Here is a 56,912-nt window from a genome sequence, read left to right as displayed (position 1 = left end):
GTGCGCGCAGCCCTGGCCGTGCCGGTCAAGGTGGCCTTGCTGAAAGGCCGCAGCAACTACCTGTGCTGGCACCACCTGAACGGCGCCAATCAGGACGCGATGCTGAGCACCCGCCAAGAGGTCAAAGACCTGGGCCTGATCAACCGCTTCATCCACCTTAGCCCCACGGGCGACAAGGCCGAATGCCCGACCGTGCCCGAGCACGCCACCATCTGGGCCCGCGTCACGTCAACGCGTGAGAATTGCCTGGGCAGCGAGTGCAAGCACTACACCGATTGCTTCGTGATGAAAGCCCGGCGCGAAGCCCAGGATGCCGACGTCGTCGTGGTCAACCACCACCTGTTCTTCGCCGACCTGATGCTGCGTGAAGAAGGCGTGCCCGAGTTGCTGCCCAACGCCCAGACCGTCATCTTTGACGAAGCACACCAGTTGCCCGACACCGCCACGCTGTTCTTTGGCGACTCGGTCTCGACCGCGCAGTTGCTCGACCTGCTGCGGGACGCCCTGGCCACCGGCCAGACCCAGGCTCGCGATGGGGCGAAATGGAATGATGTGCTGGCCCCGCTGGACCGCGCCACCCGTGATCTGCGCCTGTGTTTTGGGCCTCAAACGCAGCGGTTGGCCCAGCCCCAATTGGGCACGGCCCATCCTTTGCACGCCGCCCTGCTGACCTTGCGCGAAGCCTTGTCCGAGGTGCGAGACGCGCTGGAATCACAAGCCGACCGCAGCCCCGACCTAGCCCAGTTGCAGCGCCGCGCCCATGCGTTGATGCAACGCCTGTCGGCCTGGGGTGCGCCCGAGCGGGCCAACGAGCCCGAGCTGTGCTGGGTCGATGTGGGCACCCATGGCCTGCAACTGCACCGCACGCCCATCTCCGTGGCCGACGTGTTCCGCCGCCAGCGCCTGGGGCTCACCGACAACGCGTTCGAGTCTGACGAGAACCCTGGCAACGAGGCCGGGCCTGACACAGACGAAGCCAAGAATGAAGTCCCGCGCAGGGCCTGGATCTTCACCTCGGCCACCCTGGCGGTCAAAAACGACTTCACGCATTTCACGCAGGCCCTGGGCCTGGAAGATGCGCACTGCCAGGCTTGGTCCAGCCCCTACGATTACCCGACGCAGGCCATGCTGTATGTGCCGGAAGGCCTGCCACCGCCAAGTGCCGCGAACCACACCGAAGCGCTGGTGGAATCCGCCTTGCCCCTGATCCGTGCCAACCGGGGCCGCGCCTTTGTGCTGTGCACCAGCCACCGCGCCGTGCAGCGGGCGGCTGATCACCTCAAGAAGCTGTTCGATCAAGGCGGCGATCCGTTCCCCGTGATGCGGCAAGGGGATGCGCCCCGCACCACCCTGCTGGACGACTTCAAGCGCGCGGGCAATGCGGTGCTGGTGGGCAGCCACAGCTTCTGGGAAGGCATCGACGTCAAGGGCGATGCACTCACGCTGGTGGTGATCGACAAACTGCCCTTCGCACCACCCGATGACCCAGTCTTGGCCAAGCGCCTGGAACTGCTGGAGCAAGAAGGCGGCAACCCCTTCATGGAGCACCAGGTGCCGCAAGCCATCATCGCGCTCAAGCAGGGCGCTGGTCGGCTGATCCGCAGTGAGACCGACCGGGGCGTACTCATGATCGGCGACGTGCGTTTGATCGAAAAGCCTTACGGCAAGCGGATCTGGCAAAGCCTGCCGCCCATGAAGCGCAGCCGCAAGGAAGACGAGGTGGTGGCTTTTCTGAGCACCCTCTGACGAGGCTTGTTGGCGCACAAGCCCGGCCAAGCTGCTCGGTCAAACTTCCAAGTTGTCGATCAGGCGGGTCTTGCCCAACTTGGCGGCGGTCACCACCACCAGGGGTTCGCTGCCCAGCAATTCGGAGGCTGAAGGCGGCAGCAAGTCGCGCTGGCGGCGGATGCTGACGTAGTCTGGCACCCAGCCCTGCTGCGTGAGCTTATCCAGGGCCTGCGCCTCGATCTTTGCCAGGCCATCGCAGGGCAAGCCAGTGCGGCCTGCCAGGACGAGGTCCCGCACCCGCTGCAACGCCTGGGACAACTGCACCGCCTGGGCTCGCTCTTCGGCACTCAGGTAACCATTGCGTGAAGACAAAGCCAGGCCATCCTCGGCGCGCGCGGTGTCACCGCCCACGATGTCGATGGGCAGGGCCAGCTGCCGCACCATGCCCTTGATGACCATGAGTTGCTGGTAGTCCTTCTTGCCAAACACCGCCGCGCGCGGGTGCACGATGTTGAACAGCTTGGCCACCACCGTGCACACGCCCGTGAAAAAGCCAGGCCGGAATTCGCCTTCCAGCAAACTGGCCAGCTCTTCCGGCGGCAGCACCTTGTAGCCTTGCGGCTGCGGGTACAACTCAGCTTCATCGGGCGCGAAGACCACGTCGCAACCCGCACCAGCCAACAACTCGGCATCACGGGCCAGGGTGCGCGGGTAGCGGTCGAAGTCCTCGTGGGGCCCGAACTGCAGGCGGTTGACGAAGATGCTGGCGATCACCAGCCCACGGCCCCAAGCCGCCTGGTCGGCCAAGCCGCGAGCCTGTCGGATCAAGGCCAGGTGGCCTTCGTGCAGGTTGCCCATCGTGGGCACGAACACCGGCGCATTCGGGGCTTCGGCCACGGTGGTGCGCAACTCGGCAATGGTGTGGATGATCTTCATCGGGGGCGACAACCGTCAATCAATAACCGTGGATGGCTTCATCGGGGAAGCTGCCGTCTTTGACGGTCGACACAAAGCGGCGGATGGCATCGTCGATCGAGCCGCCCTCGGCCATGAAGTTGCGCACAAAGCGCGGCAGCTTGCCCCGCGTGATGTTCAGCATGTCGTGCAGCACCAGCACCTGGCCGGCCGTGCGTTGGCCCGCGCCAATGCCGATGGTGATCATGCCCGGGTTGTCGGTCTGCACGGCGGCGGCGACATCGGAGGGCATCAGCTCAAGCACCGCCATCGCGGCGCCGGCCTGCGCCAACTCCTTCGCATGGCGGCGCAGGGTCTCGGCCCCGGCCGCATCGCGACCTTGGATGCGGTAGCCCCCCAGCGCGTGCACGCTTTGCGGCGTCAGGCCCAGGTGGGCGCACACAGGGATGCCACGCTCGGTGAGGAAGTGCACGGTCTCGGCCGTCCAGCCGCCACCTTCGAGCTTGACCATGTGGGCACCGGCTTGCATCAAGGCCACGCTGGAGCGCAAGGCTTGCTCGCGGCTTTCCTGGTAGCTGCCAAAGGGCAGGTCGCTGACCACCCAGGTGTGGCGGTTGGCACGCACCACACAGCGTGTGTGGTAAATGATGTCGCCCAGGGACACGGGCACCGTGCTGGACTGGCCTTGCACGACCATGCCCAAGGAGTCACCGATCAGGATGCAGTCCACCCCGCAATCGTCCAGCAGGCGGGTCATCGACGACTCGTAGCAGGTCAGCATGGTGATTTTTTCACCCTGCGAATGCATCTCGCGCAGGCGGTGCAGGTTCAAGGGCTTGCGGGCGGGCAAGGCAGCGGGGGTCACTGAACTCATGTCGCGGGGGTCTGGTGCCAAAGTGGCGCGATTCTAGGCCGACAAGCCGCCGCGTGCGCGGGAAATTCTGCAAGCGCCCACCGGGGAGTGGGACTAGCATGTCAGTTCGTGGTGGATGAGGCTTGGACCAGACATGGCCGCTTGGTGGACAACGTTGAATCAAATCGGGCTGGAAAAGGTTTTCCTGCTCCTGATGGGTCCGATTTTCATGGCCTGCATGGCATTCGAGGCCTGGTGGCTGAACCGTCGGCAGCAACAGACTTACACGGTCAAAGGCACCGCCATCAACACCAGCCTGGCCCTGAGCCACGCAGTGGCCGACGGCATCGCCTGGGCCTTATTGGTCGGCCTGTTTGATCTGATCTACCAGCATCGCCTGTTCAACATCGCCATCACCTGGTGGAGCGTGGTCGGGCTGCTCGTGGCGCAAGACTTTTGCTATTACTGGTTTCACCGCGCCAGCCACCGCGTGCGCTGGATGTGGGCCAGCCATGTGACGCATCATTCTGGCGAAACCATGAACCTGTCGACCGCCTTGCGGCAAAGTCCCACTTACCCCATCTCTGGCATGTGGGTGTTCTGGCTGCCCCTGGCCTGGCTGGGGTTCGAAACCCGCCACGTGATCCTGGTGGTGGCCGTGAGCTTGGCCTATCAATTCTTTGTGCACACCGAGTCCGTGCGCAAGCTGCCCCGGTGGTTCGAGGCTGTCTTCAACACGCCCTCGCACCACCGCGTGCACCACGCTCGCAACCCACAGTACCTGGACCGCAACTACGCGGGGGTGCTGATCATCTGGGACAAGCTGTTCGGCAGCTTCGTGCCCGAAGAGGCACCCTGCGATTACGGCATCGTCAAGCAAATCCACACCCACAATCCCCTGGTGATGATGTTCCACGAGTGGCAGGCCATGGGGCGCGATGCGAGGCGGCCCGGGCCGCTGTGGCTGCGTTTGAAGCACCTGTGGGCGCCGCCCGACTGGGAGCGCGTGGAGCGCAAGGCGCGCCGATGACCGATCAGGCCGGGTGGTAGGCCAGGCGCACGTAGATGGGCGCAAACGCCTCGGCCTGCGTGATCTCGAGCAAGCGCTCCTTACCCAACTCCAGCAGGGCGATGAAAGTCACCACCAGCACGGGCGGGCCCCGCGACACGTCGAACAGGTGTTCAAACTCCACAAAACGCTGGCCCTGCAAGCGTCGCAGCACGATGCCCATGTGCTCGCGCACCGACAGCTCTTCGCGCGTGATGATGTGGTGGGTGTTGAGCTTGGCGCGCTTGAGGATGTCGGCCCAGGCCTCGCGCAAATCCACCAGGGCGACATCGGGGTGGCGCACGCGCACCGACGGGTCGTTGTGCACCTGCACGCGCAGAAAATCGCGGCCCAGTTGCGGGATCCGGGTCAGCCCCGCCGCGGCGAGCTTCATCTGCTCGTATTCGATCAGGCGGCGAACCAGTTCGGCGCGCGGGTCCTCGGCCTCTTCACCGTCTTCCGACTTCTTGGGCGGCAACAGCATCCGAGACTTGATCTCGATCAGCATGGCCGCCATCAGCAGGTAATCGGATGCCAGCTCGAGGTTGTGCTTGCGGATCTGATCCACGTAGGCCAAATACTGGCGCGTCACGTCGGCCAGCGGGATGTCCAGGATGTTGAAGTTCTGCTTGCGGATCAGGTAGAGCAGCAAGTCCAGCGGGCCTTCAAAGGTCTCCAGGAACACCTCTAGCGCGTCTGGCGGGATGTACAAATCCAGCGGCATCTGGAACAAGGGCTCGCCATACAGGCGCGCCATCGCCACGCGGTCAACGACCTCGGGCAAACGGTTCTCGTCCAGGACTTGTTCGCTCACGCGCGTCTTTCAATCAAACCGAAAAAGCTCAGTCGCCCTTGGTTTGATAGACGTAGGGCTGCTGGGCCACGTTCGATTCGCGGAAGTCGAGCTGGGCGTCGCGGTCAACGGCCTTGTCCCAGAGCAATGAGCGGCCCTGGCGCTGGCGGTCTTCCAGCTGAGGGTCGCGCTGCTTCAGGCTGTCGATGAACTGCGTCACGTCAGACTTGTAGGGCTTCCAGAAAAGCGGCATGGTGGGCACCAGTCAAAAGAGAGAATCAATCCGGCATTTTATCGGCCTGCGCCGCGCTTGAGGGCCAGGGCCGCCGCCACAATCAGCCCTTATGCAGGAAATCGAACTTAAATTTCAGATCCCGGCCGATTCGCTGGGGCATTTGTCGGCCGAGATTGAACGCTTGCCGGGTCACGCGCGGGAGCGTCTTCAGGCGCATTACTTTGACACGCCGGATCGCCGCCTGGGCCAAGCACGCAGCGCCTTGCGGCTTCGCAAGGAAGGTGAACGCTGGGTTCAGACGCTGAAAGCGTCGGGCGCGAACACGATGATCCGGCTGGAAGACAACCAGCCCGCGCGGGCGCCCACCGAGGGCAGCGCCGCCCGAATTGACTTGAGCCTGCACCTGGGCTCGCCAGCCGAAGCCTCGCTCGTCAGGACGCTGGGCTGGCATCCAGACCAGGACCGGCAAGGCGAACAGACCGGACTGGTCGAGCTGTACCGCACCGACATTTGGCGCCAGACTGCCCGCGTGGCGGTGGGCCAAGGCACGCCCAAGGCCGGCGTGGTCGAGCTGGCCTTGGACCTGGGGCACATCCACGCGGGCGATTTGAGCGTGGCGGTGCAAGAACTGGAGATCGAACTGGTGAGCGGCCACCCGATGGCCGTCATCGCCATGGCCCGAGATTGGGTGCTTGGCCACCACCTTTGGCTGGACACCCAGACCAAGGCGCACCGGGGTGATCGCTTGGCGCGCCAGGCCGCGGGCGAGGCAGCAGTGGCTGTTTCGCCATCGAAGACCCGCGTCGGTGTCGACCTGGCCCAGGCTTTGGAACAACTCACGGACGCCATGAGCGCCGTCGCCGCCAGCCCGGCCCCTGACCTGCGGCAGGTCAAATCGTGGCGGCAGTCATTGCAGGGCCTGGTTGTGATGAGCCAGGCCCATCCAGCCGGGGGCTCGACCGACCCGCAAGCGTCGCCCTTTCCCCATGGCGCCATGCCTGAGGTTCAAGCCTTGCTGCTGGCGCTGCAAGACCATGGACAAAGCGCCGCTTTGGCTCGCGCGCCCCGCACCACCCTGCTTTGCCTTGACCTGTTTGCCGCGCTGCTGTGAGGCCCGCGGCTCACAGCAAGGCACGCATGGCACTCACCAAATCACTGAATCAATTGATGCGCCCGCAGCAAGGCCGAGGGCAAATCCTTGACCACATTGGCCGCGCCCAAAGTTTCATCATGGTGAGCCCGGTGGATCAAGCCCAGCGGTTGCTCGTTGACTTCGCACAGCACCAGTGGGATGTCCTGGCGCGCCAGGGCACGCCGCAACTGGAGCAAAGCCTCCAGCCCGGAGGTGTCGATCGCGATCAGCCGGTGAGCTTCCAGCACCACCACGCGGGCACTCGATGGCAACTGGTCGGCCAGGTCCTCGACCTTGCCCACCGCGCCAAAAAACAACACGCCATACAACTTGAACACCGCGATTTGTGGATCGACCATGGCCAATGGCTCGATGCGGAAGAGCGTGCTCATGCGGTAAATGAAGAACACGCAGGCCAGCACCAGGCCCACCTCCACCGCCACGGTCAGGTCAAAAATGACGGTCAGCAAAAAAGTGCCAACCAGAATGGTTCGGTAGGTGTAGTTGAAGTGGCGCAGCTTGATGAACTCGCGCCACTCACCCATGTTCCAGGCCACGAACAGCAAAATGCCCGACAGCACCGGCAAAGGCACGTGAACAGCCAAGGGCGCGGCCACCAGCACGATCAGCAGCAAAGCCAAGGCATGGACCATGCCGGCCACCGGGCTGGTGGCGCCGGCCCGCACATTGGTCACCGTCCGGGCGATGGTGCCCGTGGCCGGAATGCCGCCGAAGAACGGCGCCACCATGTTGGCCACGCCTTGCGCCATCAGTTCCTGGTTGGGGTTGTGACGCCGCAGGTCCGTGAGGTTGTCGGCCACGCGGGCACACAGCAAGGACTCGATCGCGCCCAGCAAGGCAATCGTGATCGTGGGAATGAACAGATTGCGCACGCCCTCCCAGCTGAAATCTGGCCAGGCCAGGTGCGGCAAGGCCTGGGGGATGCCACCAAAACGAGAGCCGATGGTGGCCACCGGCAGTTGCAGCAACGTGGCCACCACGGTCAGCACCAGCAAGACCACCATGGGCGCCGGCATGCGAGACGCCAGGCGGAAAGAGCGGGCCTCCAGCATGATCTTGGGCAGCATGCGCCCGGGCGAGAACATCCGGGGCCAAGCCCACAGGCACAGCACCGTCAACACACCCAGCCCCAAGGCAAAGGGATTGAACTCATGCGCATGGGCGGCGATGGTCATGATCTGCCCGACAAAATCAGCCGGCATGCGCTCGGGGCTCAAGCCCAGCAGGTCCTTGAACTGAGACAAGGCGATCAGCACCGCGATGCCATTGGTGAAACCGATGACGATGCTGACCGGGATGTACCGCACCAGCACGCCCAGGCGGAACAGGCCCAGCACGAACAACAGCATGCCCGCCATCACGGTGGAGATCAGCAGGTTGGCCACGCCGTAATGCTGAACGATACCGTAGACGATGACGATGAAGGCGCCCGCCGGCCCCCCAATCTGCACGCTGGATCCGCCCAGGGCTGAGATCAGAAAGCCCGCGATGATGGCGGTGAACAAGCCTGCTTCTGGCTTGACCCCCGAGGCGATCGCGAAGGCCATGGCCAATGGCAAGGCCACGATGCCCACCGTGAGGCCCGCCCCCAGGTCGGCCATGAACCGGCCCCGGTTGTAGCCCTTCAGGTCGTCCAGCAGGCGGGGTCGGAAAGGGGCCAGGTCAAGGCCCAAACGCCTGATCCAGGTCGTCGGCAAAAGGCGGCTCATAGGGCGTTCAGGTGAGCAAGCCTTGTGCCAGATCTCGGTTTAGCGGACGCGCATACCGGGTTGTGCGCCGGGGAAGGGTTCCAGCACGTAGATGCCGGGATGGGCCTTCTCATCGGCGTGCGAGCCGGCCAGCACCATGCCTTCGCTGATGCCGAACTTCATCTTGCGCGGCGCCAGGTTGGCCACCATCACGGTCAGCTTGCCGACCAAGTCTTCGGGCTTGTAGGCCGACTTGATGCCGCTGAAGACATTGCGCATGCGGCCTTCGCCCACATCCAGCGTCAGGCGCAACAGCTTGTCGGAGCCCTCGATATGCTCGGCGTTGACGATCTTGGCAATGCGCAGATCGACCTTGGCGAAATCGTCGATGGTGATCGTGGGGGCGATCTCCTCGCCGCCGGGCCGCCCCAAGGCCAGGTGCTCCCCCTCGGGGGGCATGGGGGCTTTAATCCCGCCGCCGGGCTTGGGGGCCTCGACCACGGCAGGTGCTGGGGGCTCGAACAGCGCTTCCAGCATCTTCGGATCGACCCGGGTCATCAGGTGTTCGTACTTGCGGATGGTGGTGACCGGCGTGGCACGTTCGGCCCAGTTCAAGGGCTGGTCAAAGCCCAGGAAGTCAAAGGCACGGCGGGTGACATCCGGCAGGATGGGGCTGAGGAACAGCGTCAAATACTTGAAGCCTTCCATGCAGGCCGAGAGCACTTCGTGCAAGGCGCTGTTCGCGGCATGCTGGGCGCTGTCCTTCGCCAGCTCCCAAGGCTTGGCCGTGTCGAAGTACTGGTTGATCTCGTCGGCGGCGGCCATGATGTCGCGCAAGGCCTTGCCGAACTCGCGCTTGTCGAGCGACTCGGCGATCACGGCTTCGCGGCTGATCACGGCCTGCAGCGGGATCATCTCTTGCAGCTTGCCTTCGTCGCCCGCATCCAGGTGCGCCAGGTTGCCTTCAAAGTACTTGTGGATGAAGTTGGAGCAGCGGCTGGCGATGTTGACGTACTTGCCCACCAGGTCGCTGTTGACGCGCGCCACGAAGTCTTCGGGGTTGAAATCCACATCTTCGACCTTGCTGTTGAGCTTGGCGGCGATGTAGTAACGCAGCCATTCGGGGTTCATGCCCAGGCTCAGGTACTTGAGCGGGTCCAGGCCGGTGCCTCGGCTCTTGCTCATCTTGTCGCCGTTGTTGATGGTCATGAAGCCATGCACATTGACTTGCGACGGCAGCTTGCGGCCGCTGAACTTCAGCATCGCGGGCCAGAACAGGGTGTGGAAGTAGGTGATGTCCTTGCCGATGAAGTGCACCTGCTCCACCGCCGGGTCGGCCATGAACTCATCAAAACTGCGGGTCTCGCCATACTTGGCCTTGGGGCCACCGTGGGCGAAATAACTTTTCAGCGAGGCCAAGTAGCCTACCGGCGCGTCCAGCCACACGTAGAAATACTTGCCCGGCGAGTCCTTGGGTAAATCAGGAATCTCGATGCCAAAGTAAGGTGCGTCGCGGCTGATGTCCCAATCGCTCAGGCCACCCTCGCCGTTTTCATCTTTGGTGAACCACTCGCGGATCTTGTTGCCGACCTCGGATTGCAGCTTGCCATCTTGCGTCCAGGCCTCCAGGAACTCGGCGCAGCGCGGATCGGACAACTTGAAGAAATAGTGGTCGCTGGTCTTGCGCACCGGCGTGGCACCGCTCAGGGCCGAATAGGGGTTCTTCAGTTCGATGGGCGAATACACCGCACCGCACACCTCGCACGAATCGCCATATTGATCCTTGGCGCCGCACTTGGGGCACTCGCCCTTGATGAAGCGGTCGGGCAGGAACATGCTCTTCTCGGGGTCGAAGAACTGTTCGACCGGACGCACGGTGATCAGGCCCGCCTCGCGCAGGGCCCCGTAAATCTCTTTCGCCAGCGAATGATTTTCCGGGCTGTCGGTGGACGACCAATGGTCGAACGCGATGTGAAAACCGTCCAGGTAAGGCTTGCGGCCCGCCGCGATGTCGGCCACAAACTGTTGCGGCGTCTTGCCAGCTTTTTCAGCCGCGATCATGATGGGGGCGCCGTGGGCATCGTCCGCCCCCACGAAGTGAACGCGGTGCCCTTGCATGCGCTGGAACCGCACCCAGATGTCGGCCTGGATGTACTCCATGATGTGGCCCACGTGAAAGTGGCCGTTGGCATAAGGCAGGGCTGTCGTGACAAAGAGCTGACGTGGCATGGCGACAAGGGCTTGGGGAAAGTCCGTGATTTTAGGCCGCGCTAGACTGACTGCCTGGATTAGTTTTCACATCCATCTTCCCTCCTCGCCTGCCCACCGACTTTGCCAGCATGACCCTACCCGCACCATCCGCCTTAGAAACCGCCGCACGCGCCGCGCTCAGCGCCGTCATCGACCCCCTGACCGATCAGGATTGGGTCAGCGGCAAGCAGCTCAAATCGCTGCGGGTGGAACAAGGTCAAGCCACCGTGGACATTACCCTGGGCTACCCGGCCCCGTCGCGCTGGCCCGCCTACACGGCCCTGGTCATGCAAGCGCTTGACGACGTGCCCGGCATTTCCAACGTGGAAGTGAACTGGAGCACCAAGGTTCAGACGCATGCCGCGCCGCGCGGCCAAGCCCCTCTGCCGGGCGTGAAAAACCTGATCGGCATCGCCTCCGGCAAAGGCGGTGTGGGCAAAAGCACCACCGCCATCAACCTGGCCCTGGCCCTGGCCGCTGAAGGCGCCAGCGTGGGAATGCTCGACGCCGACATCTACGGCCCCAGCCAACCCCTGATGATGGGCCTGAGCGGCCGCCCGGACAGCCCCGACGGCAAAAGCATCGAGCCGCTGCGCAATCACGGCCTGCAGATGATGTCGATCGGCCTGCTCATCGACGAGAACGCACCCACCATCTGGCGCGGCCCCATGGCCACCCAGGCGGTTGAACAACTGCTGCGCCAGACCCGCTGGGGCGCCACCGATGAGCCACTGGACTACCTCATCGTCGACATGCCACCTGGCACCGGTGACATCCACCTGACCCTGTGCCAACGCGCCCCGCTCACCGCCGCCGTGATTGTCACCACCCCGCAGGACATCGCCCTGCTGGACGCCCGCAAGGGCCTGCGCATGTTCGAGAAAGTGGGCGTGCCGGTGCTGGGCGTGGTCGAGAACATGGCCACCTACCACTGCCCCCAATGCGGCCACGAAGCCCACATCTTTGGCGAAGACGGCGGCAAACGCCTGGCCGAAGAGACCGGCGTGCCCTCGCTGGGCTCCATGCCTTTGGACCTGAACATTCGCCAGCAGGCCGACAGCGGCAACCCCACCGTCGCGGCCGACCCGAACGGCAGGCTGGCGGGCCTGTACAAGGACATGGCCCAACGCCTGGCCGCCGGCTTGTCCAAGTTGCCCAGAGACTATTCGGGCAAGTTGCCGGGCGTGACCGTCGCGCCCAAAGCCTGACCTCCTTCAAGACCCGCCGCCCAGTCATGAGCAACCGCCTCGACGACGCTTGGTTCGATCTGGTGCCCCAGGCCTTGGTTGAATTCGACGAACATGGCCGCCTGCTGCGCAGCAACGCGGCCTTTGCCACACTGATGGGCAAAGCCGTGGCCCCTGGCGCGCTGCTGGGCCATGAGTCTGAAGCGCTGCAAAAACTCACCGGCTGGGATGCCCCACTGGCCTTGCTGGGCCTGGCGCCTGGCGCACCGCCCTTGAGCAACCTGGCCTGCGTCGCCCAGGGCACCGCCAACCAACGCTATCTGCGCAGCGAGGTCCATGCCCACCCACGCTTGGCAGGCCAGCCCGAGCGCTTTCTGTGTGTGGTGCACGACACCAACCCCATGGCCTTCGTGGTGCAGACGCCGCGCCCACCCGACTTCACCAACACCAGCGGCGAACCCACCGGCATGATGGGGTTCGACCAGGACCAGTTGCTGCACGAGTTGCGCACCATCCTCGAAAGCAGCCCCGCCGGCATCGCCTACCTGCGCGACAACATCCTGGTGCGTTGCAACCGCCGCTTCGAACGCATGCTGGGCTTGAGCCCCGGCACCTTGACTGGGCAGCACCTGGACGCCTTGCTGGACAGCGATCCGCGCATCCGCCGCGTCGTCGATCAGTCCAAGGTCGAGTTGCTGAGCACCGGCCAGTTCGAAAGCGAGCTGGAAATCGTCGCTCCGGGCTACCCCACGCGCTGGTATGCGCTGTCGGTGCGCCGCATCGGCCCCCGCACCGACACCCTGGAAGTGATTGCCGTGCTGTCGGACATCACGCGCATCCGCTCGCAACAAGCCCAGTTGGAAGCCCTGGGCCGCGACCGCGACCTGATGTTCACCATGTCCGGCGTGGGCATCGCCTTCGTGCGCGACGGCCTGGTGCACAGCGCCAACCCGGCCCTGGCCAGCTTGCTGGGACTGGACCACCAGGACATGGCGGGCCGGCCCCTCGCCAGCCTGTACATCACCGATGTCGATACCAGCACCCTCGCCAGAACCGACGACCAGATCCTGGCGCAGCTCAGCGAGCAAGGCCACTGGCAAGGCGAGCGGGCCCTGCGGCATCCTCGCGGCACGCCCTTGTGGGCCGAAGTCAACCTGCGCCTGGTCAAGCCCGACCACCCTGAAGAAGGTTTCATTGCCTCCTTCGTCAATGTCGACGACCGCCACCGCGCCGAGCAGAACCTCACACTGCAAGCCGACCGCACCCGCGCCATCCTGGACTCGGTGTTCGTGGGCATCGTCACGCTGGATTCGGGCGGCATCGCCTGGATGAACCGCTCAGCCCGGCGCATGTTCGGTGGCGACCTGCCCGACTTTCTGGGGCACCCGCTCAGCACCGTCGCCACGCCCGACATTGACCACCCCTTCCGCCTGACCGGCTACCTGGACGACCTGCTCGATGGCCAGTCCCACACCTTCGAATGCCAAGTCATGGGCCGGGACGGGCGCGTCTTCTGGGTCGTCGGCAACGCCGTGGTCACCCTCGGTGAGTTCAACGAGCGCCAGATCACCTATGCCCTGATGGACATCGACCGGCGCCGCGAAGCCGAGGCCCTGACGGTGGAAGCTCAAGCCACCCTGCAGCGCATCATCGAGATGGCACCCATGACCATCACGCTGTGCGACGCCAAAACCCTGACCGTGATCCAGGCCAACCAGGCCGCCTCGGCGTTCATGAAGATCGAGCCCGCCAGGGCACCCGGCTTGACCCCAGAGCAGATCCACGGCGCAGACCGGGGGCGGCAATTGCGCGCGGACATGCTCAGGGCCCTCGATTCGGCCAAACCACTGCAGCGCGAGTACAAATTCGAGCAAGGCTCGGGCATGCAAACCTGGGACGTCAGCTACCTGCCCTTGTCACACGATGGCCAGACCGCCGACCAACTGCTGCTGGTGGCCTCGGATGTCAGCGAGCAACGCGCCGCCGAGCAAGCCCGGCTGGAGGCCGCCATTGCGCAGCGTGAAATGCTGGTCAAGGAAGTGCACCACCGCATCAAGAACAACCTGCAAGGCGTGGCCGGACTGCTGCAGCAGATCGCGGCCCGCAAGCCGGAAGTCGCCTCGGCCATCTCCGAGGTGGTCGGCCAGGTTCAGGCCATCGCCCAGGTCTATGGACTACAGGTGGGCGCGGGCGGCCCATTGCGCCTGAAAAACGTCATCGAAGCGATTGCACAGTCGGTGCAGCGCACCTTCAACCGAACCATCACCCTGGTGGTGGAAGGCTGCAACACCTCGGATTGGCAACTGCCGGAAGCCGAATCCATCCCCATCGCGCTCAGCCTCAATGAACTGCTCACCAACGCCCACAAGCATGGGCAGGCTGGCGAGTCCCTGACCTGCTCCATGCTCTGCAGTGAACAACAGGTCTGCATCGAGATCCGCAACACGGGCGTGCTGCCCGAAGGCTTCAACGTTCACCGGGTTCCTGGCGGCGTGTCTGGGCTGGGGCTGGTCCGAGCCCTGCTGCCCCGCCGCAGCTCCAAGCTCAGCATGACGCAGGAGGGCGAACAGGTCGTGACCCGAATCGAGCTGAACCCGCCGGGCGTCAGTTTGGTGCTCACCCCCCACATCCCGGGTGCTCCCTCTGGCCAGCAGATTGCACTTTGGCCACAATGAGGGAGGAATGCCGTGCAAAATGGCGAATCAGTCTTGACGTGATCTGAGGCCCTGGGCCTTCGCCGCGTTCCAGGGCTTCTCGGCCCAACGAGGATGGACGTGAATCACAAAGGCAAAATTTTGGTGGTAGACGATGATCGGCTGGTGCTGGCCACGTTGACCCATGGCCTGTCACAAGCCGGCTACGAGGTGATCGACGCCGACAACGGCGACGACGCCATCCTGCTGGCCCACGAACACAAGCCCGAACTGGCCCTGCTGGACATCCGCATGGAAGGCAAAACCGGCTTCGACGTGGCCGCCTACCTGCGCGAGTATTGCCAGATCCCCTTCATGTTCCTGTCGGCTTTTGCCGACGAGGCCACGGTAGCGCAGGTCAAGGAGCTGGGCGCCGTGACCTACCTGGTCAAGCCGCTGGACATCCAGCAGATCGTGCCTGCCGTGGAATCCGCCTTCGCCAACCGGCGCAAAAACGCCGCCGAAGCGGAAGCCCAGGCCACGCAGACGGCCACCCAGGCCAAAACGTCCGCATCCGCGTCAAGCGCAGATCCTTTGGCGCAGACCGTGGCGCTGGCCGTGGGCATCGTCATGCACCGGCATTCGCTGGGGCGCGGCCAGGCCCTGGATCGCTTGCGCAAACAGGCGCAGCAAGAAGGTCGCACCACCGAGGCCTGGTGTGAACGCCTCTTGGACGCTCAGGAAGTTTTGTCCGGCTTGGGGCCGCTGAACTGACCGAACCGAAGCATTTCAGTCCAGGCGCCTATGGGCTTGCGCTTGTGCGGCGCTGATCAGCGTGAAGTAGAAGCAGGCGCCCTTCCCTGACTGGGCTTCGGCCCACACACGGCCTTCGTGGCGCGCGATGATGTTCTTGACGCCCGCCAGGCCCACCCCGGTGCCTGGGAACTCCTTGGCACTGTGCAGCCGCTGGAACAAGCCAAACAACTTGTCAGCGTGCTGCATGTCAAAACCGGCGCCGTTGTCCTTCACGTAAAACACCGCTGGATTAGTGGCTGGCATCACCCCAACTTCGATGCACGGGTGATCCACCTTGGCGCTGTATTTCAAGGCATTGCCCATCAGGTTGTCCAACACGCGCCGCACCAGCGTGGGATCGGCCTCGGCCACCATGCCATCGGCCACCCTGAACTCGGCGCGCCGACTCGCCTGACCGGTCGCCAACCCTTCGTCGCGCTCCAGATCGGACAGGTCCTTGACGACCTCTTTCGCCAGCAAGCTGAGGTCAATGCACTCGCGCCCCACGGGCTCCCGTGCCAGTTGAGCCTGCGCCAGGATAGCGTCGATCATGCCGCTCATGCGGGTGGAGGCTGCAAGCACACGGTCCAGGTGGTCATTGCCAACCCGGTCCAGCACCTTGCCGTAATCCTCTTTGAGGATGCGCGTGAAACCATCGACCACGCGCAACGGCGCCCTCAAGTCGTGTGACAAGGCATAACGCAAGACTTCTTGGTCGGCCTCGCTCAAGGCGGGCACGCGGTCGTCGTCAGACACCGCCGACTCAGGAGCACTCATCACCTCAGTCGGTGTAATGGGTGGCGCAGCTGGGTTGATCCCTGCTTCTGGCGCAGGCAACCATGCCAAGGCCGTTCCCCACACCACGCACCATAGCAACAGGAACAGGCTGTGTGCCCAAGCAGGCGCCTCCAGCAGCACCATCACGACGAGCGTCACCAAACCCGCCGCGCCCCACCCCATTAACTGGATTTGAGACCGCCGACGGAGCGACACCCGACTTAAAAAAGAATGATTACCCGGCATTCAAATGATTGTAAGAAGGACCGCAAGGGGTTTCTTCTGCTGGTTGACCATTTCACTGTGCCTGTAAAGTCCGTGATTAGTTAACGATTGGACACAGTATGCCCCTGCGGTCCCCTGGCAACGGGGCTGACTTACCCAAGGATCGTCACGCGATATCCCCGGACAAGGAAATCATGCGCTTACCGTGGACCTTTATTCTCGCCCTGAGCGCCCTGGTCATGACGACCGTGGCGACCGTGGGCTGGGGTTTGAGCGGGCTTGGGCTGGCTTTGGCTGGTTGGGCATCCGCTGGCATCGGCTATTTGGCGCGCCAAGGGCAGAACCCAGCGGCCGACCAGCCGGGCACGACACGGCCCCCCGAAGCGGTCATGGACGAAGAATTGCTGCCACAAGTGTCGTCTCACGACAACGCGGAGGCACAACGCTGGCTGGCCCTGAGTCAAGAAATCGCCGAAGCCGCCCATGGCGCCAACTCGCTGGCCCAGGCCTTGCAACGGGTCGGCCAAACCCTGCACCAGCACATGGGCTCCAAAGCGTGGGTCTGCCTGCGGGTGGACGGGTGGAATGGCGAGTCGGCCTTGCTGCGCCCTTGGGTGAATGCCGACAGCGATGCCGGGGACATCATTGACGTCACGGCCATCGCCACCACCCAACGCGATGAACGCCCACTCGGTCAGGCCTTGAGCACCCTGAGGCCCAGTTCGGCCCAGGGCGAAGATGAACTGTCGGCGTTGTCCACTTGTCCCTGGCGCTCGCCCCAAACCCACAAAGTGCTGGCCGTGCCCGTCTCGGTCGAAGGCTGGCCGCTGGCCTTGCTGGAGTTCGACGACCCGCAACAGGACTGCATCGGCCTGTCGCACGTGCTGGACATTGCCGCCATCCAGTTGGGTTTTGTCGCCCAGCGAGATGCCAACCTGGCCCACATGGCCACCAGCGCCGAACACCTGGGTCGCCTGGCCCTGGTCGCCTCGCGCATCAGCAGCGGCGTGGCCATCACTGACCGCCACGGCACCATCGAGTGGATCAACAGCGCCTTCGTGGCCTTGACCGGTTGGCCGGAGGAAAAAGTTTTGGGCCGCAAGCTGGGCGACCTGCTGGAGCAGGAAGTCAGCGCCCCCAACACGGTGCGAGAGCTGGAAGACCACCTGTCCCGGGGCGTGCCTTTCCGCCTGTCCTATGAGGCGGCGCGTCAGGGCGGCCAGCTCATCACGCGCTACTGGGGCGAGATCGACGCCATCCAGATGCTGGACGAAACCGGGGGGCGCAGCCAATACGTCTGCCTGTTCAACGACATCACCAAGCGCAAGGCGCAAGAGCATGTGCGCGAGCAGGAGCGCGAATTCCTCGAAGCCTTGCTAGGCAACCTGCCCGTCAGCCTCTTCGTGCTCGACCCGGTCAACCTCAACGTGGTGGCCATCAACCGCTATACCGAGATCGAATTCAAGCTGCAGCGCGACCAAGTGGTGGGCAAATCCATCACGGCGGCACTGGGCGAGTCCGTCCTCAAACTGACCGAAGGCCCGATGCAGGAGGCCCTGGAAACCGGCCAAACCATTGAGCACGATTTCCAGTGGCAAAACGCTTCGCAGCAACGCATTGTCAACGCCCGGCACTTTGCGCTGCGCCACAGCAATGGCCGTCCGCGCCTGCTGATCTCGCTGGTGCGCGACATCACCGCCGCCCGACAAGCCCAAGCCGATCTGGAAGAGTCCGAACGCCGCTTCCGCGAGCTGGTCGAATCGATGGACGACTGCGTCTATGTGGCCAGCGAGCACCGCGCCAGCTACCTCTACCTCAGCCACCGCACGCAAGACCTGTGGGGCGTGTCGGCCGAAGACATCCAGGCCCACCCGGATCGGCTGAAGTCCCTGGTCGTGCCCGAAGACCGCCCTTTGCTGATCGAGCAAGAGGCCATGGAAGACCAGGACCAGCCGACCGACGCCCTGCTGCGCCTGCAGCACCCGGAAAAAGGCCTGCGCTGGTTGCGCCACCGCACCCGCGCCCGCCGCCTGCCCGACGGGCAATCGCGCATCTACGGCCTGGTGTCCGACGTGACCGACGAGCATGGCCAAGCGCTGGAGTTGCAACGCGCCCGCGACATGGCCGAGGCCGCCAGCCAGGCCAAGAGCCAATTCATGGCCAACATGAGCCATGAAATCCGCACCCCCATGAACGGCATCCTGGGCATGACCGAGTTGCTGCTGGGCACGCCACTGAGCGACAAGCAGCGCCGTTTTGCCCAGGCGGTGTACCGCTCCGGCGAAAGCCTGCTCGAGATCATCAACGACATCCTGGACTTCGCCAAGATCGAAGCCGGTCGGCTGGAGTTGGCCACCTGCGACTTCGTGCTGCGCACCCTGGTGGAAGACACCCTGGAGCTGATGGCCCCGCGCGCCCACGAAAAAGGCCTGGAACTCAACTTCCGCGAGCAACCAGGCCTGCCCTCCGTCATCCATGGGGACCCGCTGCGGCTGCGCCAGATCCTGACCAACCTGGTGGCCAACGCCATCAAGTTCACCGAACACGGCGAAATCGTGGTCGACATCCGCCGCGCCATCGGTGGCGCCGTGGAACTGCCCAAGCCCGGCAGCACCGACACCATGCTGCTGGAATTCATGGTGCGCGACACCGGCATTGGCATTCCATCTGAAGTCGTGCCCCGCCTGTTCAGCGCCTTTGTGCAAGCCAACGGCGGCATGGCGCGGCGCTACGGCGGCACCGGCCTGGGTCTGGCGATTTCCAAGCAACTGGTCGAGCTGATGGGCGGCCAGATCGAGGTGCACAGCGCGCCCGGTGTCGGCTCGGAGTTCCTGTTCCGCGTGCCCGTGTGCATCGGCACCACGCAAGCCGACATGGCCATGCTGGAAGAACCCGACATGCCCTCTTTCAACGTGCTGGTGGTAGACGACAACGACACCAACCGCACCGTGATCGAGAACATGCTGACCGCCTGGGGCATGCACGTGGTGCTGGCCGTGGATGGCCGCGAAGCCCTGAAGGTGCTGATGGCCCACCCCTCGCAAGACGCGCCCTTCGACCTGGCCCTGGTGGACATGAACATGCCCCACCTGGACGGCATGGGCCTGGCCGAAGCCGTGCGCACCAGCGGCCGCTACCCCAAGCTGAAGATGATCCTGCTGTCGTCGGTGTCATCACCCGACGACGTGCGGCGAGCGCAAGACGTCGGCTTCCAGCGTTTTGTGGCCAAGCCTCTGCGCAAAGCAGAGTTGCGCCAGGCCATCCTGGGCATTTCGGCGGAGCGTGGCGACGTGGCCCACGAAGCCACTCGCATCAACAAGGCCGTGCTGGTCATCGAAGACAACACCGTCAACCAGGAGGTGTGCTCGCAGATGCTCAAACGCCTGGGTTGCGAAGTGCGTGTCGCGAGTTCAGCCCTCGAAGGTCTGCGCCGCCTGGGTGAACAGCGCTTTGACCTGGTCCTGATGGACATCCAGATGCCCGGCATGGACGGCGTTGAGGCCCTGGGCTGGTTCCGCCGGGGCTCCAACAACCGCTTCTCGTTCATCACACCGTCTGACACGCCGGTGATCGCTGTCACGGCCAATGCGCTGGAAGGCGACGAAGAACGCTTCCTGGGCCTGGGCTTTGACGACTACCTGTCCAAGCCCTTCCGGCAGAGCCAGTTGCACAAGGTGTTGGTGGAACACACCCACATCGACCCCAACGACCTGCCCGAAGCCCCCATCACCGTGCCCACGCCACTGCACGATGGTTTGGCAGATCACACCGCGCCACAAGACCTGCATGGCACCACCGACGAATCGCTCAGCGCAGGCTGGGAAGAGGTCCTTGACCGCCAGGCTTTGCAGCGTTTACAAGACCTCGACCCCAAGGGCGAGAACAAATTGATTGAGCGAGTGTCAAAAGCTTTTGAAAATTCTGTCGGGCGGATGCTGCCGCAACTCGAAGATGCCATCAAAGTCGGCGATCATGCAGGGATCGCGCATGTGGCGCACACTCTCAAATCATCGTCAGCCAGCATCGGCGCGCTCAAGTTGTCGCAAATGTGTGCCGAAATCGAATCCATGATCAGGCGTCCAACAGGTGAAGATCTGACTAATCGCATCAGCGCCATACGGCCCGAGGTGGAACGGGTGACCGCGAGCTTGCGCCTCTTGCTGGAGGCTCAACTGTGAACCTCCTTAGCTCCGTCGGGACCGATGATTCACAAGAGCAGCCGAAAGTGCTGCTGGTGGATGACGACGAAGTCAACCTGCTGTTGACCTCCATCGCCCTGCGCGAGCGCGGTTTCGCGATCACCGAGGCCAGTTCCGGCGAACAAGCCCTGCAAATCATCAGCGAATGGTTGCCCGACGTGGTCGTGCTGGACGCCGTCATGCCCGGCCTGGACGGCTTTGCCACCTGCCAGGAACTGCGCCACCTGCCCGGCTACGAGTCCGTGCCCGTGCTGATGCTCACCGGTCTGGACGACGAGGCCTCGATCACCCGCGCTTACGAAGTAGGCGCCACCGACTTTTTCATCAAGTGCACGCAGTGGAGCCTGCTGGCCGGGCGCCTGCGTTACCTGTTGCGCGCCTCGCGCACCCGCCACGAGCTGGAACGCAGCAAGGCCACACTGGCTCGCGCTCAAGACCTGGCACGCATGGGCAGTTTCGACTGGCGCCAAGGCGTGACCGACATCGTTTTCTCGATGGAAGGCATGCGCGTGTTCGGCCTGGGCGGGCGTGATCGCCTGGGCCTCAAGCGCATCCTGCGCATGATCGGCCCCGAAGAGCGCCAAAGCTTTGAACGCATCCTGCGTGAAGTGTTGGACCACGGCACCGTGCTGTGCAACGACATCCAGGTCAACCTGCACGATGGCCGCCAACGCATCCTGCACATCGAGGCCGAGCCCGAGTTCAATGAAGTGGCCGCCCTGATCGGCTACACCGGCATCGTCCAGGACGTGACCGACCGCCGCGTGGCCGAGGACAAGATCAAGCACCTGGCCAATTTCGACACGCTCACCGGCCTGCCCAACCGCCGCCAGATCTTCTGGCGCAGCGAGCGCGCCATCGAGCACGCCAAGCGCCTGAACCACCACGTGGCCCTGCTGCAAATCGGCGTGGACCGCTTCAAGATCATCAACGAGAACCTGGGCCACCATGCCGGCGACGAACTGCTGATCGAGGTCTCGCGGCGACTGCGCTCCTGCGTGCGCCATTCCGAGCAGGTCATGGAAGGCAATATGGAGATGACCGGCACGCGCGGTCACCGCACCCTGGAGGCCGTGGGCCGCCTGGGCGCCGATGAGTTCGTGGTGCTGTTGCCCGAGATCGTCAACGAAGCCGAGGCCATGGACACGGCCACACGCATCCTGCAAGCCCTGCGCGACCCCATGATGGCCGCCGGCCAGGAATGCTTCATCACCGCCAGCATCGGCATCGCCCTGTTCCCGGCCCATGGCCTGAGCGTGGCCGACCTGCTGCGCAACGCCGACGTGGCCATGGACCTGGCCAAGAGCCAGGGTCGCAACACCGCGCTGGTCTATGACCTGCAACTGGCCAGCAAGGGCCGCGTGCGCCTGGATCTGGACACTGCCCTGCACAAGGCCCTGGAGCGCGACGAACTGGTGCTGTACTACCAGCCCAAGATCGACGTGCGAACCAGCAAGATGGTGGGCGCCGAGGCCCTGATGCGCTGGATGCGCGACGGCAAGATCATCCCCCCGATCGACTTCATCCCACTGGCCGAAGCCACGGGCCTGATCAACGCGATGAGCCTGTGGGCCATCACCCAGGCCGCGCGACAGGCCAAGATCTGGCAAAAGCAATTCGGTTTCGACGCGTCAATCGCCGTCAACCTGCCCAGCCGACTGTTCGAACTGCCCGACCTGGTCGACAAGATCCAGGCCATCCTGACGCAAGAAGGCGTGCCGCCTCATTTCATCGAGCTGGAAATCACCGAAACCGGCCTGATGAAGGACCTGCAGGGCGTCATGCCCTCGCTGCAACGCCTGAATCAGATGGGGATCGAAATTTCCATCGACGACTTTGGCACTGGCTACTCGTCGCTGGCCTACCTGACCACCCTGCCCATCAGCGAACTCAAGATTGACCGCTCCTTCGTGCACGACCTGGGCACCACGCCTCAAAGCTCGGCAGTGGTGTCGGCCATCATCGCGCTGGCGCGCGCGCTGGGCTTGCGCGTGATCGCCGAAGGCGTGGAAGAGGTCTCGCAAATGGAAGTGCTCTACAACCTGGGGTGCCACATCTGCCAAGGTTACCTCTTTGCCCGGCCGATGCCGGCGGCCGACATCGACACCTGGCTGACCAACACCGAGGCCGACCAAAGCTTGCCCCGTGTCGCACTGCTCAGTGGCGACATCGGCGGCTCGGCCATCAGCAGTACCCCCGTCTAAAATCACCGAGGAATCGACCATGGGCAGTTCATCGGGAAGTGGCGCTGCACAGCAGGCCCCCGCGCAACTGGCCAAGGCCGCCCTGCGCCAACTGGCCGAACAAAGGCTGGAACCCACGCCAGAGAATTTCCGCAAGGCCTACGAGGCCGAGCAAGGTGGGAGCCCTGCGCCCACCGAACCCACGGTGGCCCCCGATGCGGCCCCTGCCCTGACACCGGCCGCTGATGGCGAGCGCTGGTCGCAATTGATCGGCCGCATCGTGCGCGGTGCGGAGCGCGGGGGGCGCCAATGGACGGCCGCCCGCAAAAAAGACAGCTTGCAGCGGGTGTTGGATGGCAGCAAGAATTCCGCCAGCCGCTTGCACCAGCGCTTGACCCAACTGGTGGGGGGCTGGGACAGCGACACGCTTGACGACAGCTTGCTGGAGGTGGTGGACACCGCCGATGCAGACACGGCACCGCCCGACACCACCAGCTCGGCCTCCGCGCCACCAGCGGTCACATTGACGACGGACGCACCTCCCGCCACGATGACGCCCACCGCCAGCCCGGGCGAAGCCTGGCCCCCGCTGGCCGAGCATGCCCTGGCCCAAACCCATGGCGTCCTGATCACCGCCCTGCCCGACAACCTCGGCCAGGCCCTGGAAGCCAAGGCCGCTTTGCAAAGTGCCCTGAGCCAGGGCCGCCAATCAGGCCTGGGCCAGCCTGAGCTGGAGGCCACGCGAGACCAGATCACCCAGGCCTGCGACCAGGCCCGGCGCATCATCGAACACCGCTACCACCTCGTCGAACAACTCAACGAGCTGTGCCACACCTTGACCGACAGCCTGGTCGAATTGGCCGAGGACGATTCCTGGGTGCAGGGCCAGTGCCAGGCCATGCAGTTCCAGTTGGATGAAGGGCTGAACAGCCGTGGCGTCAAGCACATGCAGGATTTGCTGGACAGCACCCGGCAGCGGCAAAAGGAACTCAAGCTGGAGCGTGATTCCGCGCGCCAGTCGCTCAAACAGTTCATCCACCAGATGTTGCAAGAGATCGCCGAGTTGGGCAGCACCACCGACCGCTTCCAGCAAAGCCTGGGGCGCTATGCCGACACCATCGGCCAAGCCGACTCGCTGGAGAGCCTGGCGGGCGTGGTCCGCGACATGGTGGACGAAAGCCGCGCCGTGCACGGTCTGGTCAACCAGGCCCAGACCCGCATGCAAGCAGAGCACGAACGCGCCACCGAACTGACCGACCGCGTGCGCTCGCTCGAAGACGAAATCCGCCGCCTGTCTGACGAGGTGTCCACCGACCCGCTCACCCAGATCGCCAACCGGCGTGGCCTGGCCAAATCCTTCGAGACCGAGCGTGCGCGCATGCAACGCAGCGGCGGCGCCCTGGCCATCGGCTTGCTGGACGTGGACAACTTCAAGAAGCTCAACGACCAGATGGGCCACCACACGGGCGACCTGGCCCTGCAGTTTCTGTCGCGCCGCGTGAGCGAGTGCCTGCGCCCCAGCGATTCACTGGCCCGCTACGGCGGCGAAGAATTCGTGGTGCTGTTGCCCGACACGCCGGTGGACGAAGCGCAGCTGGTGCTGACCCGCCTGCAACGCACCTTGAGCGCCGAGTTCTTCACGCAGGATGAGAAGAAAGTGTTCATCACCTTCTCCGCCGGCGTCACCCAGTACCGCACCGATGAGGCCATCGAGGCCGCCCTGGACCGCGCCGACGTGGCCCTGTACGAGGCCAAGCAAACCGGCAAGAACCGCACTTGCGTCGGCTGACTTGAATCAGCCGGGTTGCAGCAGTTTTTGCAGCACGGCCGGCAACTGATCAGGCAGGTCATCGGCGATCAGGCCAGCGCCAAAAGCCCGTGCCGCCTCGCCATGCAGCCAGACTGCCGCGGCGGCGGCATGGAACACCGCCATGCCCTGCGCCAGCAGCCCTGTGATCAGGCCCGCCAGCACATCGCCTGCCCCGGCGGTGGCCAGCGTTGGAGGCGCGTTGGTGTTGACCAATGCCATCCCATCTGGCGCGGCAATGACCGTGTCCGCGCCCTTGAGCACCACCACGGCCCCGCTGCGATGCGCCGCCCAACGCGCCCGGCTGAGCTTGTCAGTAGCAGGCAAGGCCTTGGCCTGCGGAAACAAGCGCGCAAACTCACCCTCATGGGGCGTCATCACCACCGGCCCACGTGTGGCCTTGATCAAGGCGAACAAAGCATCGGGGTCGTCTTCAAAGGCTGACAAGGCATCGGCGTCCAGCACCACTGGGCGCCCACTGGCCAAGGCCACTTCCGCCAGGGGACGCACGCCCCGGGCCAAGCCACCTGCCGCTCCGGGGCCCAGCAACACCGCGCTGATGCGGGCATCGCGCAAGACCTCTCGCAGGCTCGCCGCCAGCTCCACCGAATCCTGGCCGCTCAGGGGATGCACCATGATGCTGTTCAAGGCCGCGGCATAGACCGGCCAGGCCGATTCAGGCACCGCCACCGTGGTCAAGCCTGCGCCTGCACGAGCGGCCGCCCGCGCCGATAAGCGCGAGGCGCCGGTCATCACGCCGCCGCCGTAAACCAAGGCGTGGCCACGTTGGTATTTGTGGTGATCGGCCGTCAGCGCTGGCCAATCACTGCGCCAGTACTCCGGCGTGTTTTCAAAGGTGGCTGGCTTGACGAAGTCACCCACATCCGCCCGCAAGCCAATGTCGGCCACCGCCACCTCGCCGCACAAAGCCCTGCCCGGCAGCAAGACATGGGCAGGCTTCTTGCGGAAGAACGTCACCGTCAAAGCGGCCTGCACCGCACCTGCGCTCTCTCCCGTGTCACCAAACACACCGCTGGGCACATCCACGGCCACCATCGGCACCCCGGACTGGGCCACCGCTTGCAGCGTGGTGGCCGCCATGTCGCTCAAGGGTCGGCTCAAGCCCGAACCAAACAAGGCATCGACCACCAAGCTGGCACCCTCCAGCGCATCGGGGTGCAAGGGCACACAAGAGGCCGGATCCCAATACCGCGCCTGGATCAAGGCATCGCCTTTGAACGCTGCCCACTCACCCAGCAAGGCCACGCGCACAGGCCAGCCCGCCTCGCCCAAGCACCGGGCGATCACCAGACCATCTCCGCCGTTGTTGCCCGGGCCGCACAGCACCACCACGGACCGGTTGGTCCAGCGCGCCAGGATCGCTTCGGCCACGGCCTTGCCTGCCTGCTCCATCAACGCCTGCCCAGACGTCCCCGCTTGCATGGTCAAGTTCTCTGACTGCACCATCTCTGCCACGGTCAACAGTGCCGTACGTTTCATGCTTTGTTTCACCTTGTCAGCCCAATCACCCGAGTCTGCCTTACATCCCGTTACCGGCGGGAAAAGTCGCGCAGCTTTTCACGTCCAAGCCAGCGACGTGCCTGTGGCCTCTTGCGCCCACAGGCGCACTTGATTCACACTGCAATGGCGGTGAACGATGGGATCTCCATCAACCGCAAGGCACACCGGGTAACGGTGGCTTGAACGGGTGCAGCGCTTGCGTTATTGCAAGCTGGCAGGGTGGATCTGCCAGCATCACGCCGTCGGTGAGACGGCTCCCCTGATCGTCTGGGGGCATGATCGGCCAGGACCCACCCCGGCCGGTAAGTCGACCCGATCGTGGTCGTCGACCCAGGAGCCCGGCGTTTTTAAAACGGCCGGGCTTTTGCTTTGGGGAAAATGCCCTCGACAATCCCAGCCTTGCCCCATTTCCAGACAAAGGCGCCCCGCATGCCCACCCCGCACGATCAATTTTTCAGCCTGGTGCATGAACACCTCAATCAGCAGACCCTGGTCAAGCTGGTGCTGGGCAATTACGTCGGCCCGGTCGCCGACCTGGTCCGTGTGCAGGTGCGGCCAGTCACCATCAAGGGGCAAGCCTGCCTGTCTTTCGTCCACCGGCACCAAACCAAGGACATCATCAAGAACCTGCCCGTGGCCGAAGGACTGGCCGCACTCCAAACCATGGTAGGCCAGGACTTCAGGAATGCCCACCTGCTGACCCCGACCGAAGAAATCCAGTTGGCCATCAGCAAGAAGGGCAAGGCCACGCTGCGCTTTGGCAAGAGCGAGCAGCACGAACCCACCAGTCAGGAACACAACCGCCAGAAAGAACGCCTGCTGGCGCTGGACCGCCCTTTCCTGACCGCCTTGGGTGTGACCGACGCCAAACAGGCCTTGATCCCGGCCATGTCGCGCAAGTGGAAGCAGATCAACAAATTCATTGAGGTGTTCAGCCGCGCCCTGGCCTCATCACAACTGGCCCAGGCCCAGAACATCCACGTGGTGGATTTTGGGTCGGGCAAGGGTTACCTCACGTTCGCCATCCACGACTACCTGCAAACCAGCCTGGCCCTGACCGCGCAGGTGACAGGGGTTGATTTGAAAGAGGACATGGTCGAGTTGGGCAACACTGCCGCGAGCAAGTTGGGCCTGAAGGGCCTGCGCTTTGACCATGGCGATGTGCGCAACTACCAGGCTGGCACAGTGAACGTGATGATCGCGCTGCACGCTTGCGACATCGCCACCGATTACGCCATTCACATGGGCATCCGCACCGGAGCTGACATCATCATGTGCTCGCCCTGCTGCCACAAGCAGATCCGGCCCCAGTTGCTGAGCCCTCATCCGCTGCGCCCCATCTTGCAACACGGCGTGCACCTGGGCCAGGAGGCGGAGATGCTGACCGATGGCCTGCGGGCGCTGCTGCTGGAAGCCTGCGGCTACGACACGCAGGTCTTTGAATTTGTCTCGCTGGAGCACACCAACAAGAACAAGATGATCCTGGCGACCAAACGGGCTTCAGGCGCACCAGACAAGGCGGCTGAAACGTTGACGCAAATTCAAGACATCAAAAACTTCTATCAAATACAGGAACATTGCCTGGAAAGCCTGCTGAAGGCTGAGGGGATGTTGCCCTCAGCCTCTTCGGCAAAACTCACGCATCGTGCGTAGCCCGTTTGGCCAATGCTGCACCGCCGCGCAGGCCAAGTGCCGTGCAAACCGCCACGACGGCCACCGTGGCAATGATGCTCAACCACTGAGGCGCGCCAAGTTCCGCCAAAGGGGCATGGATCAAACCGACACCCACGGGTAAACCGACCAGGAAACCGGCGATCACGCCCAGCTTTTCGTAGCCCAGGCCTTTGCGGCTGGCATCAGATTCGTATTTCAATGTGTGTTGCGTCATGATTCACCCCAAAAAAATTGTTGCGATGCAGCAATCCTAGCTGAATACGGGCCGTTATGGATGTAAACCCTAGGTAACAGTGTGTGGATGACCGAAAACCACCTCGAACCGGGGGGATGCCACGTTGTTTTTCGGACCCCGTTAACTCAAACCGACGGAGTTTGCTGGCCGACCAACCAGCGGTGCAAATTGACTTTGCGCCCGCTTTGCAGATCGCTGGCCTCCACGATCTTGCTGATTTTCAAGACGCATTCCCGGCCCAGGGCATCGCACCACACGGTCAGGCGCCGCAGGTCGGAGTGCAGCGTGATGACGCGCACGGTGGACTTCTGCAGAACGCCGTTCTGATCGATGAACATCACCTTCCAGTAAAACGGACCTGGATCTGGGGACCTGGGCTCAGCCGGTGCACTCGGTTTGAAAAGGGCACGGCCCAGTCCGTCCATGAAGGCAAACATGCCCATCGCTGTCATCGGGTTGAAACTGATCCTCATCGCACTCTCCTGCACACGTCTTGTGTGATGCAGGAATCGTAGCCAGAGGCCTCCCACTTGAAACCCCCACAAAGAGCGAGTGGGCGATGCCAAGTTAGGGGGCTCGGTCAGTCCCTGATGCCCAGGCTTCGCCAACTGGCCACTTCGCGCTCGGCGGCGTCTTCGGGGCCCAGGCTGGGGGAATCGCACCAGATGTCGGCGGCGAGTTGCTCGGCCTCGTCAGGGCTCAGACTGGGTCGGAAGGCCCGCAACTCGGCTGAGCAGCGGTCAATCCAGGCGTCACGGTCGTCATCATCATTCATGGTGATACTTCGTGTGAGCACTCTCGCAGTGCTGGTCGCCTTCAGTCTAGCCTGAAGGCGCGCCATCCGGCCAAGAATCTACCCGCGCTGGGGCTTCACGCACAATCCCCTGCACAGCGTGCTCAAGGAGACCGAATTGGATTGGAGTCAAGAGCTGGTTGCCAGCCTGGTGTGGTTGGCCCAGGCATTCGCACTCACGAGTGTGGGGTTCGTGGCCGTGGGGTTTTTCGTCACGCGCAGCACCCGTTGGGGGCGCCAGTTTTTGCGCCTGGGCTGGCCCTACCTGACGCCCAAGCGCAGCTGGAAACCACTGCTCACCGTGGCCCTGATCCTGTTCCTGGCCATGTTCTCGGTGCGCATGAACGTGCTGTTCTCGCTTTGGTACAACGGCTTTTACAGCGCCCTGCAGGCCCTGGACCAAAAGGCCTTCTGGTTCTTCCTGGGCATCTTCAGCATCCTGGCCGCCGTGCATGTGCTCAGGGTGCTGCTCACTGCCTACATCAGCCAGGTCTTCGACATCGACTGGCGCACCTGGTTGAACGAACGGCTCACCAAGGACTGGCTGGAGGGCGACGCCTACTACCGAGGCCACTTCCTGAACGAGCCGGTGGACAACCCCGACCAGCGCATCCAACAGGACATCGCCACCTTCGTGTCTTCGTCTCGCAAGCTGTCGATTGGCACAGCCGATGCCGTCGTCTCGCTGGTGGCCTTCACGGGCATGTTGTGGGGGTTGTCGGGCGCCTTGGCCATCATGGGGGTGGAGGTGCCGCGCGCCATGGTGTTCCTGGTGTACGTCTATGTGCTCGTGGTCACCGTGGTCGCCTTCAAGCTGGGTCGTCCGCTGATCAGCCTGAACTTCCTGAACGAACGATTGAGCGCCAATTTCCGCTACGCCCTCATGCGCCTGCGCGAGAACGCCGAGAACATTGCTTTTTACCAAGGTGAGCGCGTAGAACGCGCCACCTTGATGAACCGTTTCGCGGCCGTCATCGCCAATGTGTGGGCACTGCTGTTCCGGGGCTTGAAGTTCGATGGGTTCAACCTTGCCGCCAACCAGTTGGCCGTGGTGTTCCCCTTCATCTTGCAGGCACCGCGCTTCTTCAGCGGTGCCATCAAGCTGGGTGACGTCATGCAAACCTCGCAGGCCTTTGGCCAGGTGCAGGATGCGTTGTCCTTCTTTCGCATGTCGTACGACGAGTTCGCGCAGTACCGTGCGGCCCTGGATCGCTTGACCGGGTTCATGGACGCCAATCAGCAGGCGCGCGACCTGCCCAGCATACAGATCAACGGCCGTGATGACGCTTTGGTGATCGCTGGCGTGGGCGTGTCACGGCCCGATGGCCATCCCTTGGTGCAAGGCTTGAGCCTCACCTTGCAGCCGGGCCAAAGCATGCTGATCAAAGGTGCGTCAGGAAGTGGCAAAACCACCTTGCTGCGCACGCTGGCGGGGCTTTGGCCCCATGCCCAGGGGGCCGTCGACCGACCCGTGGGCCCACACGCCCTCTTTTTGTCGCAACGACCTTACCTTCCCCTGGGCAATTTGCGCAGCGCGCTGATCTACCCGGCCCTGGTGCTGGACGACGCCTTGATCCACGACGCTTTGATCAAGGTGCAACTGGGCCATTTGCAGACTCACCTGGACGAGCCGGCCGACTGGTCGGGCATCCTGTCGCTGGGCGAGCAGCAACGGCTGGCCTTTGCGCGCGTGCTGTTGAACCAGCCCCGCATCGCCTTCCTCGATGAAGCCACCTCGGCCACCGACGAAGGGCTGGAGCACGCCCTGTACACCTTGCTGCGAAAAGAGCTGCCGCAATGCATGTTGGTGAGCGTGGGACACCGCAGCACGCTCGACGGTTTTCACTCTCACCGACTGGTCCTGAACCAGGGTGGCCAATGGGCCTTCACCGCGGCATGACACGGGTGGCGGTGTAGGATCGTGGCCAAGCTTTGACCTGCTGCTTTTGACCACTGTCGGCGGGCCGTCCTACCTCCTAGATTTGTTGCCACCATGTCCATCCAAGACCGCCTCGACACCCTGGGCATCACGCTGCCCCCAGTGACCGTGCCCGCCGCCTCTTACCTGCCCTTCATGCGCACGGGCAACCTGGTGTTTTTGTCGGGCCACATCGCCAAAAAAGATGGGCACGTGTGGGTCGGCCAGTTGGGCAAGACCATGACCACCGCCGAAGGCCAGCAAGCCGCGCGCGCCGTGGCCATCGACCTGATGGGCACTCTGCAGGTGGCCGCTGGCGGCCTGGACAAGGTGGTGCGCATCGTCAAGGTGATGAGCCTGGTCAACAGCACCCCTGATTTCACCGAGCACCACCTGGTCACCAATGGCTGCTCCGAGCTGATCGCCCAGGTGTTTGGCGAACCCGGCCGGCATGCGCGCAGCGCTTTTGGCGTGGCGCAGATCCCGCTGGGTGCCTGCGTCGAAATCGAACTCATCGCTGAAATTGTCTGATCCATGCGTTCACTCAACCTCCGCCCCGCCCCATCTGGTCGCCCTGTGCTGGCGCTGATCGCTCTGGCCTGCGTGGCCTCTGTGGGTTTTGCCCTTTTGGCCCAGTACCAACTGGACATGCAGCCTTGCCCTTGGTGCATCCTGCAGCGCGTGCAGTTCCTGCTGATCGCGATCCTGGCGGGGCTGGGTGCCCTGATCGGTGGCCGGGTGGTTACGCTGCTGACATCGGTGCTGATCGTGCTTGCCGCGGCGTCAGGTGCGGCCTCGGCTTGGTACCAGCACTTCGTGGCGGCCAAGACTTCGTCCTGCAACCTGACTTTGGCAGATCGCATCGTCTCCAGCCTGCACCTGGACACCACGCTGCCAGCGGCCTTCGAGGTGCGCGCATCATGCGCCGATGCCGCCGCCAAGCTGATCGGTGTGCCTTTCGAATTCTGGAGCCTGGCGCTGTTCGTGGTGCTGGGCCTGGCAGGCCTGTGGTGTGCCCTGCGCGCACGCGGCTGAAGCGATTTCGCTCGCTGCCATGAGCATCAGTGCGGTGCCTTCGCCACCCCCAGTGGCCTTGCTGGACTTTCCCGCGGCACAGGGCGGCCGCCAAAAGCACGCGTTCGGCCCAGCCGTGACATGGCTGGTGGCCACTGAACTTGCGGAGGTGCGCAGCGTCATCGATGCGGCCCACGAGCACGCCCGACAAGGGCGCTGGTGCGTGGGATGGGTGGCCTATGAAGCGGCCCCCGCCTTTGACGACCATCTGCCCGTTTGCCAGCCCGAGCCCGGTCAAGCACTGGCCATGTTCGCCGTGTTCGACCAGGCCTTGCCTTGGCCCACCGCGACTCACCGGGGCGCCTGGCAAACCACGCCCTGGCAATCCAGCTTGAGCCCTCACGCCTTCACGGCACAGATCGAAGCCATCCATGAATTGATCCGGGCGGGCGAGGTCTACCAGATCAACCTGACCACGCCGCTGCGCAGCCAACTTGAGCCGAAGGCGCCGGAGACCGCGCTCCAGTACTTCCATGCCCTGCACCGCAGCCAGCCCGATGGCTACGCGGTCTACCTGGACACCGCCGAGCAACCCTCCGCCACAGGCCTCAGCCATGTACTGAGCGTTTCGCCCGAGCTGTTCTTCCATTGGCAGGGCGACCAGATCATCACGCGCCCCATGAAGGGCACGGCGGCGCGTGGCAGCACGCCGGATGAAGACGCCGCCGCCGCCCGGCACCTGCAAACCAGCGACAAGGAGCGCGCAGAGAACCTGATGATCGTGGACCTGCTGCGCAACGACCTGTCGCGCATCGCGCAGGTGGGCTCGGTGCAGGTGCCCTCGCTGTTTGACGTGCAGGCTTTGCCCACCGTGTGGCAGATGACATCCACCGTGCAGGCACGCACGCGCGAAGGCTTGCGGCTGTCCGATGTATTCGCCGCGCTGTTCCCCTGTGGCTCGATCACCGGGGCGCCCAAGCGGCGCGCCATGCACCACATTGCTGCGCTGGAAGGCTCGCCTCGCGGCGTGTACTGCGGCGCTGTGGGGCTGATGACACCTGGGGGTGAAGTGACCTTCAACGTGCCCATCCGCACCGTCGTGCTGCGGCCTGGATCGCAGCCAGGCTGGGATGCCCATTGCGGCATCGGCAGCGGCATCACCCTGGATGCCACGGCCGAGGCCGAGGCCAGTGAATGGCGGCACAAGCAGGCCTTCTTGAAGCGAGCCGCCCAACCTTTTGAACTGCTGGAATCACTGCGGCTGGAAGAGGGGTGCATCCCCAGGCTGGAAGGCCACCTTCAGCGCCTGACGCGCACGGCCAGGCATTTCGGTTTTCCCTTGGACGTGGCAGGGGTCCGTGGCACCTTGACGCGACATACCAAGGCGCACCCCCAGGGCATTCACAAGGTCCGCTTGCTACTAGACGCCCAGGGCCAGGCGACCTGCGAATCCAGCCCCCTGGCGGCCAGCCAGTTGCCCATCCGGGTGGCCTTGGCGGTTCAAGCCATGCCTTTGGCCGACGAGTTCATCGCCCACAAGACCACCCAGCGCAGCGCCTACGCGCCCTTCCACCCGCCACCCGGCTGCTTCGACACCCTGCTGTGGAACGCCCAAGGCGAGGTCACCGAATTCACCATCGGCAACCTGGCCGTGAAGCTGGCGGGTGGGTGGTTCACGCCGCCCTTGTCTGCCGGACTGCTGCCCGGCGTGATGCGCGAAACGCTGTTGGCAGAAGGCCGTTTGCGCGAACGCAGCATCACCTTCGATGAACTGCGCCAAGCCCAGGGCCTGGCCTTGATCAACAGCGTTCGCGGCTGGATGGACGCCGAACTGCTGCCCACCGAACAACCTGCCGGAGATTGAAAAATGCGCTTTCTGCACACCATGCTGCGGGTCACCAACCTGCAACGCTCAATTGATTTTTACACCCAGGTGCTGGGCATGACCCTGCTGCGCACCACCGATCGGCCCGAGCAGCAATACAGCTTGTCTTTCCTCGCTTTTGGCGGCGGCAACCCGGGGCAGGCGGAGTTGGAGCTGACCTACAACTACGGCATCGACAAGTACGAGCTTGGCACGGCTTATGGCCACATCGCCATCGGTGTCGATGACATCGTGGCCACCTGCCAGGCGGTGCGCGACAAGGCCGTGGCCCTGGGCGGCGCCATCACGCGTGAACCCGGCCCGGTCAAGGGCGGCAACACGGTGATCGCCTTCATCACTGATCCGGATGGCTACAAGATTGAGTTGATCGAGCGCGGCATCACGGACTGAACACAGCCCGGCCAGTCAGTCAGTCAGTCAGGCCGCTGCGCCGCGATCTGCGGCGTGCTCACCACCACATCGCCACACTGCGCACGGTGCATCAAGGCATGGTCGATCAGGACCAGGGCCAGCATGGCCTCGGCGATCGGCGTGGCGCGGATGCCCACGCAAGGGTCGTGGCGGCCAAAGGTTTCCACCGTGGCGGGCTGGCCATCCAGGTCGATGGACTGTCGCGGCACGCGGATCGAACTGGTCGGCTTGATGGCGATCGACACGCGCAGGTCCTGCCCAGTCGAGATGCCGCCCAGCACGCCACCGGCGTGGTTGGAGCCAAAGCCTTCCGGCGTCAGCTCGTCGCCATGCTCGCTGCCCTTCTGGGCCACCACGCCAAAACCATCGCCGATCTCAACGCCCTTGACGGCATTGATGCCCATCATGGCGTAGGCGATGTCGGCGTCCAGTTTGTCGAACAAGGGCGCGCCCAGGCCAACGGGCACATTGGTGGCTTCGACCGTCAGTCGCGCGCCGCAAGAGTCGCCCTCCTTGCGCAGGGCGTCCATGTAGTCTTCCAGCGCCTCGATCTGGCTGGTGTTGGCTGCGAAGAAGGGGTTGTGGTGCACGTGTTCCCAGCCCTCGAAGGCGATGGGCACGTTGCCGAGCTGGGTCATGCAACCGCGGAATTCGGTGCCGTACTGCTCACGCAACCACTTCTTGGCCACGGCACCGGCTGCCACCATGGGCGCAGTGAGGCGCGCCGATGAACGACCACCGCCGCGCGGATCTCGCAGGCCGTATTTATGCCAGTAGGTGTAGTCGGCATGCCCCGGGCGGAAGGTCTGCAGGATGTTGCCGTAGTCCTTGCTGCGCTGGTCGGTGTTGCGGATCAGCAGGGCTATGGGCGCACCAGTGGTCTTGCCTTCGTAGACACCACTGAGGATTTCAACCGCGTCGGGCTCGTTGCGCTGGGTGACGTGGCGGGAGGTGCCAGGACGGCGGCGGTCCAGCTCAGGCTGGATGTCGGCCTCGGACAAGACCATGCCGGGCGGGCAACCATCGATCACACAGCCGATGGCCGGGCCATGCGATTCGCCAAAATTGGTGACGGAAAACAAGAGTCCGAGGGTGCTGCCAGCCATTGCGCGAACCAGGTAATTGCGAAAACCGCGAGACCGCCATTGTCCCCCATACGACAACGCCCGGACAAAGCCGGGCGTTTGAGCGGAAGCGCTGCGCGACTTCCGCGGGAGGGGGCACGCTGATTTTTAGAGCAAAGCCTGGCGCTCACCAGCCTCTTCTTCAACCGGCCAGTCGCGGATGTAGGCCTTGAGCATCCGGTTTTCAAAATCCTGGCTGTCAACCACGGCCTTGGCCACGTCGTAGAACGACATCACGCCCATCAGGGTTTTTTGCGTCATGACCGGCATGTAGCGCGCGTGACGACTCAGCATCATGCGGCGCACTTCGTCAATCTCGGTGTCGGGCGTGCAGGTGAGCGGATGGTCGTCCATCACCGAGCGCACGCGGGTGTCGCCCATGACGCCGCCATTGCGCACCACGGCCTGGATCACCTCCCGGAAGGTCAGCATGCCGACCACGTCACCGTGTTCCATCACGACCAGAGACCCGATGTCGAACTGGGCCATGGTGTTGACCGCTTCAGACAGGAGCTGTTCGGGTTGCACGGTGTATAGGGTGCTGCCTTTGACTCGCAGGATGTCGCTGACTTTCATGGTCGGTCTCCTCTTGTTCAGGGGTTGCACAGTGCGTCTGACGCTGTTGAGTCATATTGCCGCAATATGTGGCAAACGCCAATGGGTGATCGGGCTCAAACCCGCGCAAATTCTGAGCTTTTGAAGCGCAAACCGTGCCCGAATGCCCAACAGGCACGCGGTCGGCTGGGGTTCACCCTGCATTGGCTCGCACAGTGTTACGTTAAAGACTGTCGCAGGGTCAATTCGTCCAGTTTGGCGGCTGCCCAAAATCCATCGGTGAAGCCGTCGGGCTTGAGTAAAAGGCGCCCCACCAGGGGCGCCATGACCGCCTGGTCAGGATCGCACAGAAGCACAAAACGGCCGCCGCCTTCCGCATCAGGCTCGTCCAGCCGAGCCACCCAGTCCAGCTCCACCAGGGTCTCCAAAATGGGCTCGATCTGCAGCGGATCGGTGCGCAGCAGGGCAGCCAGTCCCTCTGCGGAATGACCTTTCTGCTGAGCATGTTGCACGGCGGCCAAAGCCTTGAGCAAGGCCAGGCTCAGCTGAAATCGGTGCCCCGGCGTGTCGGGCCACCGCTTTACCCGCGACAGCAGGCTGGGGGTGTAGGCGGCGATCACCGCCCCCATCAGCACGATCACCCAGCTCAGGTAGATCCAGACCAAGAAAATGGGCACGGCCGCGAAGGCACCATAAATGGTCGAGTAGATCGGCACCTTGCCAAGGTACAGGGCCAGCGCCTTTTGCCCCAGCTCCAGCGTGCCCGACACAAACAGCGCCCCGCCCCACGCGTGCTCCCAACGCACGTAGGTGTTGGGCACGAATCGAAACAGCGCGGCAAACCCCGCAGTTTGCAAGCTGAAGACGATCAGCCCCAGGAAAAACTCGACACCACCCGGCAACTCGTCTACCAGCCCCCGCGAGGCCGACAGCAAGTAAGAGGTCACCGACAAGCTGGCACCCAGCACCAGCGGCCCCAGCGTGAGCGCCGACCAGTACACCAGCACGCGCTGTGCCATCGGCCTGGGCGTGCGCACGCGCCAGATGGCGTTGAGCGTGCGGTCGATGGTCAGCATCAAGGCCAGGGCGGTCACGGCCAGGACGATCAAGCCCATGCCCCCCAACTGGCTGGCCTTGAGCGCAAATTTGGTCAGCGACAACAGCACTGGCTTGGCGATGGCATCGGGCACGAAGCCCTGGATGAACTGCAGCTCCAGCGTCTTGCGAAACCGTGCGAACACCGGGAAGGCGCTGAACAAGGCCAGCATCACCGTGAACAAGGGCACCAGCGCGATGGTGGTGGTGAAGGTCAGGCTGCCAGCGGTGATGCCAAGGCGATCTTCCCGAAAACGCTGACGCAAGGTCACCAGGGTCTCGGCCCAGGGCCACTGCTTCAAGGCCAGGATCAGGGCCGACCAACGCTGATGCGCCGCCTTCCACACGGTCAATTTCGAAATCATCTGGCTATGATGCCAGCCATGGTGCGCCAACGACGCCACTGCCCCCAACCTGCCCCACTTTGATGCCTGACAACTTCGATCCCTTGCCCGTCATCCCACTGGGTCAGCACCCGGCCTCGCGCCTGCGCGCCATCAACCACGTGCGCTGGATCGCGTTTGGCTCGCTGGTCGGCCTGATCGTGCTGGGCTTGCTGTGGGAGTTGCAATGGGCCCCGCTGAAGGGTGGCACGGGCATGCTGGCCCTGAAGGTCTTGCCACTGGTCTTCGGGCTCACCGGGTTGATCAAGCACCGCATGTACACCTTCCGCTGGCTGTCCTTGCTGGTGTGGTTGTATTTCACCGAAGGCGCCATGCGGGCCACCAGCGACACGGGCCTCAGCCAGATCCTGGCAGGCATTGAAGTGGCCTTGAGCCTGAGCCTGTTCACCGCCTGCGCGGTCTATGTGCGCCTGCGCCTCAAGGCAGGCAAGCCCGCCCCTGCCACCCCGGCCTAGACCGCCGTTCAGCCCATGTCCAGCAACCACGTCTTTCTGGAGTCCTTGCGCCAGTTGCTGGGCGACGACGGCTTGATCCTGCCCGGCAACGAGGCCACAGGCGTGCTGGCGCCGTACCTGCACGACTGGCGGGGTCGCTATGTGGGCCAGGCCTTGGCCATTGCCCGCCCGCGCGACACCATGCAAGTGGCCGCGGTGGTCAGGCTGTGTGCCCGCCACGGCGTCAGCCTGGTGCCTCAAGGCGGCAACACCAGCCTCGTCGGCGGATCCATCCCGAATGGCAGCGGCACCCAGTTGCTGCTCAACCTGCAACGCCTGAACCAGCTTGTGGCCGTGGACCGCGCCAACCTGTCGATGACCGTCCAGGCGGGTTGCCTGCTGGCCCAGGTTCAAGAGGCGGCTTCGCAAGCCGGACTGCTCTTCCCCTTGAGCCTGGCGGCCGAGGGCTCTTGCACCGTTGGCGGCAACCTGGCCACCAACGCGGGCGGCACCCAGGTGCTGCGTTATGGCACGGCCCGAGAGCTGTGCCTGGGCTTGGAAGTCGTCACCGCCCAGGGCGAAGTTTGGGATGGCCTGACCGCCTTGCGCAAGGACAACAGCGGCTACGACCTGCGAGATTTGTTCATCGGCAGCGAAGGCACGCTGGGCATCATCACCGCCGCCACGCTGCGCCTGTTCCCTCAGCCTGTCGGGCAAGTGACGGCGCTGGCGACCTGCCCCAGTTTGGACGCTTGTGTGGCGCTTTTGCAAAGCGCGCGCGCGCGGCTGGATGCGGGCCTGACCGGTTTCGAAGTCATGCACGCCTGGCCCCTCGCCCTGGTGCGGCAATACTTGCCTGAACAGGCACGCGCCATGGCACCTTTGGTGAGCGACGCCATCGAAGGAATCACAGGCCCCGTTCCCGAGTGGACGGTCCTGATCGACACCACTCATGCGGAGTCCGATCTGGCGGCCCGCACTGCCCTGGAAGCCTTGTTAGCCCAGGCCGTGAGCCAGGGCCTCGTCCTTGACGCCACCATCGCTCAGAACCACACGCAGAACCACGCCATGTGGGCCCTGCGCGAGGCGATCCCCATGGCCGAACGCCAGGAAGGGCTCATGGTCAAGCACGACATCGCGGTGCCCACCTCGGCCATTCCGGAGTTCGTTCGCACCACTCAGGCTCTATTGGCCCATGCCTTTCCAGGCTGCAAGATCGTTTGTTTCGGGCACCTGGGCGATGGCAATCTGCACTACAACGTGCAGGGTCCGCCCGGCCTGCCCAGCGCCACCTTCCTGGCCGAGCACGAAGCCGAGGTCAACCGCCTGGTCTACGACACGGCCTTGCAGTTGGGGGGCACGCTGTCGGCCGAGCATGGCATTGGCCAGCTCAAGCGCGATGAGCTCGCGCGGCGCAAATCAGCGGTTGCCTTGGGCATGATGAAGGCGATCAAGCAGGCCTTGGATCCTGGGGGTTTGATGAACCCGGGACGATTGATCAGTGTTGACCAGCTTCCTGGGCCAAGCACCTGAGTGCGAAGGTCAGTCAGGCGATCTCTTGCCAGTCCAAGGGCCAGACACCAGCCAGCCACTGCTTGAGCCACATCATCCCGACGATGGTCTTGGCATCGGTCAGCAAACCTTGTTGCATCCACACGTCCAGCTCATCGGCCGTGGCCGTGAACACGTCCAGGAACTCGCCGTCGTCCAGGTGGCGCTCACCCAGCGTCAAGTCATCGGCGAACCAGATCTCGATGATCTCGGTGGCATAGCCAATCACGGGGTGCATGATGCCGGCCTTGGCCCACCGCTTGGCGCGGTAGCCGGTTTCTTCCCACAGCTCGCGTTGCGCGCAGGCCAAGCCGCCCTCGCCCCCATCCAGCTTGCCGGCGGGGAACTCGATCATGGTCTGGCGAACAGGATAGCGGTACTGCCGCTCCATCACCAGGCCGCCATCGGGCAGGATCGCGACGATCATCACGGCGCCTGGATGCACCACGTACTCGCGCCCAGCTTCCCGGCCATTGGGCAAGCGAACGCGGTCACGGCGCAGGTCAATGAAATGACCTTGGTAGACCTGGTGCGATTCGATCGTTTCTTCGCGCAGGTGGTCGTCGTTGAAGGCTGGCGTGGGCTGGTTCATCAGCTCAGTGCACCGCATTGCGACGCAGGTAGCGCCACACAAAACCGGGAAAAGCCAGGGTCAGGAAAGTCAGCATGCCCACGGCATAGAACTCCCAGCGCTGGGGGCTGGCTTGGCCCAACTGCCCCTCCAGGGCTCGCCCCAGGCCAAAGACCAGGCTGGCGTACACCAGCAACTCCAGCAGCCGCACGAAGAGTGACTTGGGCACGCGCGTCGGGCCCAGCAAGAACAGCCGGTTATTCAAGAAAGGGGCGTTGGCCGCCAGCATGGCCACTGCCAACACGGCGACCACCGCCCACACCGGGATCAAGCCGCCCATGCTCGATCAGCCCGCCAGCGACTGGGTGATGGCGCGAGCGCACAAGGCCATCAAGCCGCCAGGCAGGATGCCCAGGCCCAACACCGCGATGGCATTGACCGACAGCAAGGCCCGGGCCTCGCCACTGGCCGTGACCGGGGTGGTGTCGGTGGGCTCGTCAAAGTACATGACCTTGACGATGCGCAGGTAGTAAAAAGCGCCCACCAACGAGAGCATCACGGCAGCAATGGCCAACTGCAGGTGCAAAGCCGAGCTGGTGGTCACCAGCGACTGCAGCACCGCCAGCTTGGCGTAGAAACCCACGGTGGGCGGCAAGCCTGCCAACGAGAACATGAAGATCGCCATCACAGCGGCCATCTGGGGGCTGCGTTTGTTCAGGCCCGCCAGGTCAGAGACCTGCTCGGATTCGAAACCGGGGCGCGACAGGAACATGATGATGCCGAAGGTGCCCAAGGTGGTCAGCACATACGTCAGCACGTAGAACAAGGCCGAGCCATAGCCATTGCTGGATGACAAGGTATTGCCCGACACCACGCTGGGCACGAAGCCCAGCAACATGAAACCCAGTTGCGCAATGCCGGAGTAAGCCAGCATGCGCTTGAGGTTGGTCTGTGCAATGGCCGCCAGGTTGCCCAGCGCCATCGAAGCCACGGCGAGGATCATCAGCATCTGCTGCCAGTCGGTGGCGGTGTTGATCAGGCCTTCCACCAACAGTCGGATGGTGATCGCGAAGGCGGCCAGCTTGGGGGCACCTGCCACCATCAGCGTGGCAGCGGTGGGCGCACCTTGGTACACGTCGGGGATCCACATGTGGAAAGGCACGACCCCCAGCTTGAAGGCCAGGCCCGACACGATGAACACCAGACCGAATACCAACACCTGCTTGTTGATCTGGCCCGACAGCGTGGCCTTGTAGACCTCACCCAGGTCCAGCGAACCAGTGGCGCCGTACATCATCGACAGGCCGTACAGCAGGAAGCCACTGGCCAGCGCGCCCAGCACGAAGTACTTCATGGCGGCTTCGGTCGATTGCGAATGGTCACGGCGCAAGGCCACCAATGCGTACGACGACAGCGACATCAGCTCCAGACCCAGGTAAATGGTCAGGAAGTTGTTGCCGATGATCATGATCGAGATGCCCAGCAAAGCGAACATGCTCAGGGTGAACAACTCGCCCTTGAGGATGTCGCGCGCACCGGCATAGGTCTGCGCATAGACCAGGCTGGCCATCACGGCCAAAGTGGCGCAAAAGCTCAGCAAATGCCCCATCGGGTCGGTCACCACCATGCGCTGCATGGCATAGCTGGAACTGCTGACGTCCAGCGCGCCCAGGTGCAGGCCCGCCACGGCGGCCAGCGACACCATGGTCAGGATGTAGGTCGGCAAGCGACGCGGATGGGTCACGAACAGATCCACCAGCGCAATCACGCAAGCCATGGTCAGCAACAAGATCTCGGGGGCGACCGCGAGCCAGTTCAGTTGTGTCATGTTGTTCTCGGGCCTCAGTTCAGCTTGCTTTGTGCCACGTGCTTGAGCAGCTCGGTCACGGACACGTGCATCGCATCGGTGAAAGGCTTGGGCTGGATGCCCATCCACAGCACGGCAACGGCCAGGATGGCCATGATCAGGAATTCGCGGGCATTGAGGTCGGTCAGGCCACGCACATCGTCATTGGCGATGTCGCCCAGGTACACGCGCTTGTACATCCACAGCGTGTAGGCCGCGCCAAAGATCAGCGCGGTGGCGGCCAGCAGGCCGATGAGGAAGTCGAACTGAACCGCACCCAGGATCACCATCCACTCGCCGACGAAACCCGCGGTGCCCGGCAGGCCGCAATTGGCCATCGAGAACAGCAAGGCAAACGCCGCGAACTTGGGCATGGTGTTGACCACCCCGCCGTAGCTGGCGATTTCGCGCGAGTGAACCCGGTCGTACAGCACGCCGATGCTCAGGAACATGGCGCCCGACACGAAGCCGTGGGCAATCATCTGCACCAGGCCGCCGGACATGCCCAGCTCATTGAAGATGAAGAAACCCAGGGTGACGAAGCCCATGTGCGCGATGGACGAATACGCCACCAGCTTTTTCATGTCCTGCTGCACCATGGCCACGAGGCCGATGTAGATCACGCCGATCAGCGACAGCGTGATCACCACAGGGGCGAACTCACGGCTGGCATCCGGGACGATGGGCAGCATGAAGCGCAGGAAGCCGTAGCAACCCAGCTTCAGCATGATGGCGGCCAGCACGACCGAACCACCCGTGGGCGCCTCGACGTGGGCGTCGGGCAACCAGGTGTGCACCGGCCACATCGGCACCTTCACGGCAAAGGCCGCGAAGAAAGCGCCGAACAGCAGCGACTGAGCCAAGGCCGGAAGGGGCAGCTTGTGCCAGGTCAGGATGTCGAAGCTGCCACCCGACTTGTAGTACAGGAAGATCAGCGCGATCAGCATCAACAGCGAGCCGAGCAGCGTGTACAGGAAGAACTTGAACGCCGCGTAGACCCGGCGCGGTCCGCCCCACACGCCGATGATGATGTACATCGGGATCAGCGTGGCTTCGAAGAAAACGTAGAACAGCAGCCCGTCGATGGCCGAGAACACGCCGATCATCAGGCCCGACAGGATCAGGAAGGCGCCGTAATACTGGTGGGGACGGTCTTCAATGACCTGCCAGCCCGCCAGCACCACGATGATGGTGATGAACGCCGTCAGCGGCACGAACCACATCGAGATGCCGTCAACGCCCAGGTGGTAGAACACGTTGAAGCGTTCGATCCAGGCGGACTTCTCGACGAACTGCATGGCCGCTGTGCCATTGTCGAATTGAGCCATCAACGGGATGGTGGCCAGGAAGCCGACGATGGCGCCGATCAGCGCAATCCAGCGGGTGACCTTGGCGTTTTCCTGACGGCCGATGGCCAGCAGCAAAGCCCCGAACGCCACCGGAATCCAGATGGCCAGAGAAAGGGTATTGGACATTGTTTGCATGAACTGGTCCCGCGCTCAATGTTGCATGAACACGAACCATGTCATGAGGGCGAACACCCCCAAGATCATGACCAGCGCGTAGTGATAGAGGTAACCGGTCTGGAACAGGCGCACCAGCGAACTGATCAGGCCGACCAGCTTGGCCGAACCATTCACGGCCAAGCCGTCGATGAGGGTCTCGTCGCCGATCTTCCACAGGCCACGGCCCAGCAGACGGGCGCCAGCGGCCAGCACGTTTTCGTTGAACCAGTCGAGGTAGTACTTGTTCTCGCCGATGACGATCAGCGGACGCAGCACGCGAGCAAAGAAGGCCGGGATCTGCGGCGCGACCATGTAGAACACGTAGGCCGTGACCACACCGCCCAGTGCCAGCCAGAACGGCAGCGTGCTCAGGCCGTGCAAGGCCATGGCGGTGGCGTCGTGGAACTCGTGGGCCAACTCTTCCATGGCGGGATGGCGTTCCAGATCGACAAAGATCGCACTCTTGAGGAACTCGCCAAACAGCATGGGCTGGATGGTGAACCAGCCGATCACGACCGAGGGAATCGCCAGCAGCACCAGCGGCACCGTCACCACCCAGGGTGATTCATGCGGTGTGTGCGCATGATGGTGGTCACCGTGGCCATGGGCATCAGCGTGGTCGTCGTGATGGTCGTGCTCGCCCGGGAAAGGCTTGTGGTGGAAATGTTCCTTGCCATGGAAGACCAGGAAATACATGCGGAAGCTGTAGAAGGCGGTCACGAAAACCCCGGCGATCACGGCGAAGTAGGCAAAGCCTGCCGCTGGCAGATGGCTGGCGTGCACGGCTTCAATGATGCTGTCCTTCGAATAGAAGCCCGAGAAGAACGGCGTGCCAATCAGGGCCAGCGAGCCCAGCAAGGACGTGATCCAGGTGATGGGCATGTACTTGCGCAGGCCGCCCATGTTGCGGATGTCCTGATCATGGTGCATGCCCATGATGACTGAACCCGCGCCGAGGAACAGCAGCGCCTTGAAGAAGGCATGCGTCATCAGGTGGAACACGGCCACGTTGTAGGCGGACACGCCCAGGGCCACGGTCATGTAACCCAGTTGCGACAGCGTGGAATACGCCACCACGCGCTTGATGTCGTTCTGGATGATGCCCAGAAACCCCATGAACAGCGCCGTGATCGAACCGATCACCACGATGAAGTTCAGCGCGGCATCGGACAACTCGAACAGCGGCGACATGCGTGACACCATGAAGATGCCCGCCGTCACCATGGTGGCGGCGTGGATCAGAGCGGAGATGGGGGTCGGGCCTTCCATCGAATCAGGCAGCCAGACGTGCAGGGGGAACTGCGCCGACTTGCCCATGGCGCCGATGAACAGGCAGATGCAGATCACCGTGATCAGCGACCAGTCGGTCTTGGGCAGCGTCAGCGCGGCCAGGTCGCTGCCCTTGGCGAAGATCTCGGTGTAGCTGAGCGAGCCGGTGTAGGCCACGATCAGGCCAATGCCCAGGATGAAGCCGAAGTCGCCCACCCGGTTGACCAGAAAGGCCTTCATGTTGGCGAAGGTGGCCGTGGGCTTTTTGAACCAGAACCCGATCAGCAGGTAGGACACCAGGCCCACCGCTTCCCAGCCGAAGAACAGCTGCAGCAGGTTGTTGCTCATCACGAGCATCAGCATCGAGAAGGTGAACAGCGAGATGTAGCTGAAGAAGCGCTGGTAACCGTCGTCTTCTGCCATGTAGCCGATGGTGTAAATGTGCACCATCAGCGAGACGAAGGTCACCACGCACATCATCATGGCGGTGAGGCCGTCGACCATGAAGCCGACTTCCATCTTCAGCGACCCGAGGGTCATCCATTCATAGACCGTCTGGTTGAAATGCGCCCCGTCCTGGACCACCGCTTGCAGCGTCATGGCCGAGAAGATGAAGGCAATCAACACACCCAGGATGGTCAACACGTGGGATCCGCGGCGGCCAATGGCCTTGCCGAACAGGCCGGCCGCGATCGAACCCACCAGCGGCGCCAAGGGCACGACCAGCAGGTTGTTGAGAGTGAGCTCTGACATTGTTATGGTTCTCCTGACGCCCGCCGATCAACCCTTGAGGGTGTCGAGCTCGTCCACGTTGATCGATTGCCGATTGCGGAACAGCACCACGAGGATGGCCAGGCCAATCGCCGATTCGGCGGCTGCCACCGTCAGGATGAAGAACACGAAGACCTGCCCGTCCATGTCGCCCAGGTAGTGGGAGAACGCGACGAAGTTCATGTTGACGGCCAGGAGCATCAGCTCGATGGCCATCAGCAGCACGATCAGGTTCTTGCGGTTCAAAAAGATGCCGATCACGGACATGGCGAACAAGATCGCGCCCAGTGACAGGTAGTGTCCAAGGGTCACAGCGGTCATGCCTGACCTCCAGAGGGATTGGCGGGGGTGGAGGAGTCCACAGGGGCAGCAGGCTTTTCAACCACGGCATCGACCTTGACGATGCGCAAGCGGTCGGCCTTGGTGGCTTTGACTTGCTCAGCCGGGTTTTGATAATGCGAGTCCTTGCGGCGACGCAGTGTCAAGGCGATGGCCGCGATGATGGCCACCAGCAGGATGACCGCCGCGATCTGCACCGGGAACAGGTAGTGCGTGTAGAGCTCAATGCCCAGCGCCTTGGTGTTCGGGTACTTGGCCACTTCAGGCGGGAAAGCCTTGGGCAGGCCCAAATCGAACCCCCGGGTCAGCACGAAGGCCATTTCCAGCGCGATGACCACACCGATCAAACCGGCCAGTGGGAAGTGCTTCCAAAAGCCTTGGCGGATCGAGTCGATGTTGATGTCCAGCATCATCACCACGAAGAGGAACAGCACCATGACCGCCCCCACGTAGACGAGCACCAGCGCAATGGCCAGGAATTCGGCTTGCAAGAGCATCCAGATGCAGGACGCGCTGAAGAAGGCCAGCACCAAGTGCAGGGCCGCGCTGACCGGGCTTTTCGCGGTGATCACGCGAAAGGCCGCATACAGCAGCACGAAGGAAAAAACGTAGAAGAGCGCAGTTAAGGTGTCCATGTGTTTGTCGGATCAGCGGTACTTCGCGTCCGCCTCCTTGCTGGCTGCGATTTCTTTTTCGTAGCGGTCGCCCACGGCCAGGAGCATGTCCTTGGTGAAGTACAGATCGCCACGCTTTTCGCCGTGGTATTCAAAAATGTGCGTCTCGACGATCGAATCGACCGGGCAGCTTTCTTCGCAGAAGCCGCAGAAGATGCACTTGGTCAGATCGATGTCGTAGCGCGTGGTGCGGCGCGAGCCGTCGTCACGCACTTCGGACTCGATGGTGATGGCCATGGCCGGGCAAACGGCTTCGCACAGCTTGCAGGCGATGCAGCGCTCTTCGCCGTTGTCGTAACGGCGCAGGGCGTGCAGGCCACGGAAGCGCGGCGACATGGGCGTCTTTTCTTCCGGAAACTGCACCGTGATGTGTGGTTTGAGGAAGTGGCGGCCCGTCAGGGCCAGGCCCTTGAACATCTCCGCGAGGAAGAAGCTCGAGACGAAGCTCTTGAGAGAGAAGCTTGCAGTGGTGCTCATGGTGGCGGCCCCTTACTTCCAGATGTTCCAGGGAGACATGATCCAGCCCCCCACGATCACCAACCACACGAGGGTGATCGGGATGAAGATCTTCCAGCCCAGACGCATGATCTGGTCGAAACGGAAGCGGGGAAACGATGCCCGCACCCACAGGAACATGGTCACGATGAGGAAGGTCTTGCCAAACAGCCAGATCCACCCGGGGATGAAATTCAGGGCGTGCACTGGCGCCAGCCAGCCACCGAAGAACATGACGGCAGCCAAGGCCGACACCAGGATCATGTTGGCGTACTCGGCCAGGAAGAACATGGCGAAGGCCATGCCCGAGTACTCGACCATGTGGCCGGCCACGATTTCCGACTCGCCTTCCACCACGTCAAAGGGGTGGCGGTTGGTTTCAGCCAGGCCGGAGATGAAGTAGACGACAGTGATGGGCAGCAAAGGCAGCCAATTCCACGACATGAAGCTCCAGCCCTCGCTGGCGAACATGCCCTTGTCTTGCGACAGCACGATGTCGCTCATGTTCAGAGAGCCCGACACCATCAGCACGATCACCAAGCAGAAGCCCATGGCGATTTCGTACGACACCATTTGGGCCGAAGCGCGCATGGCGCCCAGGAAGGCGTATTTGGAGTTGGACGCCCAGCCCGCGATGATCACGCCATAGACTTCCAGCGAGGTGATCGCCATCAGGAACAGCAGACCGGCGTTGACATTGGCCAGCACCACTTCAGGACCAAACGGCACGACCGCCCACGCGGCCAGCGCCGGCATGATGGTCATGACAGGGCCGAGGAAGAACAGGCCCTTGTTGGCGGCCGACGGAACAATGATCTCCTTGAAGATCAGCTTCACGGCGTCTGCGATGGGCTGCAGCAGGCCATAAGGACCTGTGCGGTTGGGACCGGGACGCACTTGCGTCCAGCCAATGAACTTGCGCTCCCACAAGGTCAGGTAGGCCACGCATCCCAGCAAAGGCAGCAAAACGCAGACGATCTTGATCAGCGTCCAGACCACGGGCCAGGCGCCTCCCAGGGCACCTTCGCCAGCTGTGTAAATGGTATCGATCATGTGATGTTCCTTGGCCTCAGACCTTGTCGACGCCGAGTTTTTCAACCCGAATGGCACCGAACTGGGCACCCAACGAAGACGTCAGGGCATGGCCTGCGGGCACGCGCACCACATTGGCAGGCAAGCTGGCATCCAGCTCGGCGCTCAAGGTGGCGGAGCCCTTGTCTTGCGACACCCTCACCTGCGCACCATCGGCCAGTCCCAACTCGGCCCACAAGGCCTTGGACAGGCTGACCACGGGTGGCTTGGCGTCAGCCGTTTTTTGCAGGGACTCAGAGCGGCGCACCAGGGCATCGGCGCTGTAAATGGGCACATCGGCGATGCGCTCCAGCCCACCTGTTGAGCCTTGCAACTGGATCGTGGCCGTGCTTTGGTTCGACAAGCGCGAAGGGATCGCGGCCAAGTCGCCCAGCGCGGCAGCGCGGACTTCTTCGGAGGTCTCGAACTCGAAGCCCGGAATACCGAGCATGTTGCCCAGCACGCGCAGCACCTTCCAGGCCGGACGGGTGTCGCCCAGGGGCTTGACCACGCCATGGAAACTTTGCACGCGGCCTTCGGCGTTCACGAACGTGCCGGAAGTTTCGGAGAACGGCGCGATGGGCAGCAGCACATCGGCGTAGTCGTTGGCGCCGGACTTGAAGGCCGAGAGCGACACGACCATTTGCGCGTTGTTGACCGCAGCGCGGGCCGCCGAGGGATTGGCAGCATCGAACTCGGGTTCGGCGTTCAGCAGCAGCACGGCCTTGATCTGCTGGCCGGACAGCATCTGACCAGCGTTCAAACCGCGCTGCTGGGGCTGAGCACCCACCAGTTGCGCGCCGACGGTGTTGGCTGCTTCACCCAAGAAGCCGACGGTGGCGCCGGTTTGCTCGCCAATCCAGTTCGCCAGGGCGTGCAGGACCCCAGCTTGCGGGTGATGCACGGCGGCATTGCCCAGCAGGATGGCTTTCTTTTCGCCAGACAGCAGCGATGCCGCCACGGCCTGGGCCGCTGGGGTGGCATTGCCTTGCGCAGGGGCCGACACGCCCTGACTTTCGGCCACGGCCACGGCCACATCGGCCAGGGTCTGGGCCCAGGCGCTTGGCGCCACGACGATGCGTTGCGAGATGGGCAGCAGCCAGTCGTCGGTGGTGGCGCCGATCACATTGACCTGCGCACCGCGCTTGGCGGCATGGCGCAGGCGCGACGAGAACAGCGGATGATCCTTGCGCAGGAAGGAGCCGATCACCAAAGCCCGGTCCAGTGTGGACAGCTCGGCGATGGGCAGGCCCAGCCATGTCGCGCCTGGCGTGATGGTGAAATCAGATTGACGCAGGCGGGTGTCGACATTGTCGCTGCCCAGACCACGCACCAGTTGACCCAGCAGGTACAACTCTTCCACCGTGCTATGGGCCGTGCCCAGTGCACCAATGGCTTCGGCGCCATGGTCGTTCTTCACGCCCTTCAGGCCGTTGGCAACGTATTCCAGCGCGGTGGTCCAGTCAACTTCGCGCCACTGGCCGCCCTGCTTGAGCATGGGCTTGGTCAGGCGCTGGTCGCTGTTCAAAGCTTCGTAGCTGAAGCGGTCGCGGTCGGCGATCCAGCATTCATTGACGGCTTCGTTTTCCAGAGGCACCACGCGCAGGACCTTGCCGCTCTTCACTTGAACGATCAGGTTGGCGCCGGTGGAGTCATGCGGCGACACGCTCTTGCGGCGTGACAACTCCCAGGTGCGAGCCTGGTAGCGGAAGGGCTTGCTGGTCAACGCGCCAACGGGGCAGATGTCGATCATGTTGCCCGACAGTTCGGAGTCGACCGTGTTGCCCACGAAAGTGGTGATCTCGGCGTGCTCACCGCGGTGGATCATGCCAAGCTCCATCACACCGGCGATTTCCTGGCCGAAGCGCACGCAGCGGGTGCACTGGATGCAGCGGCTCATCTCTTGCATCGAGATGAGCGGGCCCGCCTCCTTCTTGAAGACCACACGCTTTTCTTCTTCGTAGCGCGAAGAAGAAGCGCCATAGCCCACGGCCAGATCCTGCAACTGGCACTCGCCGCCCTGGTCACAGATCGGGCAATCCAGCGGGTGGTTGATCAGCAAAAACTCCATCACGCCCTGTTGGGCCTTGATGGCTTTGTCGCTCTTGGTGCGCACGATCATGCCTTGCGTCACTGGCGTAGCGCAGGCCGGCATCGGCTTGGGCGCCTTTTCGATGTCCACCAGACACATGCGGCAGTTGGCCGCGATCGACAACTTCTTGTGATAGCAGAAGTGCGGGATGTAAGTGCCGTTTTGCTCGGCCGCATGCATGACCATGCTGCCTTCAAGCACCTGGACTTTCTGTCCGTCGAGTTCGATTTCAACCATGTTTGTACTCACCTTTACCCGCGTGCGACCGGCCTTCCGCCGGGCCGCCCCAAGGAAGGCCAGCCCCCTCGGGGGGCAGCGAGGTATTCCGAGCGTGGGGGCAGTTATACATAGGCAGGGACCACGCAGGTCTTGTGTTCGATGTGATGAATGAATTCATCGCGGTAGTGCTTGATGAAGGCGCGCACCGGCATGGCGGCGGCATCGCCCAGCGCGCAGATGGTGCGGCCCTGGATGTTGTCGGCCACGGAGTTCAGCAGGTCGATGTCTTCGACGCGGCCATGGCCCTTCTCGATGCGGTCAACCATGCGCCACAGCCAGCCCGTGCCTTCGCGGCAAGGCGTGCACTGGCCACAGGATTCGTGCATGTAGAAGTAGGACAGGCGTTGCAGGCTCTTGACCATGCAGCGGGTTTCGTCCATCACGATCAGCGCGCCCGAGCCCAGCATGGAGCCGGCCTTGGCGATGGAGTCATAGTCCATCGTGCATTCCATCATGATGTGCGCGGGCAGCACGGGCGACGACGATCCACCGGGGATCACGGCCTTGAGCTTCTTGCCGCCACGCACGCCACCCGCCAGCTCAAGCAGCTTGGGGAAAGGCGTGCCCATGGGGATCTCGTAGTTGCCAGGACGCTCGACGTCGCCGCTGACCGAGTACAGCTTGGTGCCGCCGTTGTTGGGCTTGCCCACTTCGAGGAAAGCCTGGCCGCCGTTGCGAATGATCCAGGGCACCGCCGCGAAGGTCTCGGTGTTGTTGATCGTGGTGGGCTTGCCGTACAAGCCAAAGCTGGCCGGGAACGGTGGCTTGAAGCGGGGCTGGCCCTTCTTGCCTTCGAGCGATTCGAGCAGCGCGGTTTCTTCGCCGCAGATGTAGGCGCCAAAGCCATGGAAAGCGTGCAGCTGGAAGCTGTACTTGCTGCCCATGATGTTGTTGCCAAGCATGCCGGCGGCGCGCGCTTCTTCCAGGGCAGCTTCGAAGCGTTCATACACCTCGAAGATCTCGCCGTGGATGTAGTTGTAGCCCACGCTGATGCCCATGGCGTAGGCCGCAATCGCCATGCCTTCGATCACGATGTGCGGGTTGTACATCAGGATCTCGCGGTCCTTGCACGTGCCCGGCTCGCCCTCGTCGGAGTTGCACACCAGGTACTTCTGGCCGGGGAAAGCGCGGGGCATGAAGCTCCACTTCAAACCCGTGGGAAAACCGGCGCCACCACGGCCACGCAGGGCCGAGAGCTTCACGTCAGCAATCACTTGCTCAGGCGTCATGCCCTCGCCGCCGTCCAGACCCAGGATCTTGCGCAAGGCCGTGTAACCGCCGCGCGCCTGGTAATCCTGCAGGCCCCAGTTCTTGCCGTCCAGATCAGCGTAGATCTGGGCATTGAGGTGCCGACCGTGGAAAACAGTTTCCTGGCCGGTCGATTGGAATTGGGAAAGGTCCAACATCTGTGTGGTCCTCGATTATTTGGCGTTGGCCTTGAGCGTGTCGACCAACGCATCGAGGCGGTCGTTACTCATGAAGCTGACCATCTGGCGGTCATTGACCATCAGCACTGGCGAATCGGCGCAAGCGCCCATGCATTCGCTTTGCTGCACGGTGAACAGGCCATCGGCCGTGGTCTCGCCTGCTTCGATGCCCAGCTTGTGGCACAGGTGCTCCAGGGCCTTTTGGCCATCACGCAACTGGCATGGCAGGTTGGTGCACACGTTCAGCTTGAACTGGCCCACCGGCTGCTGGTTGTACATGTTGTAGAAGGTGGCGACCTCGCGCACCGCGATGGGCGCCATGCCCAGGTACTCGGCGATCAGCTTCTCGCCTTCGGGCGAGATCCAGCCGTTCTCGTGCTGGAAGATGGACAGGCAGGCCATCACCGCGGATTGTTTCTGATCGGCCGGGTACTTGGCCACTTCGCGGTCGAAACGCGCTTTGGTTTGTTCGCTGAGCATGGGTTTGTCAGTCATCTCGCTTCTTAGCGGTCGATCTCACCGAACACGATGTCCATCGTGCCGATGATGGCCACGGCGTCGGCCAGCATGTGGCCACGGCTCATTTCGTCGAGTGCGGCCAGGTGCGGGAAGCCCGGCGCGCGGATCTTCAAGCGGTAAGGCTTGTTGGCACCATCGCTGGACAGGTAGATGCCGAACTCGCCCTTGGGATGCTCCACGGCCGCATAGGCTTCGCCTTCCGGCACGTGGAAGCCTTCGGTGAAGAGCTTGAAGTGGTGGATCAACTCTTCCATCGAGGTCTTCATCTCGAGGCGGGAAGGGGGGGCCACCTTGTGGTTGTCAGTGATGACCGGGCCGGGGTTGGCACGCAGCCAATCCACGCACTGTTTGATGATGCGGTTGGACTGGCGCAGCTCTTCCACGCGGACCAGGTAGCGGTCGTAGCAGTCTCCGTTCTTGCCCACGGGAATGTCGAAGTCCATGCGGTCGTAGACATCGTAGGGCTGGTGTTTGCGCAGGTCCCAGACGATGCCTGAACCACGCAGCATGGCGCCTGAGAAGCCAAGGTTCAGAGCCCGCTCGGGCGAGACCACGCCGATGCCCACGGTGCGCTGTTTCCAGATGCGGTTGTCGGTCAGCAGGGTTTCGTATTCGTCGATCAAGCCAGGGAAACGCTGCGTGAAATCGTCGATGAAGTCCAGCATGGACCCCTGGCGGTTTTCGTTCAGGCGCGCAATGGTCTTGGCGTTCTTGATCTTGCTGACCTTGTACTGCGGCATGGTGTCCGGCAGGTCGCGGTAAACGCCACCCGGACGGAAGTAGGCGGCGTGCATGCGCGCGCCTGATACGGCTTCATACAGGTCGAACAGGTCTTCGCGTTCGCGGAAGCAGTAGATGAGGATGTTCATCGCACCGCAGTCGAAACCGTGACAGCCCAACCACAGCAAGTGGTTCAGCACCCGGGTGATCTCGGCGAACATCACGCGGATGTACTGGGCACGCTCGGGCACGTCGATGCCCATCATCTTCTCGATGGCCAGGCAGTAGGCGTGCTCGTTGGCCATCATCGAGACGTAGTCCAGGCGGTCCATGTAGGGCAGCGACTGGATGAAGGTCTTGGACTCGGCCAGTTTTTCAGTGGCGCGGTGCAGCAGACCGATGTGCGGGTCAGCGCGCTGGATGACTTCGCCGTCGAGCTCGAGCACCAGGCGCAGTACGCCGTGGGCAGCCGGGTGCTGGGGCCCGAAGTTCAGGGTGTAGTTCTTGATCTCGGCCATGATTACTTCAGGCCTCCGTAGTTGTCTTCACGGATGATGCGCGGGGTGATCTCGCGCGGCTCAATCGTCACCGGCTGGTAGATCACGCGACGCTGTTCGGGGTCGTAACGCATTTCAACGTGGCCCGAGGTCGGGAAGTCTTTGCGGAAGGGGTGGCCGATGAAGCCGTAATCGGTGAGGATGCGGCGCAGATCGATGTGACCTTCGAAGATGATGCCGTACAGGTCAAAAGCTTCGCGCTCGAACCAGTTGGCAGAACTCCAGACGTCGTTGACCGAGGCCACCATGGGCAGGTCGTCATCGGTGGCGAAGACCTTCAGGCGGAGGCGCCAGTTTTTTGCCACGGACAAGAGGTGGCTGACCACGCAGTAACGTGGACCTTCGGCATAGATCGAAGCGGCGCCATCCTTGTACGTGGAGTAGTCCATCCCACACAGGTCCTGAAGCTGCTCGAAGCGCAGTTCAGGGTGGTCGCGCAAGGTGGTGGCCACCTGGATGTATTGGGCGCTGGACACGGTCAGGGTCAGTTCGCCCTTGAGGTTGTCCAGCCGCTTGACGGCATCGCCCAGCACAGAGTGCAGCGCGGCTTGCAGGGTGTCGAGTTTGGTGCTCATTGAAACAGTCCTGCGCTCTCAGCGGGCAATGGTGTTTTCGCGGCGGATCTTGGCCTGCAATTGCAGAACACCGTACAGCAGGGCCTCGGCCGTGGGCGGGCAGCCCGGCACATAGACGTCCACTGGCACGATGCGGTCGCAACCGCGCACCACCGAGTAGCTGTAGTGGTAATAACCACCACCGTTGGCACACGAGCCCATGGACAGCACCCAGCGGGGTTCAGCCATCTGGTCATAGACCTTGCGCAAGGCTGGTGCCATCTTGTTGCACAAGGTGCCTGCCACGATCATCAGGTCGGACTGACGGGGGCTGGGACGGAACAGCATGCCGAAACGGTCGATGTCGTAGCGCGCTGCCCCTGCGTGCATCATTTCAACCGCGCAGCAGGCCAGGCCAAACGTCATCGGCCACAAGGAGCCAGTCTTGGACCAGTTGATCAGCGTGTCCGCCGATGTGGTGATGAAGCCCTCTTTGAAGACGCCTTCGATACCCATGTTGATTACCTCATTCCCAGTCCAGGGCGCCCTTTTTCCACTCGTAGGCAAAGCCCACGACGAGGATGCCCAAAAACAGCATGATGGCGGTGAAGCCTGCCATGCCCACTTCCTTCAGGGCCACAGCCCAGGGGAAGAGAAAAGCGATTTCCAGATCAAACAAAATGAACAGAATGGCCACGAGGTAGTAGCGCACGTCGAACTTCATCCGCGCGTCTTCAAAGGCCTCGAAGCCACATTCATAAGGGGAATTTTTAGCTGCATCAGGACGACGCGGGCCCAGCAGGAAGCCAAGCAACTGAGGGACCACCCCGACTCCGACACCCACCAAGATGAAGAGGATGACGGGCAGGTAATTCTCAAGATTCATCATGACTGGCAGCTCTCAGGCAGGACAGAACAGGCAACATGCGATTGAAACACATTCGAAAAGCAAAAAGCGCGCTGAGCTGCGAACTCACACGCGCCTACCTTAGGTGGCTTTGCAACACTGTCCGCGAACATCAAGCAAAATAGCGAGAAGCAGGCTGATCATTGGGTGGTGCGAAGACACGGTTTGAACACTTGGTGCCGACGGCGAGACTCGAACTCGCACAGCTTTCGCCACTACCCCCTCAAGATAGCGTGTCTACCAATTTCACCACGTCGGCATGGGGCTAAAACAGACCACACGGCCTGCATTGAACATCAAGTTCGGCTTGCTTGAGGCTTGCTCACCGAAGACTTACATTCTAACCCGAAATTGAATGAGGGGAGCGTTGCGCCCACCCCATTGAAGCTCATTTCGTGGGAATCAGCGCGGCGCCGGAAGCCGATTTCGCGGCAGCAGAAGCTGCGGCTGCAGGCTGGTCAAACACGCTTGGCTGATCCGTCGGGGAAGCGCGGTGGTTGCCCACATACGCCAAACCCAGCGTGGCCAGGAAGAACACCGTGGCTGCCACCGCGGTGGAGCGCGACAGAAAGTTGGCACTGCCGGTGGCGCCAAACAGGCTGCCGGAAGCACCACTGCCAAAGGATGCACCCATGTCGGCGCCCTTGCCATGCTGAACCAGCACAAGGCCGATCATGGACATGGCCGAGATGATCTGGAGCACTTGCACCAGGGTTGCAAAAACTTGCATGTTGTCAAAACTCCAGATGTAGCTGCGCAGCCTCAGGCGGCGCGGGCAATGGCGGCGAAATCGGAAGCCTTCAAGGAGGCTCCGCCAATCAGGCCACCGTCAATGTCGGCTTGAGAGAAGAGCTCGGCGGCATTGTCAGACTTGACACTGCCGCCATAGAGCAAGGGCACCGTGACCGCCGAGGCCTGCGCCGCCTTGAGCTGCGCACGCAGGAAAGCGTGCACGGCCTGAGCCTGCGCGGGTGAAGCGGTCTTGCCGGTACCAATGGCCCAGACCGGCTCATAGGCCACCACCACCTTGGTCACATCAGCACCCAGGGTGTCGGTCACAGCCTTCAACTGGCGAGCAACCACCGATTCGGTCTGATCAGCCTCGCGCTCGGCCAAGGTTTCGCCCACGCAAACGATGGGCACCAAGCCCTGCGCCAACGCAGCCTTGGCCTTGTCGGCCACCAGTTGATCACTTTCAGCATGGTAGCCGCGGCGCTCGGAGTGCCCCACGATGGCGTAGTGCGCACCGAATTCACGCACCATGGCGCCCGACACCTCACCGGTGTAGGCACCCTGGGCTTGAGCAGACACGTCTTGCGATCCAAAGGTGATGGCACTGCCCTGCAGCGTTGCCGCCACCTCTCCCAGGTAGGGGAAAGGCACGCACACCACCACATTCGATCGCGGCGCCGAAGCGCTCAGATCGGCCTGAAGCAAACCTTTGAGGAGTTCGGCATTGGCAGCGCGGCTGCCATGCATCTTCCAGTTGCCGACGACGAGTTTCTTGGACAGGGCCATGACCATCACACTTGCTGTTGCTCTTGATCTGGCGAACCACCACGGTCACCGCGATCGCCACGGTCATTGCGATCACGGCCACCACGGTCGCCGCGGTCGCCGCGGTCACCACGATCGGAACGCTCGCGCTCAGGGGCCATGCCCTCAGGACGCTCTTGCAGCACCTTCATGGACAGCTTGACGCGGCCCTTTTCGTCGGTTTCCATGACCTTGACCTTGACGATCTGGCCTTCGGTCAGATAGTCGGAGACCTTCTCGACGCGCTCGTGGGCGATCTGGCTGATGTGCAGCAGGCCGTCCTTGCCAGGCAGCAGGTTGATCAGGGCACCAAAGTCGAACAACTTGGTGACAGGGCCTTCGTAGACCTTGCCAATTTCGACTTCGGCCGTGATCTCGGCGATGCGCTTCTTGGCTTGTTCGGCCTTGTCGGCGTCCGTCGACGCGATGGTGATCGTGCCGTCTTCGCTGATGTTGATCTGGCAGCCGGTCTCTTCGGTCAGCGCACGGATGGTGGCGCCGCCCTTGCCGATCACGTCACGGATCTTGTCGGCGTTGATCTTCATGGTGTACAGACGGGGCGCGAATTCCGAGACTTCGGTGTTGGCGCCCGACATGGCTTCGACCATCTTGCCCAGGATGTGCAGACGGGCTTCCTTGGCTTGCGCCAGCGCCACTTGCATGATTTCCTTGGTGATGCCCTGGATCTTGATGTCCA

The 56,912-nt window shown here is 63.1% G+C and carries 50 protein-coding genes and 1 tRNA gene (1 of these 51 running past the window's edge); 17 read left to right on the top strand and 34 right to left on the bottom strand.

What is annotated here, in order from left to right; genetic code table 11:
• Positions 1-1,746, top strand: partial view of an ATP-dependent DNA helicase gene (locus tag PSV38_RS05175; protein ID WP_300540334.1) — the 3' portion only. 264 nt of this gene lie to the left of the window's left edge; 1,746 of the gene's 2,010 nt are visible here — the last part of the coding sequence; the start codon falls outside the window, past its left edge; its stop codon occupies positions 1,744-1,746.
• A 39-nt stretch (positions 1,747-1,785) separates the two neighbouring features.
• Here the strand turns inward: PSV38_RS05175 and panC are convergent, their stop codons facing one another.
• Positions 1,786-2,664: a pantoate--beta-alanine ligase gene (gene panC, locus PSV38_RS05170; RefSeq protein WP_300540332.1), complete on the bottom strand. Its 879-nt coding sequence runs from the start codon at positions 2,662-2,664 to the stop codon at positions 1,786-1,788.
• A gap of 19 nt (positions 2,665-2,683) precedes the next feature.
• Positions 2,684-3,517 (bottom strand): 3-methyl-2-oxobutanoate hydroxymethyltransferase, encoded by an 834-nt coding sequence (gene panB, locus PSV38_RS05165; protein ID WP_300540330.1) that lies wholly within the window; start codon positions 3,515-3,517, stop codon positions 2,684-2,686.
• Between the two features lie 208 nt (positions 3,518-3,725).
• On the opposite strand from panB, the gene PSV38_RS05160 reads away from it, so the two are divergent.
• Positions 3,726-4,526, top strand: coding sequence for a sterol desaturase family protein (locus PSV38_RS05160; RefSeq protein ID WP_300545593.1), 801 nt, complete (start codon positions 3,726-3,728; stop codon positions 4,524-4,526).
• 4 nt (positions 4,527-4,530) lie between these two features.
• Here PSV38_RS05160 and PSV38_RS05155 read toward each other — a convergent pair whose 3' ends face one another.
• Both PSV38_RS05155 and PSV38_RS05150 read right to left on the bottom strand, forming a co-directional pair.
• A complete protein-coding gene (locus tag PSV38_RS05155; RefSeq protein WP_300540359.1) occupies positions 4,531-5,301 on the bottom strand; it encodes a ScpA family protein in 771 nt (256 codons plus the stop codon).
• Between the two features lie 85 nt (positions 5,302-5,386).
• Positions 5,387-5,590: a DUF3460 family protein gene (locus PSV38_RS05150; RefSeq protein ID WP_300540327.1), complete on the bottom strand. Its 204-nt coding sequence runs from the start codon at positions 5,588-5,590 to the stop codon at positions 5,387-5,389.
• Positions 5,591-5,681: 91 nt separating this feature from the next.
• On the opposite strand from PSV38_RS05150, the gene PSV38_RS05145 reads away from it, so the two are divergent.
• Positions 5,682-6,683 carry a CYTH domain-containing protein gene (locus PSV38_RS05145; protein ID WP_300540326.1) on the top strand — a complete coding sequence of 334 codons (1,002 nt, stop codon included), beginning with the start codon at positions 5,682-5,684 and terminating at the stop codon, positions 6,681-6,683.
• 41 nt (positions 6,684-6,724) lie between these two features.
• Here the strand turns inward: PSV38_RS05145 and PSV38_RS05140 are convergent, their stop codons facing one another.
• Positions 6,725-8,434, bottom strand: a complete 1,710-nt coding sequence (locus PSV38_RS05140) for a SulP family inorganic anion transporter (RefSeq protein WP_300540324.1) — start codon at positions 8,432-8,434, stop codon at positions 6,725-6,727.
• A gap of 39 nt (positions 8,435-8,473) precedes the next feature.
• Complete coding sequence (metG, locus tag PSV38_RS05135; RefSeq protein ID WP_300540322.1) at positions 8,474-10,642, bottom strand: methionine--tRNA ligase; 2,169 nt, start codon at positions 10,640-10,642, stop codon at positions 8,474-8,476.
• A gap of 110 nt (positions 10,643-10,752) precedes the next feature.
• On the opposite strand from metG, the gene apbC reads away from it, so the two are divergent.
• From apbC to PSV38_RS05120, 3 genes are all read left to right on the top strand, one after another.
• Entirely contained in the window at positions 10,753-11,871 is a 1,119-nt protein-coding gene (gene apbC / locus PSV38_RS05130) for an iron-sulfur cluster carrier protein ApbC (protein ID WP_300540320.1), read from the top strand.
• A 26-nt stretch (positions 11,872-11,897) separates the two neighbouring features.
• Positions 11,898-14,525 (top strand): PAS domain-containing protein, encoded by a 2,628-nt coding sequence (locus PSV38_RS05125; RefSeq protein ID WP_300540318.1) that lies wholly within the window; start codon positions 11,898-11,900, stop codon positions 14,523-14,525.
• Positions 14,526-14,624: 99 nt separating this feature from the next.
• On the top strand, positions 14,625-15,257 hold the full coding sequence (locus PSV38_RS05120) for a response regulator (RefSeq protein WP_300545591.1): 633 nt from the start codon (positions 14,625-14,627) through the stop codon (positions 15,255-15,257).
• Positions 15,258-15,272: 15 nt separating this feature from the next.
• Here the strand turns inward: PSV38_RS05120 and PSV38_RS05115 are convergent, their stop codons facing one another.
• Positions 15,273-16,055 (bottom strand): ATP-binding protein, encoded by a 783-nt coding sequence (locus tag PSV38_RS05115; RefSeq protein WP_300540315.1) that lies wholly within the window; start codon positions 16,053-16,055, stop codon positions 15,273-15,275.
• Positions 16,056-16,519: 464 nt separating this feature from the next.
• Here PSV38_RS05115 and PSV38_RS05110 point away from each other — a divergent pair, with 464 nt between their 5' ends.
• Genes PSV38_RS05110 through PSV38_RS05100 form a run of 3 tightly spaced genes read left to right on the top strand, consistent with a single transcriptional unit; the run spans position 16,520 to position 24,451 of the window.
• Positions 16,520-20,458: a response regulator gene (locus PSV38_RS05110; RefSeq protein WP_300545588.1), complete on the top strand. Its 3,939-nt coding sequence runs from the start codon at positions 16,520-16,522 to the stop codon at positions 20,456-20,458.
• On the top strand, positions 20,455-22,683 hold the full coding sequence (locus PSV38_RS05105) for an EAL domain-containing protein (RefSeq protein WP_300540312.1): 2,229 nt from the start codon (positions 20,455-20,457) through the stop codon (positions 22,681-22,683). The genes PSV38_RS05110 and PSV38_RS05105 overlap by 4 nt, the downstream gene beginning before the upstream one ends.
• Before the next feature lie 19 nt (positions 22,684-22,702).
• Positions 22,703-24,451, top strand: coding sequence for a diguanylate cyclase (locus PSV38_RS05100; RefSeq protein ID WP_300540310.1), 1,749 nt, complete (start codon positions 22,703-22,705; stop codon positions 24,449-24,451).
• Positions 24,452-24,457: 6 nt separating this feature from the next.
• Here PSV38_RS05100 and PSV38_RS05095 read toward each other — a convergent pair whose 3' ends face one another.
• Positions 24,458-25,969 carry an NAD(P)H-hydrate dehydratase gene (locus PSV38_RS05095; RefSeq protein WP_300540308.1) on the bottom strand — a complete coding sequence of 504 codons (1,512 nt, stop codon included), beginning with the start codon at positions 25,967-25,969 and terminating at the stop codon, positions 24,458-24,460.
• Between the two features lie 450 nt (positions 25,970-26,419).
• On the opposite strand from PSV38_RS05095, the gene PSV38_RS05090 reads away from it, so the two are divergent.
• Positions 26,420-27,643 (top strand): SAM-dependent methyltransferase, encoded by a 1,224-nt coding sequence (locus tag PSV38_RS05090; protein WP_300540307.1) that lies wholly within the window; start codon positions 26,420-26,422, stop codon positions 27,641-27,643.
• Here the strand turns inward: PSV38_RS05090 and PSV38_RS05085 are convergent.
• The 3 genes from PSV38_RS05085 to PSV38_RS05075 all read right to left on the bottom strand — a co-directional run bounded on the left by PSV38_RS05085 (position 27,627) and on the right by PSV38_RS05075 (position 28,674).
• On the bottom strand, positions 27,627-27,878 hold the full coding sequence (locus PSV38_RS05085; RefSeq protein WP_300540305.1) for a hypothetical protein: 252 nt from the start codon (positions 27,876-27,878) through the stop codon (positions 27,627-27,629). The two genes, PSV38_RS05090 and PSV38_RS05085, sit on opposite strands and share 17 nt — an antisense overlap.
• A gap of 146 nt (positions 27,879-28,024) precedes the next feature.
• Complete coding sequence (locus PSV38_RS05080; protein ID WP_300545585.1) at positions 28,025-28,372, bottom strand: hypothetical protein; 348 nt, start codon at positions 28,370-28,372, stop codon at positions 28,025-28,027.
• 107 nt (positions 28,373-28,479) lie between these two features.
• The gene (locus tag PSV38_RS05075; protein WP_300540301.1) at positions 28,480-28,674 is read right to left on the bottom strand and encodes a hypothetical protein; all 195 of its coding nucleotides are present in this window, start codon (positions 28,672-28,674) and stop codon (positions 28,480-28,482) included.
• Positions 28,675-28,810: 136 nt separating this feature from the next.
• On the opposite strand from PSV38_RS05075, the gene PSV38_RS05070 reads away from it, so the two are divergent.
• From PSV38_RS05070 to gloA, 5 genes are all read left to right on the top strand, one after another.
• Positions 28,811-30,592 (top strand): ABC transporter ATP-binding protein/permease, encoded by a 1,782-nt coding sequence (locus PSV38_RS05070; RefSeq protein WP_300540300.1) that lies wholly within the window; start codon positions 28,811-28,813, stop codon positions 30,590-30,592.
• Positions 30,593-30,685: 93 nt separating this feature from the next.
• Positions 30,686-31,141 (top strand): RidA family protein, encoded by a 456-nt coding sequence (locus PSV38_RS05065; protein WP_300540298.1) that lies wholly within the window; start codon positions 30,686-30,688, stop codon positions 31,139-31,141.
• 3 nt (positions 31,142-31,144) lie between these two features.
• Positions 31,145-31,645 (top strand): disulfide bond formation protein B, encoded by a 501-nt coding sequence (locus PSV38_RS05060; protein ID WP_300540296.1) that lies wholly within the window; start codon positions 31,145-31,147, stop codon positions 31,643-31,645.
• Positions 31,646-31,664: 19 nt separating this feature from the next.
• Complete coding sequence (locus PSV38_RS05055) at positions 31,665-33,488, top strand: bifunctional anthranilate synthase component I family protein/class IV aminotransferase (RefSeq protein WP_300540294.1); 1,824 nt, start codon at positions 31,665-31,667, stop codon at positions 33,486-33,488.
• A gap of 3 nt (positions 33,489-33,491) precedes the next feature.
• Positions 33,492-33,899, top strand: a complete 408-nt coding sequence (gene gloA / locus PSV38_RS05050; RefSeq protein ID WP_300540292.1) for a lactoylglutathione lyase — start codon at positions 33,492-33,494, stop codon at positions 33,897-33,899.
• A 23-nt stretch (positions 33,900-33,922) separates the two neighbouring features.
• Here the strand turns inward: gloA and aroC are convergent, their stop codons facing one another.
• From aroC to PSV38_RS05035, 3 genes are all read right to left on the bottom strand, one after another.
• Positions 33,923-35,026 carry a chorismate synthase gene (gene aroC / locus PSV38_RS05045; RefSeq protein WP_300540290.1) on the bottom strand — a complete coding sequence of 368 codons (1,104 nt, stop codon included), beginning with the start codon at positions 35,024-35,026 and terminating at the stop codon, positions 33,923-33,925.
• 126 nt (positions 35,027-35,152) lie between these two features.
• A complete protein-coding gene (locus PSV38_RS05040) occupies positions 35,153-35,620 on the bottom strand; it encodes a CBS domain-containing protein (protein ID WP_300540288.1) in 468 nt (155 codons plus the stop codon).
• Positions 35,621-35,817: 197 nt separating this feature from the next.
• Entirely contained in the window at positions 35,818-37,059 is a 1,242-nt protein-coding gene (locus PSV38_RS05035) for a YihY family inner membrane protein (RefSeq protein WP_300540286.1), read from the bottom strand.
• Positions 37,060-37,121: 62 nt separating this feature from the next.
• Between PSV38_RS05035 and PSV38_RS05030 the strand changes: the two genes are divergently transcribed.
• Together PSV38_RS05030 and PSV38_RS05025 are read left to right on the top strand one after the other, a co-directional pair.
• Positions 37,122-37,553 carry a DUF2069 domain-containing protein gene (locus tag PSV38_RS05030; RefSeq protein WP_300540284.1) on the top strand — a complete coding sequence of 144 codons (432 nt, stop codon included), beginning with the start codon at positions 37,122-37,124 and terminating at the stop codon, positions 37,551-37,553.
• A 15-nt stretch (positions 37,554-37,568) separates the two neighbouring features.
• Complete coding sequence (locus PSV38_RS05025) at positions 37,569-39,065, top strand: FAD-binding oxidoreductase (RefSeq protein WP_300540283.1); 1,497 nt, start codon at positions 37,569-37,571, stop codon at positions 39,063-39,065.
• 13 nt (positions 39,066-39,078) lie between these two features.
• Here the strand turns inward: PSV38_RS05025 and PSV38_RS05020 are convergent, their stop codons facing one another.
• The 20 genes from PSV38_RS05020 to PSV38_RS04925 all read right to left on the bottom strand — a co-directional run.
• Positions 39,079-39,675, bottom strand: a complete 597-nt coding sequence (locus tag PSV38_RS05020) for an NUDIX hydrolase (protein WP_300540281.1) — start codon at positions 39,673-39,675, stop codon at positions 39,079-39,081.
• A gap of 4 nt (positions 39,676-39,679) precedes the next feature.
• The gene (locus PSV38_RS05015) at positions 39,680-39,994 is read right to left on the bottom strand and encodes a DUF2818 family protein (protein WP_300540280.1); all 315 of its coding nucleotides are present in this window, start codon (positions 39,992-39,994) and stop codon (positions 39,680-39,682) included.
• 6 nt (positions 39,995-40,000) lie between these two features.
• Complete coding sequence (gene nuoN / locus PSV38_RS05010) at positions 40,001-41,482, bottom strand: NADH-quinone oxidoreductase subunit NuoN (protein ID WP_300540278.1); 1,482 nt, start codon at positions 41,480-41,482, stop codon at positions 40,001-40,003.
• A gap of 14 nt (positions 41,483-41,496) precedes the next feature.
• Positions 41,497-42,975: an NADH-quinone oxidoreductase subunit M gene (locus tag PSV38_RS05005; protein ID WP_300540277.1), complete on the bottom strand. Its 1,479-nt coding sequence runs from the start codon at positions 42,973-42,975 to the stop codon at positions 41,497-41,499.
• 24 nt (positions 42,976-42,999) lie between these two features.
• Positions 43,000-45,027, bottom strand: a complete 2,028-nt coding sequence (gene nuoL / locus PSV38_RS05000) for an NADH-quinone oxidoreductase subunit L (RefSeq protein WP_300540275.1) — start codon at positions 45,025-45,027, stop codon at positions 43,000-43,002.
• Between the two features lie 27 nt (positions 45,028-45,054).
• Positions 45,055-45,366: an NADH-quinone oxidoreductase subunit NuoK gene (gene nuoK / locus PSV38_RS04995; protein WP_230179292.1), complete on the bottom strand. Its 312-nt coding sequence runs from the start codon at positions 45,364-45,366 to the stop codon at positions 45,055-45,057.
• Positions 45,363-46,019, bottom strand: a complete 657-nt coding sequence (locus PSV38_RS04990; protein ID WP_300540273.1) for an NADH-quinone oxidoreductase subunit J — start codon at positions 46,017-46,019, stop codon at positions 45,363-45,365. The genes nuoK and PSV38_RS04990 overlap by 4 nt, the downstream gene beginning before the upstream one ends.
• 12 nt (positions 46,020-46,031) lie before the next feature.
• The gene (gene nuoI / locus PSV38_RS04985; RefSeq protein WP_300540271.1) at positions 46,032-46,535 is read right to left on the bottom strand and encodes an NADH-quinone oxidoreductase subunit NuoI; all 504 of its coding nucleotides are present in this window, start codon (positions 46,533-46,535) and stop codon (positions 46,032-46,034) included.
• 12 nt (positions 46,536-46,547) lie between these two features.
• Entirely contained in the window at positions 46,548-47,606 is a 1,059-nt protein-coding gene (gene nuoH / locus PSV38_RS04980; protein WP_300540269.1) for an NADH-quinone oxidoreductase subunit NuoH, read from the bottom strand.
• Between the two features lie 16 nt (positions 47,607-47,622).
• Positions 47,623-49,953, bottom strand: a complete 2,331-nt coding sequence (nuoG, locus tag PSV38_RS04975) for an NADH-quinone oxidoreductase subunit NuoG (RefSeq protein WP_300540268.1) — start codon at positions 49,951-49,953, stop codon at positions 47,623-47,625.
• Between the two features lie 104 nt (positions 49,954-50,057).
• Positions 50,058-51,401, bottom strand: coding sequence for an NADH-quinone oxidoreductase subunit NuoF (gene nuoF / locus PSV38_RS04970; protein WP_300540266.1), 1,344 nt, complete (start codon positions 51,399-51,401; stop codon positions 50,058-50,060).
• A 15-nt stretch (positions 51,402-51,416) separates the two neighbouring features.
• Positions 51,417-51,902 carry an NADH-quinone oxidoreductase subunit NuoE gene (gene nuoE, locus PSV38_RS04965; RefSeq protein ID WP_300540357.1) on the bottom strand — a complete coding sequence of 162 codons (486 nt, stop codon included), beginning with the start codon at positions 51,900-51,902 and terminating at the stop codon, positions 51,417-51,419.
• Between the two features lie 23 nt (positions 51,903-51,925).
• Positions 51,926-53,179: an NADH-quinone oxidoreductase subunit D gene (locus PSV38_RS04960; RefSeq protein ID WP_300540264.1), complete on the bottom strand. Its 1,254-nt coding sequence runs from the start codon at positions 53,177-53,179 to the stop codon at positions 51,926-51,928.
• A gap of 2 nt (positions 53,180-53,181) precedes the next feature.
• Entirely contained in the window at positions 53,182-53,793 is a 612-nt protein-coding gene (locus tag PSV38_RS04955) for an NADH-quinone oxidoreductase subunit C (protein WP_300540262.1), read from the bottom strand.
• 18 nt (positions 53,794-53,811) lie between these two features.
• Positions 53,812-54,288, bottom strand: a complete 477-nt coding sequence (locus tag PSV38_RS04950; protein ID WP_300540260.1) for an NADH-quinone oxidoreductase subunit B — start codon at positions 54,286-54,288, stop codon at positions 53,812-53,814.
• Between the two features lie 10 nt (positions 54,289-54,298).
• Positions 54,299-54,658, bottom strand: a complete 360-nt coding sequence (locus PSV38_RS04945) for an NADH-quinone oxidoreductase subunit A (protein ID WP_230179739.1) — start codon at positions 54,656-54,658, stop codon at positions 54,299-54,301.
• 195 nt (positions 54,659-54,853) lie between these two features.
• Positions 54,854-54,938: transfer RNA gene (locus tag PSV38_RS04940), tRNA-Leu, on the bottom strand.
• A gap of 129 nt (positions 54,939-55,067) precedes the next feature.
• Positions 55,068-55,409, bottom strand: a complete 342-nt coding sequence (gene secG, locus PSV38_RS04935) for a preprotein translocase subunit SecG (protein ID WP_300545581.1) — start codon at positions 55,407-55,409, stop codon at positions 55,068-55,070.
• A 32-nt stretch (positions 55,410-55,441) separates the two neighbouring features.
• Complete coding sequence (gene tpiA / locus PSV38_RS04930; RefSeq protein WP_300545595.1) at positions 55,442-56,191, bottom strand: triose-phosphate isomerase; 750 nt, start codon at positions 56,189-56,191, stop codon at positions 55,442-55,444.
• A gap of 11 nt (positions 56,192-56,202) precedes the next feature.
• Positions 56,203-56,912, bottom strand: a 710-nt coding sequence (locus PSV38_RS04925) for a S1 RNA-binding domain-containing protein (RefSeq protein WP_300545578.1), incomplete at its 5' end; no start/stop codon positions are given.

It is taken from the genome of Aquabacterium sp. (assembly GCF_029946005.1).
Taxonomy (GTDB): domain Bacteria; phylum Pseudomonadota; class Gammaproteobacteria; order Burkholderiales; family Burkholderiaceae_C; genus Aquabacterium.
The sequence above is the reverse complement of the archived record's forward strand: the minus strand, read 5'-3'. Positions and strand labels throughout refer to the sequence as shown.

What these genes read in the sequence shown, in the direction of transcription:
- PSV38_RS05090 (WP_300540307.1), top strand. Translation starts at nt 26,420, where the DNA reads ATGCCCACCCCGCACGATCAATTTTTCAGCCTGGTGCATGAACACCTC.
- PSV38_RS05075 (WP_300540301.1), bottom strand. Translation starts at nt 28,674, where the DNA reads ATGAATGATGATGACGACCGTGACGCCTGGATTGACCGCTGCTCAGCC.
- PSV38_RS05155 (WP_300540359.1), bottom strand. Translation starts at nt 5,301, where the DNA reads ATGGCGCGCCTGTATGGCGAGCCCTTGTTCCAGATGCCGCTGGATTTG.
- nuoI (WP_300540271.1), bottom strand. Translation starts at nt 46,535, where the DNA reads ATGAGCACCACTGCAAGCTTCTCTCTCAAGAGCTTCGTCTCGAGCTTC.
- PSV38_RS05085 (WP_300540305.1), bottom strand. Translation starts at nt 27,878, where the DNA reads ATGACGCAACACACATTGAAATACGAATCTGATGCCAGCCGCAAAGGC.
- PSV38_RS05030 (WP_300540284.1), top strand. Translation starts at nt 37,122, where the DNA reads ATGCCTGACAACTTCGATCCCTTGCCCGTCATCCCACTGGGTCAGCAC.
- nuoH (WP_300540269.1), bottom strand. Translation starts at nt 47,606, where the DNA reads ATGATCGATACCATTTACACAGCTGGCGAAGGTGCCCTGGGAGGCGCC.
- PSV38_RS05095 (WP_300540308.1), bottom strand. Translation starts at nt 25,969, where the DNA reads ATGAAACGTACGGCACTGTTGACCGTGGCAGAGATGGTGCAGTCAGAG.
- PSV38_RS05060 (WP_300540296.1), top strand. Translation starts at nt 31,145, where the DNA reads ATGCGTTCACTCAACCTCCGCCCCGCCCCATCTGGTCGCCCTGTGCTG.
- aroC (WP_300540290.1), bottom strand. Translation starts at nt 35,026, where the DNA reads ATGGCTGGCAGCACCCTCGGACTCTTGTTTTCCGTCACCAATTTTGGC.
- PSV38_RS05055 (WP_300540294.1), top strand. Translation starts at nt 31,665, where the DNA reads ATGAGCATCAGTGCGGTGCCTTCGCCACCCCCAGTGGCCTTGCTGGAC.
- apbC (WP_300540320.1), top strand. Translation starts at nt 10,753, where the DNA reads ATGACCCTACCCGCACCATCCGCCTTAGAAACCGCCGCACGCGCCGCG.
- panC (WP_300540332.1), bottom strand. Translation starts at nt 2,664, where the DNA reads ATGAAGATCATCCACACCATTGCCGAGTTGCGCACCACCGTGGCCGAA.
- PSV38_RS05040 (WP_300540288.1), bottom strand. Translation starts at nt 35,620, where the DNA reads ATGAAAGTCAGCGACATCCTGCGAGTCAAAGGCAGCACCCTATACACC.
- nuoF (WP_300540266.1), bottom strand. Translation starts at nt 51,401, where the DNA reads ATGTTGGACCTTTCCCAATTCCAATCGACCGGCCAGGAAACTGTTTTC.
- gloA (WP_300540292.1), top strand. Translation starts at nt 33,492, where the DNA reads ATGCGCTTTCTGCACACCATGCTGCGGGTCACCAACCTGCAACGCTCA.
- PSV38_RS05015 (WP_300540280.1), bottom strand. Translation starts at nt 39,994, where the DNA reads ATGGGCGGCTTGATCCCGGTGTGGGCGGTGGTCGCCGTGTTGGCAGTG.
- PSV38_RS04955 (WP_300540262.1), bottom strand. Translation starts at nt 53,793, where the DNA reads ATGAGCACCAAACTCGACACCCTGCAAGCCGCGCTGCACTCTGTGCTG.
- nuoE (WP_300540357.1), bottom strand. Translation starts at nt 51,902, where the DNA reads ATGCTCAGCGAACAAACCAAAGCGCGTTTCGACCGCGAAGTGGCCAAG.
- PSV38_RS04945 (WP_230179739.1), bottom strand. Translation starts at nt 54,658, where the DNA reads ATGAATCTTGAGAATTACCTGCCCGTCATCCTCTTCATCTTGGTGGGT.
- metG (WP_300540322.1), bottom strand. Translation starts at nt 10,642, where the DNA reads ATGCCACGTCAGCTCTTTGTCACGACAGCCCTGCCTTATGCCAACGGC.
- PSV38_RS05110 (WP_300545588.1), top strand. Translation starts at nt 16,520, where the DNA reads ATGACGACCGTGGCGACCGTGGGCTGGGGTTTGAGCGGGCTTGGGCTG.
- PSV38_RS04950 (WP_300540260.1), bottom strand. Translation starts at nt 54,288, where the DNA reads ATGGGTATCGAAGGCGTCTTCAAAGAGGGCTTCATCACCACATCGGCG.
- PSV38_RS05025 (WP_300540283.1), top strand. Translation starts at nt 37,569, where the DNA reads ATGTCCAGCAACCACGTCTTTCTGGAGTCCTTGCGCCAGTTGCTGGGC.
- PSV38_RS04990 (WP_300540273.1), bottom strand. Translation starts at nt 46,019, where the DNA reads ATGGACACCTTAACTGCGCTCTTCTACGTTTTTTCCTTCGTGCTGCTG.
- PSV38_RS05065 (WP_300540298.1), top strand. Translation starts at nt 30,686, where the DNA reads ATGTCCATCCAAGACCGCCTCGACACCCTGGGCATCACGCTGCCCCCA.
- PSV38_RS05150 (WP_300540327.1), bottom strand. Translation starts at nt 5,590, where the DNA reads ATGCCGCTTTTCTGGAAGCCCTACAAGTCTGACGTGACGCAGTTCATC.
- nuoL (WP_300540275.1), bottom strand. Translation starts at nt 45,027, where the DNA reads ATGTCAGAGCTCACTCTCAACAACCTGCTGGTCGTGCCCTTGGCGCCG.
- PSV38_RS05005 (WP_300540277.1), bottom strand. Translation starts at nt 42,975, where the DNA reads ATGTCCAATACCCTTTCTCTGGCCATCTGGATTCCGGTGGCGTTCGGG.
- PSV38_RS05125 (WP_300540318.1), top strand. Translation starts at nt 11,898, where the DNA reads ATGAGCAACCGCCTCGACGACGCTTGGTTCGATCTGGTGCCCCAGGCC.
- PSV38_RS05115 (WP_300540315.1), bottom strand. Translation starts at nt 16,055, where the DNA reads ATGAGTGCTCCTGAGTCGGCGGTGTCTGACGACGACCGCGTGCCCGCC.
- PSV38_RS05145 (WP_300540326.1), top strand. Translation starts at nt 5,682, where the DNA reads ATGCAGGAAATCGAACTTAAATTTCAGATCCCGGCCGATTCGCTGGGG.
- PSV38_RS04960 (WP_300540264.1), bottom strand. Translation starts at nt 53,179, where the DNA reads ATGGCCGAGATCAAGAACTACACCCTGAACTTCGGGCCCCAGCACCCG.
- secG (WP_300545581.1), bottom strand. Translation starts at nt 55,409, where the DNA reads ATGCAAGTTTTTGCAACCCTGGTGCAAGTGCTCCAGATCATCTCGGCC.
- nuoK (WP_230179292.1), bottom strand. Translation starts at nt 45,366, where the DNA reads ATGACCGCTGTGACCCTTGGACACTACCTGTCACTGGGCGCGATCTTG.
- PSV38_RS05020 (WP_300540281.1), bottom strand. Translation starts at nt 39,675, where the DNA reads ATGAACCAGCCCACGCCAGCCTTCAACGACGACCACCTGCGCGAAGAA.
- PSV38_RS05080 (WP_300545585.1), bottom strand. Translation starts at nt 28,372, where the DNA reads ATGAGGATCAGTTTCAACCCGATGACAGCGATGGGCATGTTTGCCTTC.
- PSV38_RS05035 (WP_300540286.1), bottom strand. Translation starts at nt 37,059, where the DNA reads ATGATTTCGAAATTGACCGTGTGGAAGGCGGCGCATCAGCGTTGGTCG.
- nuoG (WP_300540268.1), bottom strand. Translation starts at nt 49,953, where the DNA reads ATGGTTGAAATCGAACTCGACGGACAGAAAGTCCAGGTGCTTGAAGGC.
- panB (WP_300540330.1), bottom strand. Translation starts at nt 3,517, where the DNA reads ATGAGTTCAGTGACCCCCGCTGCCTTGCCCGCCCGCAAGCCCTTGAAC.
- PSV38_RS05100 (WP_300540310.1), top strand. Translation starts at nt 22,703, where the DNA reads ATGGGCAGTTCATCGGGAAGTGGCGCTGCACAGCAGGCCCCCGCGCAA.
- PSV38_RS05140 (WP_300540324.1), bottom strand. Translation starts at nt 8,434, where the DNA reads ATGAGCCGCCTTTTGCCGACGACCTGGATCAGGCGTTTGGGCCTTGAC.
- PSV38_RS05160 (WP_300545593.1), top strand. Translation starts at nt 3,726, where the DNA reads ATGGCCTGCATGGCATTCGAGGCCTGGTGGCTGAACCGTCGGCAGCAA.
- nuoN (WP_300540278.1), bottom strand. Translation starts at nt 41,482, where the DNA reads ATGACACAACTGAACTGGCTCGCGGTCGCCCCCGAGATCTTGTTGCTG.